At 61.3% G+C, this 57,671-nt stretch carries 48 protein-coding genes, 1 tRNA gene and 4 pseudogenes (1 of these 53 running past the window's edge); 32 read left to right on the top strand and 21 right to left on the bottom strand.

Annotated elements, in window-relative coordinates; translation table 11 throughout:
- The 4 genes from truB to B9A23_RS17680 all read left to right on the top strand — a co-directional run.
- Positions 1–649 carry the 3' portion of a tRNA pseudouridine(55) synthase TruB gene (gene truB / locus B9A23_RS17695; protein ID WP_084280398.1) on the top strand. The gene continues 263 nt to the left of window position 1, outside the view, so 649 of the gene's 912 nt are visible here — the last part of the coding sequence; the start codon falls outside the window, past its left edge; the stop codon is at positions 647–649.
- 5 nt (positions 650–654) lie between these two features.
- Positions 655–924 (top strand): 30S ribosomal protein S15, encoded by a 270-nt coding sequence (gene rpsO, locus B9A23_RS17690; RefSeq protein ID WP_039337765.1) that lies wholly within the window; start codon positions 655–657, stop codon positions 922–924.
- Positions 925–1,086: 162 nt separating this feature from the next.
- Complete coding sequence (pnp, locus tag B9A23_RS17685; RefSeq protein WP_084280397.1) at positions 1,087–3,405, top strand: polyribonucleotide nucleotidyltransferase; 2,319 nt, start codon at positions 1,087–1,089, stop codon at positions 3,403–3,405.
- Positions 3,406–3,834: 429 nt separating this feature from the next.
- On the top strand, positions 3,835–4,053 hold the full coding sequence (locus tag B9A23_RS17680; RefSeq protein ID WP_368655944.1) for a hypothetical protein: 219 nt from the start codon (positions 3,835–3,837) through the stop codon (positions 4,051–4,053).
- A 63-nt stretch (positions 4,054–4,116) separates the two neighbouring features.
- On the opposite strand, the gene B9A23_RS17675 is transcribed toward B9A23_RS17680, so the two are convergent.
- A complete protein-coding gene (locus B9A23_RS17675) occupies positions 4,117–5,283 on the bottom strand; it encodes a GGDEF domain-containing protein (protein ID WP_084280395.1) in 1,167 nt (388 codons plus the stop codon).
- Positions 5,284–5,374: 91 nt separating this feature from the next.
- On the bottom strand, positions 5,375–6,085 hold the full coding sequence (locus B9A23_RS17670) for a GcrA family cell cycle regulator (RefSeq protein WP_084280393.1): 711 nt from the start codon (positions 6,083–6,085) through the stop codon (positions 5,375–5,377).
- 80 nt (positions 6,086–6,165) lie between these two features.
- Between B9A23_RS17670 and B9A23_RS17665 the strand changes: the two genes are divergently transcribed.
- Positions 6,166–7,044, top strand: coding sequence for an ABC transporter permease (locus B9A23_RS17665; protein ID WP_084280440.1), 879 nt, complete (start codon positions 6,166–6,168; stop codon positions 7,042–7,044).
- A 49-nt stretch (positions 7,045–7,093) separates the two neighbouring features.
- On the opposite strand, the gene hspQ is transcribed toward B9A23_RS17665, so the two are convergent.
- Positions 7,094–7,474, bottom strand: coding sequence for a heat shock protein HspQ (gene hspQ / locus B9A23_RS17660; RefSeq protein WP_084280392.1), 381 nt, complete (start codon positions 7,472–7,474; stop codon positions 7,094–7,096).
- Between the two features lie 179 nt (positions 7,475–7,653).
- Here hspQ and B9A23_RS17655 point away from each other — a divergent pair.
- Together B9A23_RS17655 and B9A23_RS17650 are read left to right on the top strand one after the other, a co-directional pair.
- A tRNA-Ser gene (locus tag B9A23_RS17655) sits at positions 7,654–7,743 on the top strand.
- Between the two features lie 156 nt (positions 7,744–7,899).
- A complete protein-coding gene (locus tag B9A23_RS17650; RefSeq protein WP_084280390.1) occupies positions 7,900–9,189 on the top strand; it encodes a tyrosine-type recombinase/integrase in 1,290 nt (429 codons plus the stop codon).
- A gap of 74 nt (positions 9,190–9,263) precedes the next feature.
- Here the strand turns inward: B9A23_RS17650 and B9A23_RS22380 are convergent, their stop codons facing one another.
- Positions 9,264–9,515: a DUF5818 domain-containing protein gene (locus B9A23_RS22380; protein WP_139797535.1), complete on the bottom strand. Its 252-nt coding sequence runs from the start codon at positions 9,513–9,515 to the stop codon at positions 9,264–9,266.
- A gap of 322 nt (positions 9,516–9,837) precedes the next feature.
- Positions 9,838–9,990: a hypothetical protein gene (locus B9A23_RS22895; protein ID WP_176218043.1), complete on the bottom strand. Its 153-nt coding sequence runs from the start codon at positions 9,988–9,990 to the stop codon at positions 9,838–9,840.
- 100 nt (positions 9,991–10,090) lie between these two features.
- Here B9A23_RS22895 and B9A23_RS17645 point away from each other — a divergent pair, with 100 nt between their 5' ends.
- From B9A23_RS17645 to B9A23_RS17630, 4 genes are all read left to right on the top strand, one after another.
- Positions 10,091–10,645, top strand: coding sequence for an RNA polymerase sigma factor (locus tag B9A23_RS17645; protein ID WP_176218042.1), 555 nt, complete (start codon positions 10,091–10,093; stop codon positions 10,643–10,645).
- Between the two features lie 6 nt (positions 10,646–10,651).
- Positions 10,652–11,614, top strand: coding sequence for a FecR family protein (locus B9A23_RS17640; RefSeq protein ID WP_084280387.1), 963 nt, complete (start codon positions 10,652–10,654; stop codon positions 11,612–11,614).
- Between the two features lie 286 nt (positions 11,615–11,900).
- Positions 11,901–14,837 carry a TonB-dependent receptor gene (locus tag B9A23_RS17635; RefSeq protein WP_176218041.1) on the top strand — a complete coding sequence of 979 codons (2,937 nt, stop codon included), beginning with the start codon at positions 11,901–11,903 and terminating at the stop codon, positions 14,835–14,837.
- A complete protein-coding gene (locus B9A23_RS17630; RefSeq protein ID WP_084280384.1) occupies positions 14,831–16,855 on the top strand; it encodes an Atxe2 family lasso peptide isopeptidase in 2,025 nt (674 codons plus the stop codon). The genes B9A23_RS17635 and B9A23_RS17630 overlap by 7 nt, the downstream gene beginning before the upstream one ends.
- A 52-nt stretch (positions 16,856–16,907) precedes the next feature.
- On the opposite strand, the gene B9A23_RS17625 is transcribed toward B9A23_RS17630, so the two are convergent.
- The 4 genes from B9A23_RS17625 to B9A23_RS22890 all read right to left on the bottom strand — a co-directional run bounded on the left by B9A23_RS17625 (position 16,908) and on the right by B9A23_RS22890 (position 20,477).
- Positions 16,908–18,629, bottom strand: a complete 1,722-nt coding sequence (locus tag B9A23_RS17625; protein ID WP_084280383.1) for an asparagine synthase-related protein — start codon at positions 18,627–18,629, stop codon at positions 16,908–16,910.
- A complete protein-coding gene (locus B9A23_RS17620) occupies positions 18,626–19,303 on the bottom strand; it encodes a lasso peptide biosynthesis B2 protein (protein ID WP_084280382.1) in 678 nt (225 codons plus the stop codon). Before B9A23_RS17620 ends, B9A23_RS17625 begins: the two co-directional genes overlap by 4 nt.
- A 66-nt stretch (positions 19,304–19,369) precedes the next feature.
- Complete coding sequence (locus B9A23_RS22375; RefSeq protein ID WP_118074434.1) at positions 19,370–19,501, bottom strand: benenodin family lasso peptide; 132 nt, start codon at positions 19,499–19,501, stop codon at positions 19,370–19,372.
- 85 nt (positions 19,502–19,586) lie between these two features.
- Entirely contained in the window at positions 19,587–20,477 is an 891-nt protein-coding gene (locus B9A23_RS22890) for a GntR family transcriptional regulator (RefSeq protein ID WP_254895181.1), read from the bottom strand.
- Positions 20,478–20,744: 267 nt separating this feature from the next.
- On the opposite strand from B9A23_RS22890, the gene ltrA reads away from it, so the two are divergent.
- Together ltrA and B9A23_RS17605 are read left to right on the top strand one after the other, a co-directional pair.
- Complete coding sequence (gene ltrA / locus B9A23_RS17610) at positions 20,745–22,274, top strand: group II intron reverse transcriptase/maturase (RefSeq protein WP_176218039.1); 1,530 nt, start codon at positions 20,745–20,747, stop codon at positions 22,272–22,274.
- 73 nt (positions 22,275–22,347) lie between these two features.
- A pseudogene (locus tag B9A23_RS17605) lies at positions 22,348–22,803 on the top strand (IS3 family transposase); the annotation flags it as partial.
- Between the two features lie 289 nt (positions 22,804–23,092).
- Here the strand turns inward: B9A23_RS17605 and B9A23_RS17600 are convergent.
- Together B9A23_RS17600 and B9A23_RS17595 are read right to left on the bottom strand one after the other, a co-directional pair.
- Positions 23,093–24,022, bottom strand: coding sequence for an electron transfer flavoprotein subunit alpha/FixB family protein (locus B9A23_RS17600; RefSeq protein WP_084280376.1), 930 nt, complete (start codon positions 24,020–24,022; stop codon positions 23,093–23,095).
- The gene (locus tag B9A23_RS17595; protein WP_084280374.1) at positions 24,019–24,768 is read right to left on the bottom strand and encodes an electron transfer flavoprotein subunit beta/FixA family protein; all 750 of its coding nucleotides are present in this window, start codon (positions 24,766–24,768) and stop codon (positions 24,019–24,021) included. Before B9A23_RS17595 ends, B9A23_RS17600 begins: the two co-directional genes overlap by 4 nt.
- Positions 24,769–24,897: 129 nt before the next feature.
- Between B9A23_RS17595 and B9A23_RS17590 the strand changes: the two genes are divergently transcribed.
- Entirely contained in the window at positions 24,898–25,632 is a 735-nt protein-coding gene (locus B9A23_RS17590) for a FadR/GntR family transcriptional regulator (RefSeq protein ID WP_084280372.1), read from the top strand.
- 72 nt (positions 25,633–25,704) lie between these two features.
- Positions 25,705–26,892 carry a CaiB/BaiF CoA transferase family protein gene (locus B9A23_RS17585; RefSeq protein ID WP_084280370.1) on the top strand — a complete coding sequence of 396 codons (1,188 nt, stop codon included), beginning with the start codon at positions 25,705–25,707 and terminating at the stop codon, positions 26,890–26,892.
- Between the two features lie 385 nt (positions 26,893–27,277).
- Here B9A23_RS17585 and B9A23_RS17580 read toward each other — a convergent pair whose 3' ends face one another.
- Positions 27,278–28,417 carry an acyl-CoA dehydrogenase family protein gene (locus B9A23_RS17580; RefSeq protein WP_084280369.1) on the bottom strand — a complete coding sequence of 380 codons (1,140 nt, stop codon included), beginning with the start codon at positions 28,415–28,417 and terminating at the stop codon, positions 27,278–27,280.
- Positions 28,418–28,575: 158 nt separating this feature from the next.
- Here B9A23_RS17580 and B9A23_RS17575 point away from each other — a divergent pair, with 158 nt between their 5' ends.
- Complete coding sequence (locus B9A23_RS17575) at positions 28,576–29,850, top strand: LysR family transcriptional regulator (RefSeq protein ID WP_254895179.1); 1,275 nt, start codon at positions 28,576–28,578, stop codon at positions 29,848–29,850.
- A gap of 7 nt (positions 29,851–29,857) precedes the next feature.
- Here B9A23_RS17575 and B9A23_RS17570 read toward each other — a convergent pair whose 3' ends face one another.
- The 6 genes from B9A23_RS17570 to B9A23_RS17545 form a co-directional block, all read right to left on the bottom strand.
- Positions 29,858–30,073 (bottom strand): hypothetical protein, encoded by a 216-nt coding sequence (locus B9A23_RS17570; protein WP_084280366.1) that lies wholly within the window; start codon positions 30,071–30,073, stop codon positions 29,858–29,860.
- 11 nt (positions 30,074–30,084) lie between these two features.
- The gene (locus tag B9A23_RS17565; protein WP_084280364.1) at positions 30,085–31,572 is read right to left on the bottom strand and encodes an aldehyde dehydrogenase family protein; all 1,488 of its coding nucleotides are present in this window, start codon (positions 31,570–31,572) and stop codon (positions 30,085–30,087) included.
- Between the two features lie 11 nt (positions 31,573–31,583).
- The gene (locus tag B9A23_RS17560) at positions 31,584–33,212 is read right to left on the bottom strand and encodes a GMC family oxidoreductase (RefSeq protein WP_084280363.1); all 1,629 of its coding nucleotides are present in this window, start codon (positions 33,210–33,212) and stop codon (positions 31,584–31,586) included.
- Entirely contained in the window at positions 33,209–34,564 is a 1,356-nt protein-coding gene (locus B9A23_RS17555; RefSeq protein WP_254895178.1) for an MFS transporter, read from the bottom strand. Before B9A23_RS17555 ends, B9A23_RS17560 begins: the two co-directional genes overlap by 4 nt.
- 80 nt (positions 34,565–34,644) lie before the next feature.
- Positions 34,645–35,577 (bottom strand): PDR/VanB family oxidoreductase, encoded by a 933-nt coding sequence (locus tag B9A23_RS17550; RefSeq protein ID WP_084280362.1) that lies wholly within the window; start codon positions 35,575–35,577, stop codon positions 34,645–34,647.
- A gap of 147 nt (positions 35,578–35,724) precedes the next feature.
- Entirely contained in the window at positions 35,725–37,038 is a 1,314-nt protein-coding gene (locus B9A23_RS17545; RefSeq protein ID WP_254895177.1) for a Rieske 2Fe-2S domain-containing protein, read from the bottom strand.
- Positions 37,039–37,320: 282 nt separating this feature from the next.
- On the opposite strand from B9A23_RS17545, the gene B9A23_RS17540 reads away from it, so the two are divergent.
- The 5 genes from B9A23_RS17540 to B9A23_RS17515 all read left to right on the top strand — a co-directional run bounded on the left by B9A23_RS17540 (position 37,321) and on the right by B9A23_RS17515 (position 42,231).
- Complete coding sequence (locus tag B9A23_RS17540) at positions 37,321–38,079, top strand: hypothetical protein (protein ID WP_217806619.1); 759 nt, start codon at positions 37,321–37,323, stop codon at positions 38,077–38,079.
- 12 nt (positions 38,080–38,091) lie between these two features.
- Positions 38,092–38,871 (top strand): SDR family NAD(P)-dependent oxidoreductase, encoded by a 780-nt coding sequence (locus tag B9A23_RS17535; protein WP_084280359.1) that lies wholly within the window; start codon positions 38,092–38,094, stop codon positions 38,869–38,871.
- Between the two features lie 54 nt (positions 38,872–38,925).
- Positions 38,926–40,062, top strand: coding sequence for an aromatic ring-hydroxylating dioxygenase subunit alpha (locus B9A23_RS17530; RefSeq protein ID WP_254895176.1), 1,137 nt, complete (start codon positions 38,926–38,928; stop codon positions 40,060–40,062).
- 113 nt (positions 40,063–40,175) lie between these two features.
- Positions 40,176–40,919, top strand: a complete 744-nt coding sequence (locus tag B9A23_RS17525; RefSeq protein WP_254895175.1) for a MerR family transcriptional regulator — start codon at positions 40,176–40,178, stop codon at positions 40,917–40,919.
- A 382-nt stretch (positions 40,920–41,301) separates the two neighbouring features.
- A complete protein-coding gene (locus tag B9A23_RS17515) occupies positions 41,302–42,231 on the top strand; it encodes an IS5 family transposase (protein WP_084280358.1) in 930 nt (309 codons plus the stop codon).
- Between the two features lie 149 nt (positions 42,232–42,380).
- Here B9A23_RS17515 and B9A23_RS17510 read toward each other — a convergent pair.
- From B9A23_RS17510 to B9A23_RS17500, 3 genes and pseudogenes are all read right to left on the bottom strand, one after another.
- Positions 42,381–42,863, bottom strand: a pseudogene (locus B9A23_RS17510) (IS630 family transposase); the annotation flags it as partial.
- A gap of 286 nt (positions 42,864–43,149) precedes the next feature.
- Positions 43,150–44,272, bottom strand: a pseudogene (locus B9A23_RS17505) (IS110 family transposase).
- An 85-nt stretch (positions 44,273–44,357) separates the two neighbouring features.
- On the bottom strand, positions 44,358–44,906 hold the full coding sequence (locus B9A23_RS17500; RefSeq protein WP_084280357.1) for a helix-turn-helix domain-containing protein: 549 nt from the start codon (positions 44,904–44,906) through the stop codon (positions 44,358–44,360).
- 360 nt (positions 44,907–45,266) lie between these two features.
- Here B9A23_RS17500 and B9A23_RS17495 point away from each other — a divergent pair, with 360 nt between their 5' ends.
- The 11 genes and pseudogenes from B9A23_RS17495 to B9A23_RS22370 all read left to right on the top strand — a co-directional run.
- Positions 45,267–46,568 carry a cytochrome P450 gene (locus B9A23_RS17495; RefSeq protein WP_084280356.1) on the top strand — a complete coding sequence of 434 codons (1,302 nt, stop codon included), beginning with the start codon at positions 45,267–45,269 and terminating at the stop codon, positions 46,566–46,568.
- A 72-nt stretch (positions 46,569–46,640) separates the two neighbouring features.
- Positions 46,641–48,149, top strand: a complete 1,509-nt coding sequence (locus B9A23_RS17490; protein ID WP_254895174.1) for an aldehyde dehydrogenase family protein — start codon at positions 46,641–46,643, stop codon at positions 48,147–48,149.
- Between the two features lie 63 nt (positions 48,150–48,212).
- A complete protein-coding gene (locus B9A23_RS17485) occupies positions 48,213–50,648 on the top strand; it encodes a TonB-dependent receptor (RefSeq protein ID WP_084280354.1) in 2,436 nt (811 codons plus the stop codon).
- A 63-nt stretch (positions 50,649–50,711) separates the two neighbouring features.
- Entirely contained in the window at positions 50,712–51,638 is a 927-nt protein-coding gene (locus tag B9A23_RS17480) for a DUF7064 domain-containing protein (RefSeq protein WP_084280352.1), read from the top strand.
- Entirely contained in the window at positions 51,638–52,819 is a 1,182-nt protein-coding gene (locus tag B9A23_RS17475) for a phosphotransferase family protein (RefSeq protein ID WP_084280350.1), read from the top strand. Before B9A23_RS17480 ends, B9A23_RS17475 begins: the two co-directional genes overlap by 1 nt.
- 3 nt (positions 52,820–52,822) lie before the next feature.
- Positions 52,823–53,335 carry a hypothetical protein gene (locus B9A23_RS17470; protein ID WP_084280348.1) on the top strand — a complete coding sequence of 171 codons (513 nt, stop codon included), beginning with the start codon at positions 52,823–52,825 and terminating at the stop codon, positions 53,333–53,335.
- A 269-nt stretch (positions 53,336–53,604) separates the two neighbouring features.
- Positions 53,605–53,904, top strand: a complete 300-nt coding sequence (locus tag B9A23_RS17465; RefSeq protein WP_084280346.1) for a hypothetical protein — start codon at positions 53,605–53,607, stop codon at positions 53,902–53,904.
- A 51-nt stretch (positions 53,905–53,955) separates the two neighbouring features.
- Entirely contained in the window at positions 53,956–54,783 is an 828-nt protein-coding gene (locus B9A23_RS17460) for a protein kinase family protein (RefSeq protein WP_084280344.1), read from the top strand.
- A 7-nt stretch (positions 54,784–54,790) separates the two neighbouring features.
- Positions 54,791–56,218 carry an MmgE/PrpD family protein gene (locus tag B9A23_RS17455; RefSeq protein WP_084280432.1) on the top strand — a complete coding sequence of 476 codons (1,428 nt, stop codon included), beginning with the start codon at positions 54,791–54,793 and terminating at the stop codon, positions 56,216–56,218.
- A 21-nt stretch (positions 56,219–56,239) separates the two neighbouring features.
- Positions 56,240–57,334: an alcohol dehydrogenase catalytic domain-containing protein gene (locus tag B9A23_RS17450; RefSeq protein ID WP_084280431.1), complete on the top strand. Its 1,095-nt coding sequence runs from the start codon at positions 56,240–56,242 to the stop codon at positions 57,332–57,334.
- A gap of 224 nt (positions 57,335–57,558) precedes the next feature.
- Positions 57,559–57,671 (top strand): annotated as a pseudogene (locus tag B9A23_RS22370) (IS110 family transposase); the annotation flags it as partial.

Raw genomic sequence — 57,671 nt, 5'->3', positions numbered from 1 at the left:
AGGCAAGGTGGTGGCCACGAGCGATGCCCGGCCGTCGTGGGAGGCGATCGAGGCCTTGCTGCCGCGCTTTACCGGGCCGATTGCGCAGGTGCCGCCCGCCTATTCCGCGCTGATGATCGATGGTGAACGGGCCTATGACCTTGCGCGCAAGGGCGAGGCGTTCGAGCTAAAGTCGCGCAATGTCACGATCCATTCGCTGGTTGCCGAGCCAGTGACGGACAGGGCACGGGTTGAAGAACTGACCCTGACTGCCCATGTATCGAAAGGAACGTACATCCGCAGTCTGGCCCGCGACATTGCGCGCGCGCTTGGCATCGTGGGGCATGTGACGATGCTGCGCCGCCTGAAGGCCGGGCCGTTCGACATTGGACAGGCGATTTCGCTGGACAAATTGAACGAGGTCGGCCAAGGCGCGCCCCTTGAACACATACTCTTGCCGCTGGAGGCAGGGCTGGTCGACATCCCGGCTCTCTCCCTCGATCCCGAGCAGGCAAGGGCGGTCCGTCAGGGCCGCGTTCTGGCGGGATTGCCCTTCGAGGACGGGCTTTACTGGGCGAGGCTTGGCAATGTGCCGGTCGCGCTGGTGGAGCTTTCGGGCGGAAGCCTGAAGGTCCAGAGGGGTTTCAATCTGAAGGATGTCGCGGAGTAGAGTACATGTCGATTACCGCAGAAAAGAAGCAGGAAGTCATTGCCGCACACGCTCGCGCCGAAGGCGACACCGGCTCGCCGGAAGTCCAGGTCGCGATCCTGACCAGCCGCATCCAGACGCTGACCGAGCATTTCAAGTCCAACCACAAGGACAACCACTCGCGTCGCGGCCTGCTGATGATGGTCAACAAGCGTCGTTCGCTGCTCGACTACCTGAAGAAGAAGGACGTGGGTCGTTACAACGACCTGATCCAGAAGCTCGGTCTTCGCAAGTAACCAGCGGAGCGGCCCCAAGCGGGCCGCTTTTGCTTTAAGGCGCACCCGCAATTCGGTGGGTCGCCTTCGGGGCGCGACAAAACGGCCCCACACCGGACCGGGACGGCATTCCCCGGCAGCAAACCCCGTTCGCAATAGGGCGCACGGGCTGAAGGATGTAAAATGTTCGACGTCAAAACCGTATCGCTGGAGTGGGGCGGAAAGACCCTCACCCTCGAAACCGGCCGCATTGCCCGTCAGGCTGACGGCGCGGTCCTCGCCACTTACGGCGAAACTGTGGTCCTTTGCGCGGTTACCGCGGCAAAGTCGGTCAAGGAAGGCCAGGACTTCTTCCCGCTGACCGTCCACTACCAGGAAAAGTATTCGGCTGCCGGCCGCATTCCCGGCGGCTTCTTCAAGCGCGAACGCGGCGCGACGGAAAAGGAAACGCTGGTTTCCCGCCTGATCGACCGTCCGGTCCGTCCGCTGTTCCCGGAAGGTTTCTACAACGAAATCAACGTCATCGCCCAGGTTCTGAGCTATGACGGTGAGACCGAACCCGATATCGTCGCGATGATTGCAGCTTCGGCTGCGCTGACCATCTCGGGCGTTCCCTTCATGGGCCCGATCGCGGCTGCACGCGTCGGCTTCGTCGAGGGCGAATACGTCCTCAACCCGAAGCAGGACGTGGCTCTGGCCGACGGTCGCCTCGACCTCGTGGTTGCCGCAACCGACACCGCCGTGATGATGGTGGAATCGGAAGCCAAGGAACTGAGCGAAGACGAAATGCTCGGCGCCGTGCTGTTCGCGCATGACGAGATCAAGAAGGTCATCGGCGCGATCATCGAGCTGGCCGAGAAGGCTGCCAAGGACCCCTGGGACATCGACCTGTCGGACAACACTGCCGACATCAAGAAGAAGCTCAAGGACCTGGTCGGCAAGGACGTTGCCGCTGCCTACAAGCTGACCGACAAGTCGGCCCGCTCGAACGCCCTGAACGAAGCCCGCGCCAAGGCGAAGGCGGCGTTCGCGGAAGAGGGCGCGCAGACCCAGATGGTCGCGATGAAGACGATGAAGAAGGTGGAAGCCGACATCGTCCGTGGCGCGATCCTCAAGGATGGCCAGCGCATCGACGGCCGCACGACCACGCAGGTCCGCCCGATCGAAGCGATCGTCGGTTTCCTGCCGCGCACGCATGGTTCGTCGCTGTTCACCCGCGGTGAAACGCAGGCGATCTGCACGACCACGCTCGGCACCAAGGACGCCGAGCAGATGATCGATGGCCTCGAAGGCCTGCGCTATGAAAACTTCATGCTCCACTACAACTTCCCGCCGTACTCGGTTGGCGAAGTTGGCCGCTTCGGCGCTCCGGGCCGTCGCGAAGTGGGCCATGGCAAGCTGGCATGGCGCGCGCTGCACCCGGTGCTGCCGACCAAGGAAGAGTTCCCTTACACGATCCGCATCCTCTCGGACATCACCGAGTCGAACGGTTCGTCCTCGATGGCGACCGTCTGCGGCGGCTGCCTTTCGATGATGGACGCGGGCGTTCCGGTGAAGCGTCCGGTTTCGGGCATCGCCATGGGCCTCATCCTTGAAGGCGACAAGTTCGCCGTCCTGTCCGACATCCTTGGCGACGAGGATCACCTCGGCGACATGGACTTCAAGGTGGCCGGCACGTCTGAAGGCATCACCACGATGCAGATGGACATCAAGGTGGCGGGCATCACGCGCGAGATCTTTGAAGTTGCACTGCGTCAGGCCTCGGAAGGCCGCGCGCACATCCTTGGTGAAATGACCAAGGCGCTGGGCGAGGCACGTACCGAGCTTTCGGCACACGCTCCGCGCATCGAGACGCTGCAGATCGACAAGTCGAAGATCCGTGACGTCATCGGCACCGGCGGCAAGGTGATCCGCGAGATCGTCGCCACCACCGGCGCGAAGGTCGACATCGACGACGAAGGCCTGATCAAGATCTCGTCCTCGGACCTGACCCAGATCGAAGCCGCCAAGAACTGGATCCTCGGCATCGTCGAGGAAGCGGAAGTCGGCAAGGTCTACAAGGGCAAGGTCGTCAACATCGTCGACTTCGGTGCCTTCGTGAACTTCATGGGTGGCAAGGACGGTCTCGTCCACGTCTCGGAAATGAAGAACGAGCGCGTGGAAAAGCCGACCGATGTCGTCAAGGAAGGCCAGGACGTCTACGTCAAGGTCCTCGAGATCGACCAGCGCGGCAAGGTTCGCCTGTCGATGCGCGTCGTCGACCAGGAAACCGGTGGCGAGCTGGAAGACACCCGTCCGCCCCGCGAACCGCGTGAACCGCGCGGTGATCGTGGTGATCGCGGCGACCGTCGTGGTCCGCGCGGCAATGACCGTGGTGGCCGTGGCGACCGTGGCCCCCGTCGTGAAGGCGGCGAAGGTCGCGGTGATCGTGGTCCGCGCCGTGACCGTGAAGATGGTCCAGCTCCGGATCACATGCCGGCGTTCCTCAAGTCCGACGACTGAGGAACGGCCTGCAGGCCAGACAGAAAGGGGCTCCACCGCATGGTGGGGCCTTTTTCGTATGCAACGCGAAGACTGTTCGCTGCCCAATGCAAATGACGCTTCAATTGCATGATTGACGCGCTTTGCGTTTGCTATTGCATGGCAAAGGGTTCACTGCCGATCCATCGGTGAGGTGACCAATGGTAGGCATCATCGGCTGAGAGACCTGTGCGCTCCCGCTTACTCAGTGGAGCCGGGCATGGATCGCGATCACCACCAACACCACACCAGGCGTTTGACGACCCCGCGCGATCTCGCAGCGGCAGGCGCCATGACCCCATCGACATTACAGCGTCTCGAATGTGCATCCGTTGCCGTGCGGGCGCAACTGAGCAACCATGCTGCGGCATCTGCCGTGGCCCTATCGGAGTATGCAGCATGAGCCGAGCCATGAACACAACGCTCAACGAAGCCCGCGTTCGCGCACTTTGCGAGAAGTCGGGCGTGTCGATCAGTGCGCTGGAAGTCCTTCCATCAGGCGGTACGCGATTGGTCTGCACGCGCGAGGAAGGCGCCGACGAGATGCGCGTCGTGCTGAAGGGAAACATGATCGAAGGCCGCGTGCCCCGGTTTGCCTTCCAGCGCAGCCAGAACTCGCAGTACGGCTAAGCCGGGGCGGGAGCGGGGCGGGTCTGGGAGGCGACCTGCCGCCCCAGCTAGACCGCCCCGGGTTCAGGCTGCGTCCCTGAGCGAGGGCGGAGTATCTCCCGCCACAACGATGCAATTCCGTCCGGATTGCTTGGCAGCATAAAGCGCATCGTCTGCTGCGCGCAGGGCATCGCTGCGTGTGCCGTAGGCAAAGACGTCTGCGATCCCGCCCGAGAACGTCACCCGCCCGAAAGGCATGTCGGTGGCGCGGTTGACGAGGCGGCGGTCGGCGATGGACTGGCGCGCCTGATCGAGCCGGTCCCATGCTTTCTGCGGCGTGAGGGCGCGAAAGAGCACGGCAAACTCCTCGCCACCGTGCCGCGCGACATGGCAGCGAGCATCCGAGATCTGGCTGAGCGTATCGGCCACGACCTTGAGCACGCGATCGCCGGCGGCATGGCCGTGACTGTCGTTGATGCGCTTGAAATTGTCGATGTCGCAAAAGGCGATGCAGAGCGGTTCGCCCGCGGCCCTGGCAGAGACATATTCCCGTTCGAACAGGGTTTCGAACGCGCGGCGATTGGGAAGGCCGGTCAGGTGGTCCTCGTCGGCCACCCGGCGCGCTTCTTCGAGGCTGCTCTGCAGTTCCATCGCCCGGCGTTCCGATTGGGTCAGGTTTTGCTCGATCTCGCGTGTGCGTTGCATCATGGCCTTGGCCAGAGCCGCGAGCTCGGAAATGACCGCGCCGGCACGACCAACCTGTTCCAGCTCATCAACATGCTGTTGCAGCGCCGCACCGTATTCGGTCGTCGCCGAGCGGGCATTGGTGGTGGCATTGCTGAATTCTTCAAGCGTGCCTTCGAGGCGCGACATCAGGGCGGCCAGCAGTTCGGCTGAACTGTCGCCCTTTTCCTCGCGCATGACCTTTTCGAGCCAGTTTATCGTGATGGCCTGGCCAGCCTCGGTACGCTCCAGGATCATCTGCGCAAGTTTCGGCTTGGCCCCGCTCACGCAATCGTAGGCGATCTCCATGGTCCAGGGCATGACCTCGAGATCATGGTCGATCAGGAAATCCGCGACCTTGCCAAGCAGCCTGCGCTTGGCCGGCAGCCAGATATCGCGCGCAGTCGGGTCACGGAACAGGCTCGGGTCTGCTGCAGCAATGTCGTCCGTTGGCTCGTCGTCGCCGGCGATACCCAGCCACTTCAGCAGCCGGGAACGCGATCCGCGAGGGGAGGAATCGGGAGTCATGCCGTCAAGAACGGCAAAACCCGCGCGGTGTTAACCACGCGGGTTTGCAGAAAAGCTGGACTACGGGTTCTTCCTGATCCCGTCGCGCCGCTTAACGGACGCGAGGACCGCCGAACGGCATCGGGGGCGGTGGGCGGCGATGGCCGCGCGGCAACTGCGCCTGATAGGCACGGCCGCAGTGCTCTACGCAATAGGGAAAGCCAGGGTTCACCTTGTCGCCGCAGAAATGGAAGTCGGGCTCACCCGGATGGCCCATCGGCCAGCGGCAGATACGGTCGCTGAGATCGAGCAGGCTCGTCTTGTCCGCGATTTCCGGGCTGGGACGGGCCGGCACGAGGCGGCGGGGCGGTGCGGGTGGAATGGGTGCCTGCTGATCGCCAGGGCCCTGACGAAGAAAGCCGCCGGGGCCAACCGAGACGATACGTGGCTGTGGCGCTGCAGGAGGCGTATCCGAACCCTGCGCCGCATCTGCAGCAGGGGCTGGCGCAGGCGCACGGACGGGTGCGGGCGCCGCCGCGACTGCGGCCGGCGCGGCCGGGGCAGGGCGGGGTGTTGCCACCTTCGGTTCGGGCGCGGGTGCGGCAACCTTCGCGGTGCGTGGTGCAGCAGCGGCAGGAGCCGGCGTTTCGGTCTTGTCGTTGGCCTTTACGGGGGAGGGCCGCGCCTTGAGCCCAAGGCGATGGGCTTTGCCGATCACCGCGTTGCGGCTGACACCGCCAAGTTCCTCGGCGATCTGGCTAGCGGTAGAGCCGCCTTCCCACATCTTGGTCAGCTTCTCGATCCGGTCTTCCGTCCAACTCATGCCTAATCTTGTCCTTCAAGGCCGGTCTAGGGCCGTTCATATCCTTGCCTTCGACGTGCCCGCGCGATACCGCGATGACCATGGCCGATCAACAGCGACCCCGTGACGGGGCAAATACCCGCAACGCCGGAACCTTTACCCCGCCCGGGCAGCCGATGTTCAGCGGCTTCAACAGGCTGGGCTTGTGGACCCTCTATATGAAGGAGGTCCGACGTTTCTTCAAGGTGCAGACCCAGACGATCTGGGCACCAGCAGTCACCACGCTGCTGTATCTGATGATTTTCACGCTTGCCCTTGGCGGAGGTGCCAACGGACAGCGAATCGTGCTCGGCGTCAACTTTGCAAGTTTCGTCGCGCCAGGCCTGATCGCGATGGGCATGATCAACAATGCCTTTGCCAATTCGAGCTTCAGCCTGCTTGGTGGCAAGATCCAGGGGACTATCGTCGACTACCTGATGCCGCCGATCTCGACCGGTGAACTGATGGCCGCACTTGTGGGCGCGGCCGTGACGCGGGCGGTGCTGGTAGGGTTGGCAGTTGCGTGGGCCATGTTGCTGTGGCCCGATGTCTCGCTGGCCGTGGCCCACCCTTGGGCTGTGGTGTGGTTCGGATTGATGGGTTCCATTCTGCTCGCTCTGATCGGCGTGCTGACCTCGATCTGGGCAGAAAAGTTCGACCACAACGCAGCGGTGACGAACTTCGTGATCACGCCCCTGTCGATGCTCTCGGGAACCTTCTACGTCATCGACAACCTTGCGCCCGCGTTCCAGGCTGTCAGCCGCCTCAATCCGATCTTCTATGTGATTTCGGGCTTTCGCTTCGGATTTCTGGGGCAAAGCGACATTGGCGATACCAACCAGGCCGTGTTGCACGGAGCCATCGGACTTGGATTGCTCAATCTTGCGATCGCCGCCGCGCTCTATGCCGTACTGCGGTCAGGCTGGAAGCTGAAGAACTGACTTTGCGGCGTGGGCAACGGCAGATGCCGCCTGCCCATGTTGGCGAAGATCAGTGCGAAAGGCTGCGTCGCAACCGGTAACGACCGTTGCGGAAGCCCTCGAACATCTCGTCAAGCGAGGGATGGTCAACCGGCCCGGCTTCGGCATCGTGCTGCAGGTTCTGCTGGCTGACGTAGGCAACGTAACTGCTTTCATCATTCTCGGCGAGAAGATGGTAGAACGGCTGGTCACGGGCAGGGCGGACATGTTCGGGGATGGATTCGTACCATTCTTCGCTGTTGGCGAAGACCGGGTCGATATCGAAGATCACGCCACGAAATCCGAACATGCGATGCCTCACGACATCACCGATCGAGAAACGCGCGGTAGATACGGGTGGGGCTGTGACATCGCGTCCAGCCTGAGGCGAAAAGAAACTCGCTCGATCCATGCGTCTGGATATAGGGTTTCGCTGCGGTGCAAACAAGCGGGGCGCGAAGAAAGGGTGTTTCCTGCACTGCCTGTGGAAAAAACCTTTCCGCTTTTCTCTTGGCAAGCCCGAAGCCATGCGCTAACGGCGCGCTTCCTCGACCGGGACAAGCCCTTGTGGCCTCCCAGAATTGGCACCATGGAGAGGTGGCAGAGTGGTCGAATGCGCCGCACTCGAAATGCGGTGTACGGGCAACCGTACCGTGGGTTCGAATCCCACCCTCTCCGCCAGCCACCTGTCTACAAGCTTCCGCTAAACCCCAGAAAATGTTGATTTTCGGCGCTTTTTGAGCTATACAGTTCCCTGTTTGTTCTAATGCTTCCGTATGCCTCCAGAGAGAAATGGGGGCATTTTGGGGGCAGCGAAAATCAGATTTGGGGGCATCCATGCTCAACGATATGGCAGTTCGCAACGCGAAGCCTAAAGACCGTGATTACAAGCTTGCGGATTCGGAGGGGCTCTACCTTTTCGTATCGAAATCGGGCCACAAAAGTTGGCGTTTGAAGTATCGTTTTGCGGGCAAAGAGCGGCGATTGGTATTTGGCCCTTATCCAGAGGTCACTTTAGCCCAGGCGCGAGATCGCAAAGCTGACGCTAGAAAGCTTCTCAGAGAAGGCAGAGACCCGGGTCTGGAAGCGAAAAAGCAAGCTCTTCGAAATGCGGCAGCAGCGGCGAACACATTTGAGGCGATGGCCCGAACGTGGTTTGGGTTGCAGGAGAAGCGCTGGACAGCAGTACATGCCAAGGATGTCATCACCAGCCTTGAAAAGGAGGTGTTCCCGTGGCTCGGCAATGTACCCGTCACGCAGATCGATGAACCGCTTGTACTCGCAGTACTTCGAAAAATTGAAAAGCGTGGCGCAATCGAGACTGCACATCGCGTGAGGCAGCGCATGTCCGCTGTTTTCGTTCACTCGATTGCGGAGGGAGCCTCCAATCGCGACCCGGCCGCGATTGTTGCCAAAGCGTTGAAGCCAGTGCCACGATCGCGGAAGCGGCCTGCTCTCTTAACTCTCGCCGAGCTTCATGATATGATCCGTAAGACAGAGGTAGAGCCTGCCTCGGCGCTCACGAAGCTCGCATCGCGCTTTCTTGCCCTCACGGCGCAAAGACCTGGCATGATCCGCAGCATGCCTTGGTCCGAGCTTGAAGGCATTGACTGGTACGATGCAGAGACAGTTCACCCGGACGCAATTTGGCGCGTCCCGGCAGCACGGATGAAGCTGGTTACCGAGCTAAAGGGGGACATGGCATATGACCATATCGTTCCTCTCGGAAAAGCAGCGGTAGCGGTCCTTCAGGCAGCTCATTCTGTTTCGGGTGACGGACCACTGGTTTTTCCGACCAACCGGAATACCCGAAAACCTATGAGTGAAAACACCCTCAGCTACTTCTACAATCGCTGCGGGTACCAAGGCCGCCACGTGCCGCACGGATGGCGCGCATCCTTCTCGACCATCATGAACGAATGGGCAGAGAGGAACGGTACGCCTGCCGATCGACATGTCATCGATCTCATGCTTGCTCATGTGCCGGACGGTGTGTCCGGCTCCGAAAGTGTCTATAACCGAGCCGGGTATCTGAGCAGGCGACGAGAGATTGCCGAAGCATGGTCAGAAATGCTCATTAACGATTTTTGTCATCCTTCGAAGTTGCTCGCATATCCATCTCGGTGACAAATGTGCGACCTGGATGGCGTTTGGTGCGTATTGTCTAAAGCGCTGTTTTTTTTAGCGCGTAGGCCTGCAGGTCAGGAAACTTCTTCTTGCGGGCCGATCCAATCAACGCGCAAGCGATCTAGACCGAAGATCTGCCCTTCGACGATCACCCTAAGATTTGCTGCGAAGTCCTGTTCGTGCTCGTGATCTAGGACCCAGATGGCATCGTCGTCCGTCTTCAATAGCCAGCCACGACGACTCTCTAGCAAAATTCCTGATGCTCTAAGCCGTCGTGTCACCTTACTCTCCCGGCGCGCGAGTGGGCGCTTGCGCACTACGTCCATGCAAACCAAACCCTAGTGTCCGCGTGTACCAATCGAACGCTCTGTGGGCATCTATCCGGCTTAGGCGTGGAATGTAAGACGCAGGAGCCAGATGGACAGTCGCAAACTGATCTGGCCTTGGTTTCGGTTAGAGAGATTGCGCCAAGACCGCTGCGACAAAGGGGCGTCACGCTATCGGCCCTCCGACAATTAGCGATTGTTGTTGCGGCAACGTCAACAACATCGTCCACGCACTTCCGTCACTAACCCTGCCAAAAGAGTTTGCAGCCGATTTCGTCCAACGGCGACACCGCTGGGGGGCGCAACGCTACCGTATCCAATGTCATCTCAAGAGAAGCTTTGTCGTTGCAATCGAAACCGCACTGTCATAGTTTTCAATGGCGTAGCAAAGATTTGCTGCGTCGAGGCCTGAGAACCTTGCTCTGGTAGCTTTCCCGTTTCTGCCGTCGCGTGCGGCCGGATCGCCCTTGTCCATGTCCAAGTCCTTCGGGGCCAAAGGCAAAGGCGCATGTCTCCAGACGTGTTCTCAGGATCCGGCCAACCACCGGAATGCCTCGCGGGCTGGGGCTTGGCGATTGACGAAACCTCTTGCAGCACAGGCAGGTCATGACAGCCATGGCCAGAACACCGAACAAGCGCTTCCACACGACGTGGCGGCGATCGAGGCTGAGTTCCGCCGTTCCCGCCCCTCGCTGCTGCGCAAGCTTGCTCGCAAGACCGGATTGACCCAAGCGGAGGATCTCGTCCAGCAGGTGTTCGTGCGCCTGATGACAAGCCGCCAGCGTCAGATCGAGAACCTCTCCGGCTATGTGCGGGTTGCGGCAGACAACGCGCGCAAGGACCTGATCAGGCAGGAGTTGCGCCAGCACCGTTACAGCCACGAGCCGTTCGAGGACATTCATCCAGGATGCGATCTGCAGGCACAACTCGAAGCGCGCGATCGCCTTGCCCGACTAGAACAGGCACTTTTCCGTCTCAAGCCGCTCACGCGAAACATCTTCCTTGCCCGTCGGCTCGATGGCTATAGCTATGCCGAGATCGCTGAACAGACGGGGTTGAGCGTGCGGGGCGTGGAGAAACAGATGAGCAGGGCGCTCAAGGCCCTGGCGCGGCATCTCGCCGAGGATTGACCGCGGGTGACGAGGCAACCCATTCCCGGCAAGATCCGCGATGAAGCGGCTGAGTGGCTGGCGCGCAACGAGAACGCCGGTCAAGCGCGTGCGCCCGGCTTTCAGACCTGGCTTGCCAGCGATCTGCGACATCGTCTCGCGTATGCCGAAGTGGAGCGCGCGTGGCGCGATAGCCTGGCGCTCGATCAGAGCCCCCTTGGCCAGCAGCGCAAGCTGACCCGTGCACCGTTGCACCTGCAACGCAGCACACAGCTCGCCGCCGTCGGCGCGTGCCTGTTGCTTGGCATGGGATTGCTGACAATGCGGTTTTCAGGGGACCACCCGGTAATCGGCGTTGGAACCACCGTTGAGGCCAGGACATACACTACGGCCACAGGTGAAACACGGACATGGCAGCTTGTCGATGGAAGCTCCCTGACACTCAACGGGCCAAGCAAGGCACGAACCAACATCACTCCCGCTAACCGCCTGGTTACGATTGATGCCGGTCGCGTTCGTATCCGTGTGGCCCGGCGCGGCACGGATGCGATGCAGATCATGAGTGCAGGCACCAGGATCGACAGTGCTGCAGGCACGGTGGATATTGCGCTCGCCGCAAATGGTCTGCGCGTCGAGGTCGTAGATGGCCAAGTGCAGGTGCAGAACACCGATGGCGCTCGGCACACCCTTGGTCGCGGGGCGCACATGATCGAAGCCGGGCCATCCGGGACCGAGCATCGCTCCGAGCGAAGCTCTTCTGCACAACCTCCAATGACAACCGGTGACCGCATATCCCTGGGAGAGGCGGTCAGCCTGCTCAACGCGCGCAATGCTGTTCAGCTTCGCCTCGCAAGTCCTGCACTGGCCAACAGGACTCTGGCAGGTGCCATCCGCCTCGACGATCCGGTAGGCTTTGCGAGCATTCTCGAGGCCCTGGGCGGAATCAGGGTGACGCAGCACCCCGGCATGCTGGTGATCGACACGGCCTGAAGCTTCCTGCCCTCCCTCGCGGACAGTATGAATGATCCGCGTGCCGTCCGACCAGCGGCATCTTCTGGATGCAAGAGACCTCATTCGCTTCCCGGACAGAGGATAGGAGGCGGTGGATCGGTGCGCGCTGACGGCTCGGCATGATCTCCACAACCACGGGGTGACCGGCTGACCGGCTGCGGGCCGTCCGCGACGATGCCCGCCGAAAAGAATTCTGGCGGGTGTTTTCGCGCGACGTCGTCCCAACCGATGCGCGTCCCCTGAGATGGACGCGAGGGAGGCAATCATGACGTTCAAGACATCAACGCATGCCATAGTCATCGCAATGCTGGCGGCACCTTTGGTGGCGGCAGCACCTGCGGGCGCGCAGGAGGCCGATACCCTTGCGCTGGACCTGCCGGCGCAGGCCATGGCGCGATCGCTCCACGATCTTGCCGCCAAGGCCGGTGCAACCATCGTCGCAGACGACAAGCTTGTGGCGGGCCGAACCGCTCCTGCAGTGCAGGGGACCTACACTCTCGCAGGCGCGCTGGGCAAAATCCTCGAAGGCTCAGGGCTTCAGGGCATCGCGACGAGCCAAGGCTACGCAATCCGCTCTGAAGGATCGTCAACGCCAATGCGCGGGGCATCCGCAGACAGCACGGCTGACGATATCGTGGTAACCGGCACGCGCATTCGCGGTTCGGCGCCGGCGGGCGCTGCCGTGATCGCGATCGACCGAAAGGCGATCGAGGAAAGCGGCAGGGCCACAGTGCAGGACCTGGTATCGGTCCTTCCGCAAAACTTCGGCGGAGGCCCCAATGAAGGCACGCTCGGCTTTACCCAGCGGAACAATGCCAATGCCAATATCGGTTCGGGTGCCAGCATCAACCTGCGCGGCCTTGGCACGACCTCGACCCTGACGCTCGTCGATGGCAATCGGCTGGCGCTGGGAGCCGCGAGCTCCATCGTCGACATTTCACTGATACCGGCCAGTGCCATCGAACGCATCGAAGTCCTCGCAGATGGTGCGTCAGCCATCTACGGCTCCGATGCTGTTGCAGGCGTGGTCAACGTACGCTTGCGGCGCGGATATGAAGGTGCCGAGACATCGTTTCGGGTGGGCATGGCTGACGGCTTCAGCGAGGTCCAGGCAAGTCAGCTGGCAGGTCTGCGCTGGAACAGCGGCATCCTGATGGCGGCTTACGAGTTCTACCGGCGCGACCGCCTCGGGGCCCAGGACCGTGATTACGCAACAGAGGACCTTACCCGCTTTGGGGGCCCTGACTATCGTCAGGCCTTCGCCAACCCCGGCACGATAACTGCAGCCAACGGCGCTATCTTCGGCATACCGGCCGGACAGGATGGCAGGGCACTTGCGCCAGGCGATCTGCTTGCCGGAGTGCGCAATCTTGGCGACGGTCGGCGCCTGACCGACATCCTGCCACGCACACGACGTCACGCAGGGCTTATCGCGCTAGAACAGGACCTGTCGTCGTGGCTGACGATGCGGCTTCAGGGCTTTGCGGCCGACCGCCGCTCGGACCAGCGTTACATCGTCTTCGGATCGCAGGTTACCGTGCCCGTGAGCAACCCGTTCTATGTCGATCCAATCGGAACGGGGCAGCCCATAAGCGTCGGTTATGATTTCCGGGACGACCTCGGGGCCACGGTCAATCGTTCGCATGTCACCAACTGGACGGTTGCGGGTGCGCTGGAAGCACGCTTCGGGGCATGGCGGGCCGAGGCTTACGGCAATCATGGCGTCCAGCATGAAGAGCTGCTGCGGGACAATCTCGTCAATCGCGCCCGGCTCGCGCAGGCTCTCGCAGATCCCGATCCGGCCAAGGCCTTCAATCTGTTCGGTGACGGCTCTTACACCAGCGCAGCCACGATCGACTATGTGCGCGGATCATCGCGGACAAGTGCGCGAGCGCGCCAGACGACCGCCGGTCTCAAGTTCGACGGGCCGCTCCTGACGCTTCCAGGGGGAGCGCTGACGCTGGCATTCGGGGGAGAGTATCGCGAGGAGGGCTACGGCTCGCGCAGCCTCGCGGATGAGACAACGCTCGTACCTGTCGCGAGTGGCGACAATGGATACCCATTGGCGCGCAACGTGATTGCGGGATTTGCCGAACTTCGTGCACCGCTGGTCGGTCCTGGGCAGGGCATTGCAGGCGTGCATCGGTTCGACCTGTCGGTGGCAGGACGCATCGAGCGCTACTCGGATTTCGGGACGACGACCAATCCCAAGGCCGGACTGACGTGGGAGCCGGTGCAGGGACTTGCGCTGCGAGGGTCATATGGCACCTCGTTTCGTGCACCCGACTTCTTCGACGTGCGCCAGGGCCCGGGGCTCAGCCAGGTCGTGCCGATACCCGTTACAGACCCCGGTTCGCCCTCCGGCAGCAGCAATGTCATTGCCTTGTTCGGCAATGATCCGGGGATCGGACCGGAACGCGCGCGGACCTGGACGGCAGGTTTTGACTTCAAACCGCCTGCGATCCCGTGGCTTTCGATGAGCGCCACGTACTTCGACATTTCTTACAAGGATCGCATCTTCAATCCCGCGGTCGATGCTTTCACATTCCTGGCCCAGCGGTCGCGTTACGAGCCGCTGATCACGGTCAATCCGTCGCCAGCGCAAGTGGCAAGCTTCTATGCGAGCCCCGATTTCAGCAATCCCTTCGGCATTGCTGCAGGCTCGATCCGCTACGTGATCGATGCGCGCAACGCCAACCTCGCACGCAACCATCTCGACGGGATCGATTTTGATCTCAATTATCGCCACGAGACGGCCAGAGGTGCGCTTTCACTTGGTGCATCGGGGAGCTGGCTGTTTCACCAGACGCAGCAGTTGACGTCGGCTGCTCCGCGCACGCAAGCCCTGGGGACGATCGGCAACCCGGTGCGCTATCGTTTGCGCGGGCGCGCCGGGTTCGAACAGGACGGTTTCGGGGCCACAGCCTTCGTCAATCACATGGCGGGCTATCGCAATACTGCAGTGGCACCGGTCGAGTCAGTTGCAAGCTGGACGACTGTCGACCTTACGCTTTCCAAACGGTTCGGAGAGGAAGCCGGGGCCATGGCGGGCACGCGCTTCGCCTTGAGCATCACCAACCTGTTCGATCGCGACCCGCCTTACGTAAACAATCGCACCCCGTTCAGCGCAGCAGGCTTCGATCCCGAGCAGGCAAGCGCGGTCGGACGGTTTGTCGCAGTTCAGGTGACCAAGTCATGGTGAAGCGATGGCATCCAGCCCCGCTGTCGCTTGCCCTGGCCGCCCTGGTCCCGTTCGCAGCGCAGGCTGCGGACGGGGCCGGGATCCGGCCCGCCATAGAAATCACGCGGATCGACAGCCCGTCCATTTCGCCGGATGGCACGCTTGCCCTCTGGCGCGAGTACCGCGCCTCGGTCGACCGCAATGACTATGAAGTCGCATGGCTGGTGGCGCCGTCTGACGGTTCAGTGCCTGCCAGACGCATCGCCGATGCTGGCGAAATCGAATGGCTCAACGGCTTTCCCCTGGCTTCAAGCGCGCAGTGGACGCGCGATGGCAGAACCGTGCTGTTCCGCAAGATCGCAGGCGGGCAAGTCCAGGTCTGGAGGGCAGCGACCGATGGTTCAGGCGCTGCGCAAGTTACCAGCGAGGCTGGCAATGTCAGGGACATGATCTCGCTTGCAGGTGGCAACGCATGGTTGCTCGGGTTTGGCCCGGAGCGCGCCGCGATCGAGGCAGCCGAGCAGGCCGAGTACGATAGCGGAACGCGGATCGATGCGTCGGTCGACCCGCAACGGCCGCTGTATCGTGGCGATCGCATCGATGGCCGCTGGGCCAGCGGACGTCTCCAGGGTGCCTGGTTCGAGCAAGGCGGCGTCATCGCCGCGGGCAAGCCCAGGCTCAAGGTGCTTGGACAAGACCTCGCGACAATCCGCGATGCAACAGCCGAAGAAGCTCGCAATTACGCCTCCCGCCCGCGCTCGCTCGAACGATTGCAGGACTGGTACGTCGCCCTGCGCCAGCCCTCGGGCGATGCCAGAGGCATTGCGGTTATCCTGTCCAAAGGCCTGTCGTGGCGTTTGGCCGTGATCAATGCCGAGGGGCAGGAACTGGCGCGCTGCAAAGCCGTGCAATGCAAAGCCGCCCGGGCGCGCTCAATCGTCTGGGCTGGCACGGACAATGCCCTGATTTTCGAAACCCGCAATCGCGACGGTGGCAGCACACTGGCAAGATGGGACCCGGCCAGTGGGCAGGTCGAGGAGGTGTTCCAGAGTTCGGGCGAACGCAATGGCGGAGACAACGGCAAGGCCTGCGCAGCTTCGACCCGGAGGCTCATCTGTGTAGCGTCTTCGGCCAACGCGCCACCACGCGTGGTGGCGATTGATCTGGCATCACGCCGAGAGCAGGTCCTCAGGGCGCCCAATGCGCCGCTCGAGAACCCCGTCATCCGCTTCGACCGGCAGGTCTGGCAAGACGGCGCAGGGCGAACGTTCTCGGGCTATCTGGCTCTACCGCCGGGCCATGCCGGACCAGTGCCGCTGTTCATTACCTACTATTCCTGCGAGGGGTATCTGCGCGGCGGGACGGGGGACGAGTATCCCTTACGCGATCTCGCGGCGTCGGGGATCGCGGCCTTGTGCATCAATCGTGATCCCGGCCTGGCGGGCGGCGGGGACAACGTCGAAGCCTACAGGGTCGCTGCCAGCGCCATCGCGGCGATCATCGGAGAACTGTCCGGGCAGGGCAGGATCGATGCCTCGCGCGTCGGCATGGGCGGGGTAAGCTTCGGCGGCGAAGTCACAGCCTGGCTCGCCATGCACACAAAGTTGCTGAAGGTCGCAGCCGTAGCCAACGTCATGGTGACGCCAACCTACTACTGGTTCAATGCCGTCGCGGGGCGCGACGTGCCCGCCATGCTCAAGTCGGCCTGGGGCCTGGGTGATCCCGATACGGATCAGGCCGGGTGGAGGCGCGTATCCCCTTCCTTTAATGCCGACCGCATCTCGGTGCCCTTGCTGATGCAATTGCCCGAACAGGAGTATCGCGCCAACGTCGAGCTCCTTGCGCGGCTGCAGCACGCCGGGAAACCAGTCGAACTCTGGGCTTTTCCCGGTGAAATGCACCTCAAGTGGCAACCGCGTCACCAGCTGGCGGCCAACTTGCGCAACTTCGACTGGTTCAGGTTCTGGCTGCTGGGAGACGCGGGCAGCAAGCCTGCTGATCCGGCATCCTGGCAACGCTGGCGGGATATGAAGCCCTGAACGCTCATCGGTCCGCCATCGCCATTGCTGAACGATTGCGCCGGTCAGCAACTCAAGGGTCGCCAAGCCATGCGCGAAGCCAGCCCTCGGTGTCGATCAGCGGCAGAAGAAGATGTGCCCGAGGATCGGCGCGCCTTGCCTTCTCCCGTAGCGCGCTCTCCACTCTGGCCAGATCGAGCAGGCCCTGGTGCGCGAGATGGCCATCGAGCAGAAACGGCATAAGCGCTTCCGCCTGCTGCTCTATCGCAGCCAGGGCATAGCCATCGAGTGCTCCTTTGCTGCGTCGATTGCGGATCAGGTCTGGCAGACGGTTTGCAAACGCAGCACGGGCTACGGCCCGGTCCTGCCCGCCCTCGACCCAGAGCCAGCTTGGTATGCGCAAGGCAGTCTCGACGACGGGCTGGCTGAGCAGCGGAAACCGTGTCGGGGCTATGGTGTGGCGAGGATAACCGTCGACGTGGGCGAGGCTGGCGAGGATGGCATGAACATGGTCCCGCTTTCCGGGCAACATGCTGCAGGTTTCCGCGAGCCAGGGGTGTGGCGGTGCATCGGGGAGGGGCACGGTATCGGCGAGATATCCGCGTGCGCGCGGCCAACTGCCCGGATCGCTTGCGCCTCGTGCCAGCTGCCAGGCCCTGCCAGCGACCGACCAGACACTGGCGTTGTGATAGCGGGCCAGCGCCTCGATGGTGCGCCAGGTGGTCCTGGCCGCCCAACCCGACCTGTTGGCGGCATCCGCTGCGGCCCCGGCAGCGTCGGGCGTTGCGAAAACGCAATCACCGCCCGCACCGCTGACGAATGCCGTGATCGCTTGCGCCGTGCCTTCCTCTGACAGCACTGCATCGGCAGCGCCGAGGATCGCTGGCAGGCCCGGACGGGCTTCGCGGCTGCGGGCCGGGCCAACCAGGTTGGATTTTCCGACTTCGCGCAATGTGAGTGCGATGCCTGCAGCATCGGCGGCGGCCTGCGCATAGATGCGCTCATCGCTCTCTGCCGAGCCCGTCGAAAGGCTGACCGCTTGTCCCTGGCCCTCACACCTTGCCAGGGCTGCTGCGATGATCGAGGAATCAAGCCCACCCGAGAGTTCGAGCAGGACCGCGCCATCGCCTGCCAGGCACCGGACAGCCTCGTCTATGATCTCGGCAAGGCGCCTGCTGGCGTCAGCGAAGTCCGCGATCTCGATATCTGTCCGCACGAACATGCCCGGGGACCAGGCCATTGTACGCCGCGCCGGCTCCACGGCAAAATCAAGCCATTGCCCGCCCAGAAGTTCTTCGATGCCGATAAGGCCGGTCTGCGCGGTCTTGAGGTGCAGGAAAGCAAGATGGTTCGCGACAAAAGACCAGTCGATCTGGGGCCTTGCAGCGCGTGCAGCCGCAAGCTCCGGGACATGCGAGGAGATCCACAGTTTCCCGGCCACAGCAGCCGTGTAGACTGGGAGATGGCCAAGCGGCGCTCGCAGCAACCACGATGGACGCCCGCTCTTGGACATGTGCAGAGCAAGGTAGTTGCCCCAGCAATGCGCCACGAGCAGGTCGGGATGAAGATCAGCGCGCTGCAACACCGCAAGATCGCCGAAGATCTGTCCGATGATCACAGTCCTGCCGATTTGCCGCAGTTCGGTCGATGGCGAGACATGAATGGTCAGCTCTTCGAACCTTCGTGCGCGCCATGGACCGGGCAGCCGGTGAACTCGATTTTCGGCCGATCGCGAATCCGGTCGCTCATCCGGCTGCCCATCGAGGGCGCATGCGATGAGATAGCCTTCGGTCACAGTGCCAGTATCCCTTCGAAGCGGCGCACCTTGTCCAGCGGATCGGTCAGGACGAGGCTGCCCGATTGCACCCAGCAATGGGCTTCGAAGGGATGGAGTTTTACCCCGAAGACAAGATCGACTGCAAAGCCCTCGCGCCTTGCCATGCGCACATAGGCCAGCGCGTCGGGGAGGCATCTTGGCCGAACCGGCGCCCAGCGTCGCGCCCGGTCGAATGCACGGGCGTGGGTCACAAGGTCACGTGTCGTACGCCCACGAGACGCAGCAGGCATGTCGATCAGGACCTGGTGGAGCGGTGCCGCGCGCAAATCCATTCTGGCGCGGATGCAGCTCCAGACGCTCGCTACCAAATGCAGCGGCCGCAACCGACCGGCTTCGGGACCTTCCACTGCGCTGGCAGTCGGCGTCCGGATATCTGTTGCCGTGAGCCAGGGTCCTGCGTCCCGTTCTCCCTTCGTCAGCAGGCCGTTTCTTTCGAGTGTGCGGCAGTCGTCCGGAGACAATGGACACGGCTTGCCACAGCGCAGGTCCAGCAACGCTGATGCGCAAGACCCGCTCCACATCGTGTAGCGATCATGCCGGACATCGAGCACGACTGCCTTGTCGCCGATCCGCGCAACACCGACCCCGGCTGCGATCCGGCATGAGGAAAGATAGGACCCAGGCGCTGTCATGTCCGCCTCGCACAAGCACAAGGCAGGTGCGCCGGGCCAGTAAGGCCTTGCGCACCTGCCAGTGGATCAGTCGCGATCAAGGCCCGGCAGCTGCGCGAGCACACCGAACTCGATCCGGTCTCCCGGAGGGCCGAGCGTTTCGATGCTGGCGGTGCCCAGGTCTTCGACGTCCTCGACGAGATCGAACGTGCGTTCCATCGGTCTTCTCCTTTTCACCTCGCCGCGTGATTGCGGCAGGATCAGACTATGGAAGGCGCCGTTGGATCTGAAATTTATACGAATTCTATATGCCGATTGTTGGCGCGGATGGACTCGCCGGGCGGTGCAGGGCGTGCAGGATCTCGGCAGAGCTGCGAATGCGCCGACGGTGGTAGGCACCAAGCAACCGTCGCAGCTGATCCTTGTCGCCACTGTCCAGCGCGCATTCGATGTCGCGCACTTCAGCGATGGAGCCTTCCAGCACGGCCGATTCAATCATGCGAACGGCATGGAGGCGTGCGTTGAGGAGGGCCATGACCCGACCATGCTCCGAGTTGACCGAAGCGCGTGCCACTCCCTCGAATGCTTCAGCGACGCGTTCGGCATAAGCTGTCCGACGCTCGGCAATCCGGTCCCAGTCCACGATCGTCCATGGCCGCCAGAGGCGGAGCGCAAGGCCCAGCACTTCGTTACTGAATGTGTACATGTCCTTGAGCCTTGGCTCGTCCAGCGTCGGAAGAAAGAAGCCGCCGGCGCGATGGGTCACGACAAGCTGCTCGCCGCACAGCACATGCAGAGCCTCGCGCACAGGCGTGACGCTTGCACAGAGCTGTTGGCCGATGACTGCGGGATCGAGCCTGTCACCCGGCATGAATGCGCGGGACAGGATCATGGCGCGCAAGGCGTCATAGATGCGTTCTGCTATGAGCCCAAGCGGCGGTGACCTGCCGTCAACTGGCAGGGTGACGTAGCCCGCAGGTAAAGGGGATTGAGGCGAAGCCGTTACGCCAAGATGGTCCCCGAGGCTGTAGCGCTGGAAGGTTGAGGAACACGAACCGGTTAATCCGCATCCGAGGGCTGAAATGTCGCCTTCGCCTACACGGCTTAACAGGCGGAATGCTGATGATGGCGCCGGAGACGTATGTCGGCGGCATCCGAATGTGGCCGGAAATGTAGCCCGTCCCCATGGAGCCATAGAGAGAATGCAGCCAGGCCATGGCATCGGCATCGACTTGCGGGACGCAAGGTCAAGGACTGCGACCGGCAGCCTCCCCAGCGCGCGAAAGTCCAGCATATGAACGAGGGAAGGCATGATGGAATGCCAAGGGAGTTGGCCCCGATGTCCACCATGCTGGCGGAGTCCCCGTAGTAGTCCGCGACAGGGAAAGCCTGTCACATGGCGAAGGGGGACAATTCAATCAGCTTGAAGTGCAAACTACCTGACCAAACGAGGTGAAGACCTTTGATAATCAGCGAAATGCAGCACAAGCTCGCGACGTGGGCCGAGAGCGACCAGAACCGCAAGTTCGATCGCCTTCTCCGGCTCATTGCCGATCGGGCGTGGCTTGCCGAGGCGGCTCGGATCGTGCTGGCGTCGAGTGGCGCCAATACGCCGGGCATCGACGGAATGGACAAGCGACGGATGCAGGCCGTACTGGCAGAACAGCTGGCCAGTCTGCGAACGGACTTGCTGACGGGGAGTTATCACCCGCAGCCGGTCAGGCGAATCTATATCCCGAAAGCCAATGGCAAGAAACGACCACTTGGTATCCCGACCCTGAAAGACCGCATCGTCCAGCGCGCGATGCTGATGGCCATGGAGCCGATCTGGGAAAGCGACTTCCATCGCCTCTCCTACGGCTTCAGGCCGGAACGCAGCGTGCATCACGCTGTCCGGACCGTGAAGATACAGTTGCAGGATAGTGGTGCCGGAGCGCGGGGCCGCTGGATCATCGAAGGTGATCTGGCGAGCTACTTCGATACGGTCCACCACCGGCTTCTGCTTCGTTGCGTTCGGCGGCGAATCCGGGATGATCGGTTTGTTGATCTGCTCTGGCGATTCCTGAAGGCGGGCCACGTCGACCGTGGCCTGTTCGTCGCCTCAAGCGAACGTGTACCGCAAGGCGGCGTGCTGTCGCCGCTCCTGTCCAACATCATGCTCCATGAGTTTGATGCGTGGCTGGAAGCGAAATACCTGAACGACAAGGCGCGAAAGGATCGCTGGGCATGGAACTTCGGCATCCAGCAGGGGCGCCCCATCACGGTTCGCGAGAACCGGCAATGGAAACGTGCTGTCGCCTACTGCCGTTACGCCGATGACTTCGTTGTCATCGTCAAGGGCACCAAGGCACATGCCGAGGCCATCCGCGAGGAATGCCGGGCCTTTCTGGAAGACGACCTGAAGCTGACGTTGAATATGGACAAGAGCCATATCACCCACGTCGACGACGGGTTCGTGTTCCTCGGGCATCGGATTATCCGCAGGCGGGGATCGAGCGGACGCATGTCCGTGGTCTCGACGATACCCAAGGAGAAGGCCAAGACCTTCGCTCGCCGATTGGTCGAGGCACTCTCCGGCAATCATGAGGTTGCCGCGGTGGACATGATCGACGGCCTGAACCGCCAGCTGGCGGGATGGGCTGCGTTCTACAGGTTCACCGACTTCACGGCGCGCACATTCCGGCGCATCGACACCGTCGTGTTCTGGAAAATGGCGCACTGGTTGGCGCAGAAGTACCGGTCCCGTATCAAGCCTTTGATGCGTAAATGGTACCGCATGCCGGAAACCGGCCAATCGAAGACGTGGCTGGTCTACGGTCGAAGCAATCAGGGCAATGCCGTCGGCAAGGCGCTGCGACGACTGGTCACAAGCCAGAAGATGCAGTTCCGGTGGCGGAATCCGGAGCGAAATCCCTACATCTATCGGGACGAGCTCCGAAACACCGTCACCTCCCGCTATCATGATGTCGCCATGGCCTTGGGCCAAGGTTGAATAGAGAGCCGTATGCGCTTAAAGGTGCACGTACGGTTCGGGGAGGGGAAGCGCTTATGCGCTTCCTACTCCACTCTGGACGGCTGAAGGTTGGCTCTACGTTGCGGCCGTGATCGACCTGTTCTCCCGTAGGATGGTGGGCTGGTCGATGAGCGACACCATGACCGCCCAGCTCGTCACCGACGCGCTGATCATGGCGATCTGGCGGCGCGGTAAGCCGGACGCCTTGCTGCATCACTCAGACCAGGGCAGCCAGTATACCAGCGAACAGTTCCAGCGGCTGATGGCCGACAATGGCGTCACCTGCTCGATGAGCCGGTCCGGCAACGTCTGGGATAATGCCGCCATGGAAAGCTTCTTCTCCTCGCTCAAAACCGAGCGGATCGGAAAGAAGGTCTACCGAACGAGGGCCCAGGCCAAGGCAGACGTGTTCGACAACGTCGAATGCTTCTACAACCCGACCCGGCGTCACTCGACCCTGGGGTACATCAGCCCCATCGACTTCGAACGAAACGCTGGGGTAGCCTGAATGAGCCTATCTCGGTGTCCATCAAACCGGCAGCAGCTCACATGTCCATCCGAATGGTTAGGTGGACTTGCAACGGTTTTGTGCCGGTCGCCTGAGCGTACTATGCTTGCAACTGAAGTCCATCAGGATATGCGCCGCGATTTCGGAGCCTTATCCACGACACATACGGCACATTCCTGACCCGTTTTACCAGCAAGCTGATTCAGTCGGATCGCCGCAGACAGACCGGCCGATTGACAATGTCATAGGGCATGGATTCCCTTTAGCTTGAAGATTGCCTTACCTAATATCAAAGCTTGTCCGTAAGCTCCGGCACGATCTTGAACAGATCGCCGACCAGCCCGATGTCGGCCACCTGGAAAATCGGTGCGTCCTCATCCTTGTTGATGGCAATAATGGTCTTGCTGTCTTTCATTCCGGCAAGATGCTGGATGGCGCCGGAAATGCCGACCGCAACATAGACTTCGGGGGCCACGATCTTGCCGGTCTGCCCGACCTGATAATCGTTGGGCACATAGCCTGCGTCCACCGCCGCCCGGCTCGCACCGACCGCAGCGCCCAGCTTGCCGGCCAGCGGGAAGATGACTTCCTCGAACGTCGGCCGGTCCTTCAATGCTCGGCCGCCCGACACGATGATCTTCGCACTGGTCAGTTCGGGACGCTCCAGCTTGGCGATCTCCGCGCCGACGAAACTGCTCAAGCCCTTGTCCCCGGTCGACGCCACCGCTTCGACCACGCCCGAACCGCCGTCCCGCGCCGCTTTCTCGAACGCGGTGCCGCGTACGGTGACGACCTTCCTGGCGTCCTTGCTGCGGACCGTCGCAATTGCATTGCCCGCATAGATGGGCCGCGTGAACGTACCGTCGCTCTCGACCGACAATATCTCCGACAACTGCATTACGTCCAGCAGTGCGGCGACGCGCGGCGCAATATTCTTGCCGTTGCTCGTGGCCGGCGCGACGAAGGCGTCATGATGCCCCATCAATTCCACGATCAGCGGTGCGATATTCTCCGCCAGCGCATGGCCAAAGGCCGCATCGTCGGCGACATGCACCTTGCCCACGCCCGCAATCCGCGTGGCGGCATCGGCCACGCCGCCGACGCCTTCACCAGCGACCAGCAGATGCACTTCGCCCAGTTGCGATGCAGCGGTGACGGCTGAGAGCGTTGCGTCCTTGACCGCGCCACCTTCATGTTCAACCCATACCAGCGTTTTCATGCGGTTACTCCCATGGCCTTGAGCTTGGCGACCAGTTCGTCGACATCGGCGACCTTCACGCCCGCCATCCGGCTGAATGGTTCGACGACCCTGAGCGTTTCCAGCCGGGCTCTGATGTCCACCCCATAATCGGCGGGGATTTTCTGGGCCAAGGGCTTGGACTTGGCCTTCATGATGTTGGGCAGCGAGGCATAGCGCGGCTCGTTCAAACGCAGGTCGGCGGTGATGATCGCGGGCAGCGACAGCTTCACCGTCTCCAGCCCGCCATCGACTTCGCGGGTTACCGAAACGCTGCCATCGGCAACCTCGACCTTCGATGCGAACGTGCCCTGCGGCAGGCCCAGCAGTGCCGCCAGCATCTGACCCGTCTGGTTGCTGTCATCATCAATCGCTTGCTTGCCCAGGATGATCAGGCCAGCGCCTTCCTCTTCCTGCACTTTGGCCAGCAATTTGGCCACGCCCAGCGGCTCGACATCCTCGTCGGTCTGGATCAAAATCGCCCGGTCGGCACCCATCGCCAGCGAAGTCCGCAGCGTCTCCTGCGCCTTGGCCACGCCGATAGACACCGCGACCACCTCGGTCGCAACGCCCTTTTCCTTCAGACGGATCGCTTCCTCGATCGCAATCTCGTCAAACGGGTTCATGCTCATCTTCACATTTGCAAGATCAACTCCCGTCCCGTCCGCCTTAACGCGCGGCTTCACATTGTAATCAATCACCCGCTTAACAGGCACAAGGATCTTCATGGCTTGCTCCGCTACCTCAATGGTCCGACCAATAATCCATGATGTCGTTCTGTCAATAGCCTTCGGTCCTGCCATTGCGCCTTTTGCGGCTGGGGCTATAGTTTGATCGTCCCATTCGGAGCGCGTTTCATGGCATCGTCCCCATCGACCAAATCCAATTTCGCCCCCATCAAGACGCGCCGCGCTTTCGAGGTGATATGCGAGCAGATTCGCGAGCAGTTGGCGGCGGGCACGCTCAAGGCGGGGGACAAGCTGCCGGCTGAACGCGAACTGGCAGTGGAATTTCAGGTCAGCCGCAGCGCGCTGCGCGAGGCGTTGCGCAGTCTGGAGGTCGCGGGGATCATTCGCAATGTGAAGGGGGCGAAGGGCGGAGCGTTCGTGCAGACCGCGGAGCCGGACCGGATCGTGCAGGCGATGCAGGATTATGTCCATCTGGGCGACATTTCGCTGGGCGAACTGACCGAGGCAAGGTTGGCGTTGCAGAACATCATCGTTCGTCTGGCGTGTGCGCGCGCCACGGAAACCGACCTTACCGAACTGGAGGCGATTGCCGAGCGGACCAGGCAGGAAACCAGCGTCGAGGCGCGCTATGCCTGCGCCGTGGAATATTATGCCGTGCTGGCGCGGGCGACCAAGAACCGCATCTTCGGCATATTCGTGGACTCGCTGTCGGCGATCCTGCATGAATTTGTTCGCGGACCCGATTATGAAACGTTGCAGCAATCGCTGATCGAGAGCCGGTTCAAGCTGGTTCGGCATTTGCGGGCAAGGGATGAGGAGGCCGCCGTCGCGGAAATGCGCAAGCATCTGGAGCGGGTGCATCGCCATGTCCGCAAGAATAGCAAGGCCGCCGCCAGCGGCTGATTGACCGCGCCGTCCCCATCGTGCAATAGGTAGGACCATTGAATATTTGGTCCGATAGGGTGGGTTGAGGATATGGCGGAAAATTCCACTACAACGATGGGCGGCGCGCTGGATGGCGTGCGGGTGCTGGATTTTACCAGCGTCATGGCCGGACCCTTTGCCACCCGCATGCTCGCGGACCTTGGCGCGGAAGTCATCAAGGTGGAATCGCTGGAGGGCGATCAGGTCCGTGCGCGGCCACCCAAGCGCGACGGGTACAGCGCCTATTTCGGGACGCTCAACGCAGGCAAGCAGTCGATCGCCTGCAATCTCAAATCGCCCGAAATCCTGCTGCTCATCAAGCAATTGGTCGCCACCTGCGACGTGCTGGTCGAGAATTTCCGGCCCGGCGTCATGGCACGCTTCGGCCTGGATTTCGCGGCGCTGGCGGCGATCAACCCGCGGCTCATCTATTGCTCCATTTCCGGTTATGGCCAGACCGGGCCAAAGGCGCTGCACCCGGCCTATGCGCCGGTGATCCATGCCGCCAGCGGTTTCGACATGGTCAACCTGCGCTATCAGGATGGTGCGGATCGGCCCGCGACCAGCGGCATCTTCATCGCCGACGTGCTGGGCGGCACCCATGCGTTCGGCGCGATTCAGGCGGCGCTCTATCAGCGGGAGGGGACGGGGCAGGGGCAGCATATCGACCTGTCGATGCTGGAAGCGATGGTGGGCATGCTGGTATTCGAAACGCAGGAGGCGCAGTTTCCGGGCGATGCGCGGCGGCCGCTTTATACACCGCTCAAGACCAGCGACGGCTTCATCATGGTCGCGCCGACCAGTCCGCGCAACTTCGAACAATTGACCGACGCGGTCGGCCACCCCGAATGGCGCGACGACCCGCGCTTCCTGACCAATGCGGATCGCAACGCCAATTGGGCGACGCTGCTGGCGCTGACCGAAGAGTGGACCATGGGGCGCAGTGCGGAGGAGGCCGAGGCGATCCTGGCTCGTCATGGTGTGCCATGCGCCCGCTATCGGGAGATTGACGAACTGCTCGACGACCCGCAACTGACGGCGCGGGGCGCTTTTGCGCAAGTGCATGACGGCGCAGGCGTGTTCAAGGTGCCCAACCCGCCCTTCCGCATGAGTGGATCGCGGGTCGAGGCGCGGGACCATGTCGCGCGGCTAGGCGAGCATGGCGCAGACGTGCTGGCCAAACTGGGCGTCAGCGCGGAGGCGGTCGCGGCGCTGCGGGCGCGCGGCGATCTGGGCTGAACCGCGCCCTTGTGAATAGTGGGAAGTTCACACCGTTGCAGGCTCTAGCTGTTTAGTCCCGGCTCTTGGTGGCGCTGATTTCGCAACAGGAGATTTTTGCGAAACTTTCGGGCACGCCTGTGCGGACGGAGAGCATGGGGACGGACAGCGGAAAAGAGCCAAGGGTGACTATGCCATCTGGGCGGGGGTATAGGACAGGAGGAGATGGCGATCATTGCCATTTTCCTGTCGTCATGCAGGGCTTGATCCGGTATCCCGCCTTATCTTCGCGAAAAAAGCGTCATCTCGGATCAAGTCGGGGGTAAAAGCTGACGTAATGTTGAATTCTGGCGCTTAACCAGATGTGGGGCGGGAAGCAGTCATCACCTCTCCCGCCCACACTATATTACCGCAACAACTCCCGCGCGATCGTGTTCTTCTGGATTTCCGACGACCCTTCATAGATCCGCGTGATGCGAATGTCGCGATAGAGCCGTTCGATCGCGAAGCCTCGGCAATAGCCGGAGCCGCCGAAGATCTGGACCGCTGTGTCGACGGTACGGCTGCCCGCTTCGGTGGCAAACAGTTTGGCCATGGAGGCGAGTTCGCGCTTTTTCTCGCCCTGGTCGTAGCGCCAGCAGGCGTCGAGCAGGATCAGGCGAGCGGCGCGCATGTCGGTCCCCATGGTAGCGATATAGTGGCGGATCGCCTGGAAATCGGAGATCACGCCGCCGAAGGCGGGACGCTGCTTCGATTCCTCGATCGCCAGTTCCAGCGCATATTCGCCCATGCCGACCGCTGTCGCGCCGACATTCATGCGACCCTCGTTCAACCCTTCGAGCGCGTAATGGAAGCCGCGTCCTTCTTCGCCCAAAAGCGCGTCGGCGGGCAACTGACACTCGTCAAACGTCAATTCATAGACGCCGGGCGTCGCGGTGCCCATCAGTTCGATGGTGCCGGTGACGGCAAATCCGGGCGTATCGGCGGGCATCAGGAAAGCTGAGATGCCCCCGCGCGGCCCTGCCGTCTTGTCCGTATAGGCATAGACGATAACATATTTGGCGTTCTTGCCGTTGGAAATATAGGTCTTGGAACCGTTGATGACCCAGCCGTCGGCATTGCGGGTTGCGGTGGTGCGCATCGAACCCGGATCGGATCCGCTGTTGGGTTCAGTGAGGGCGAAAGCGATGCCGATTTCGCCCGATACCATGCCGGGGATCAGCAACTGCTTCTGTGCTTCCGACGCATGATAGACGATGTTGCGCGCGGCTGGACCCATCAGCGGACGCAGTTCTGTCCAGAATTGGGGAGGAAGGCGGGCAAGTTCGATCTGTACTGCCGCCTGCGCGAGCGCGCCGAGACCCAGGCCGCCATATTCCTCTGGCAGGGACAGGCCGAAATAGCCGTTGTCGACCAGCGTCTGCCGCACGATCGGCGGGACTTTGCCGGTCGCCTGAAATTCTGCTTCATATGGCAAAAGGTCGCGCACGATGGCGCGGGTGACATCGCAAAATTCCTTGATGTCGTCGGGCAGTTCAAAGTCCACGGGGTGCCTCCTTCTTATTCGAATCCCTGAGACGCTGCATGTGTCTCTCGACAATGGTCCTACCATTGAGATAATGGTCGGTCCATTGAATTTTTATGCATCCGTGGCGGCGGAGGCTGTCCTTTAGGGAAGTTGTCCTTTAGGAATGACGCGGTCCCATGGACATGGCGCGCGGATGGAGGATAGCAAGGGCAAGCGGGATGGCGACGGATCCGTTCGACCTCAATCTGCGCCATCTGCGCGCGCTGCTGGCGATCCGCGAGCATGGCAGCATCACGGCTGCGGCCGATGTAGTCAGCCTGTCGCAACCTGCGCTGACACAGGGACTGGCCAAGCTGGAGCGGCAGTTTGGCTATACATTTTTCGAGCGGCGGTCGGGTGGCATGGTGCCGACGGCGATGGGCGAAATCGTGATAGAGCGGGCGCGCGCAGCGCTCGACCATCTGTCATACGCGGCCAAGGGCTTGTCGGGCGTATTCCAATACCCTGAGCGGTTGATGACGATGACGCAGCTGCGCGCTTTTCTGGCGCTGGCGGAGGCGGGGGGATTCGCGGCCGCGGCGCATGGCGGCGCCTTGTCGCAGACGGCGGTGCATCGCGCGGTAGGCGACCTGGAGCAGATGATCGGCGGCAAGCTGGTCGAGCGGCGGGGGCGGGCGGTGTGGCTCAATCCAGCTGGCAAGCGGCTGGCGCGCGGCACGCGGCTGGCCGTGGCGGAGATCGTCGCGGCGTTGGCCGACATCAGACGTGATAGCGGGAGCGGGAGCGAACTTATCGCCTTCGGCGCGTTGCCTTTGGCGCGACCCTATCTGGTGCCCGCGGCGATGGCGCGGATGGCGCGGAGCGATCCGCGCGCGGCGTTCAAGGTGCTCGAAGGAAGCTGGCGCGAGCTGGTCGAGCCGCTGCGCGATGGAGTGATCGACATGGTCGTCGGCGCTCTGCGACCATTCGAGATTGCGGACCTGTATCAACTGCCCTTGTCAGAGGACCGGCTGGTGATCGCGGCGGGTAGGCAGCATCCGCTGGCCGGGGTGGACAAGCCGACGATGGCGCAGTTGGCCGCATATCCCTGGATCGTCGCGCCGACCAATTCGCCGCTGCGCGAACAATGGGAAAAGCTGTTCGATACGGGAAAGATGCCGGCCACTCCGGTCGAATGCGGATCGGTGATGATTATCGGACGCCTGTTGACGGAAGGGGATTTCCTGACCCTGCTGTCACCCGATCAGGTCGCGCTCCAGATCCGCAGCGGTCTGTTGACGCAGATCGGGCCACCGCTGGAAGGCAGCAAGCGCGTGGTGGGGATCACGACCCGGCGCAGCTGGCGCCCGACCGCGACCCAGCGGCGTTTTCTGGACATGCTGAGCGAGGCAGCCAAAGGCGAGCGGATAGCGGGCGCGGCGCCCGATTTACGGGAATCGCGCTGGGTGTGACGGCGCCCTATCGCTGGTCTGCGGCGTTGAGTGCAGCGATCCGGCCGGTCAGCCGAACGGCGAGCGAGGGCCGGATCGGTTGTCCCGCCAGCAATTTGCGCCATGTATTATAACTGATACCGAACCGGGCATTGAGCGCTTCATCGGTGCGCCTGGTCGCCAGTCGCTGCATCTGGAGGATCGTCTCCTCGTCCAGATGCACGGTCTTGCTTCTATCCCGCATGGCGTGACCTTTCAGTCCAGCATGATCCAGACCGCCTTGGTCTCAAGATAATCCTCGATATGGTGCGCGCCGGACTCCCGGCCGAAACCGCTCATGCGATAACCGCCGAAGGGGACGGCGGGGTCGAGCATCTGGTAGCAGTTGACCCATACGGACCCGGCGCGAATACCACGCGCCATGGCGTGCGCCGTCGCCAGGTCGCGGGTCCACACGCCGCTGCCCAGACCAAATTCGGTGGCATTTGCGCGGGTCAGTACTTCCTCGATCGTGTCGAATGTGAAGGCGGACAGGACCGGGCCGAAAATCTCCTCCCGCGCGATGGTCATGTCGTCGGCGACATGAGTGAAGATGGTGGGTTCGATGAAGAAGCCCGCATCATAGCCCGCGCCGGTGATGCGGTTGCCGCCGGTCAGCGGGCGCGCGCCTTCATTATTGGCGCTGGCGATGAAATCGAGGATCTTGTCCATCTGCGGCGCGGACACGACGGGGCCGATCTGGGTCTGTGGGTCGAGCGGATCACCGACCTTGATCGTCTTTGTATAAGCGGCCAGACGCTCCATGAATTCATCGTGGATTGCGCTCTGCACGAACAGGCGCGTGCCCGCCGAACAGATTTGCCCGGCGTTGGCGAAAACGGCCATGGCGGCGGCGGGGACGGCCTTGTCCAGATTGGCGTCGGCAAAAACGATGTTGGGCGACTTGCCGCCCAGTTCGACGGTGACGCGCTTCATCGTCCCGGCGGCGGCGTGGAGGATTTTTTCGCCAACCCCGGTGGAGCCGGTGAAGGCGATCTTGTCGACGTCAGGGTGGCTGGAGAGCGCCGCGCCTGCGTCACCCAGGCCCGTGAGAATATTGATAACGCCGTCGGGCACGCCCGCTTCCAGGCAGAGTTCGCCAAAGCGCAGCGCCGATAGCGGTGTCTGTTCGGCGGGCTTCATGACCAGGGTGCAGCCCGAAGCAAGGACCGGCCCGGCCTTCCACACCGACATGCCGATTGGCCCGTTCCACGGGTTGATGGCCGCAACCACGCCGATCGGTTCCTTGAGCGTGTGGGAAAGAACGTCGCCCATGGCGCTGTTGTCGATTGTCTCGCCCGCGATCAGCGTCGCCTGACCGGCATAATAGCGCAGCAGCGCGCCCGCGCGCGCCTTGCCCATGAAAGTGCGGCTGTAGGGCGCGCCAAGGTCCAGCGTGTCGAGCATCGCCAGTTCCTCAAAATGTTCCTCCACCAGATCGGCGAGGCGCAGCATGATACGCTGGCGTTCGACCGGCTTCATCCGCCGCCATGGTCCTTCGAAGGCAGCGCGGGCGGTCTTGACGGCGTGATCGACATCCTCCGCGCCACCCTGCGCTACGGTGGTCAGCAGGTCGCCAGTGGCGGGATTGCGAGTTTCGAACCGCTTGCCCGACAACGCGGGAACGCGTCTGCCACCGATCAGCATGTCCTGATGCGGGGCGTCGAGCAGGGCGGGGCGGGGGGGGATGATGAGCTGTTTCATGACGGACTCTTTCAGGCGGCGATGTTGGATGTGACGGCGTCTTCCAGGATGAATGCCGCGGCGCGCTGCGCCATCATCATGGTGGGGGCGGAGGTGTTGCCGCTGATGATTTCCGGCATGACCGAGGCATCGACGACCCGCAGGCCCGACACGCCGCGTACGCGCAGGCGACCGTCCACAACGGCCATCGGGTCACTGTCCGGTCCCATCTTGCAGGTGCCGGTCGGATGATAGGCGGTATTGACGATCTTGCGCAGGGCAGCGTCTATCTCGCTGTCGCTTTGATATTGCGCACCCGGTTCGATCTCCGCGCCGGTCATCGCAGCCAGTGCGGGTTGGGCGAAAATGCGGCGACATTCGCGGAAACCGGCGATCATCGTCTTCATGTCGTAGGGATCGGCAAAGAAATTGGGGTCGATGACTGGCTTGTCCTCCGGCCGGTTGCTGGCCAGGCGCACCGATCCCGCGCTTTTGGGGCGCAGCAACTGAATAAGGCCCATGTAACCGTGACGACGGGGTACGGACCGTGCGTCCAGCTTCAATCCGGCAAGGAAAGTGATCTGTATGTCGGGACGCCCGGTTCCATCGGTACACAGGAAGCCGCCAGCTTCCGCGACGTTGGACGCCAGCATACCTTCGCGCTTGAGCAGATATTTGAACGGGCTGGCAAGGATGCGCGGCAGAACCTTGGCCGACACGGCATAGGATTCCGCCGACGGGTTTTCCATCGCGACATGAACGGTGGGATGGTCCTGCAAATGCGCGCCAACGCCGGGCAGGTGATGGACAAGGTCGATCCCCATATCGCGCAGATGATCCTGCGGCCCGATGCCCGACAGCATCAGCAGTTGCGGAGAGTTGGTCGCGCCAGCACACAGGATGATCTCCCGCCGCGCCCTGATAGTGCTGCGCGCGCCGTTCTTCTCGATCTCCAGCCCCACGGCGCGGCCCCGGTCGAAGATGATGCGCCGGACCATCGTTTCATCGAGCACGGTGAGGTTTGGGCGTTTGAGTGCGGGGTGGAGAAAGGCGCGGGCGCTCGACAGGCGGGTGCCGTTGCGCTGGTTAAGGTCGTAGCGGCCAAAGCCGTCCTGCCGATCGCCGGCGAAATCATCGTTGCGATGATGGCCCGCCTGTTCGGCGGCATCAATGATGGCGGCGCTGACGGGGTTCCAGCTTTTGGGTTTTTGCACATCCAGTTCGCCGCCCTTGCCGTGCCATGGCTTGTCGGCACCGGCGTAATTTTCGACGGCCTTGAACGCGGACAGGACATCGTCATAGGACCAGCCATCATTGCCCGCCCTGGCCCAGGCGTCATAATCGGCCTTTTGCCCGCGAATATAGACGCCGCCATTGATGGCGCTACATCCGCCGAACAGTTTTCCACGCGGGAAGTTGATCGTGCGATTGTTGATGGCTGCGTTGCCGGTCAGCGCTTGTTTCCAGTTATATTTTTCGTGCGGCAACAAGAAGATATTGCCGACCGGCATGGCGGTCTTGAGATTGACCGGCCATTTCCTGTCGGACGGTCCCGCCTCTATCAGGGCGACGCGGTTGGCCGGATCGGCGGACAGGCGATTTGCCATCAGGCTTCCTGCCGAACCGGAGCCGATCACAATGTAGTCCAAGCTGTCGCTCATAAAATTGCGTCCTTGCGGGCGAGCGCGGGCACATGACTCCGCACCGCGATGAAACTCAAAGCATTGACCAGCATCAGGACGGCGAGCGCGCCGAAGAAGCCGCGATTGCCGCCGTCGATCAGCAGCGCGCCTGCGACCGCGCTGACGATTGCGCCGACCCGGCCCGCCGCGCCCATAAGACCAAGGCCGCGCGCACGCAGACCGGTGGGGAAGGCGTGCGCGCCGACCGCGAACGTGGCCGATTGCGCGGCGCTGGCGAACAGGCCAAGCGCGCCGAGGCAGGCAAGGACGGCGGCTTCGTTACGTGCGCCGCTGATGGGAAGCAGGGCAAGCGTGGCGCATACGGCAGCGCCGACGATCGCCATCAGGATGAGCACCGGGCGCGACCCGAAGCGGATGATGGCGAGCGACGCAATCATCGCGCCGATCGTGCCGCCGACATTGAAGCTGGTCAGGCCAAGGCTGGCGGTCTGTAGGCCAAATCCCGTGCTGGTCAGCATGGTTGGCGCCCAGTTGAACATGAGATAGATCATGAACATGCCCGAAAACATGACGGCCGACAGGGCCAGCGTGTCGCGAAGCAGCGCTTCGCCGAACAGGTTGCGCATGGGTTCGTAACGGGGTGCTTCCCCGGCGGCGAGCGGCACATGCGCGACTGATGCCGGATCGGGATGGCCTATCCGGCGCAGGATGCGGTCCAGTTCGGCGGCGCGATCGGGCCGTTCCGCAAGATAGCGAGGGGATTCAGGCAGGATGAACGAGAGCCAGGCCACGAAGATCATCGTGACCGTGCCACCGATGTAAAAGAGCCAGCGCCAGCCAAGGTCGGGCAGGATCAGCGCAGCGGCTATTCCGCCCAATATTCCGCCGATCGACACGCACACGACGCCGGAGGTGACGGCTACACTGCGCCAGCGGACAGGCGTAAACTCCGCGATCATGGCGCTGGCCGTGCCGGGTACGCCGCCCAGGCCGATACCGGCCAGCGTCTTCAATGTGGCGACCTGCCACAGGGCAGTCGAAAAGCCGGTGAGCAGTGTCGCCACGCCGAAAATCGCGACGCCGATAATGAGCGCGCCGCGCCTTCCGAAACGGTCTCCAAGCCAGCCCGACGTCAGTGTACCGATGCCCATCCCGACGAAGCCGAGCGCGAATACGGAGCCTAGCGCTTCGCGCCCAATGCCCCATTCCTTAAGCAGGGAAGGCGCGGCAAGTCCCAGCATCTGATTGTCCAGACCGTCAAGAATGACGGTCGCGGCGATCATCAGAACCGACCATATCTGGAAGGGCGACATGGGAAGGTCGTCCAGCATACCCTTGGGGCTGCTGCCTTCTGTTGGGACGACCGCCAAGGCATTCTCCTCATCATCGGGTCGTTTACGACCACTTCATTCATTTATCGACATATCATTGGGAAACCGGAATATCGCTCCTACAGGTCCAGGACCAGGTTGGCAGTTTTCGACCCCGAACAACAGACCATGATCGACTTGTTGGCTGCCTTGTCCTCGTCGGACAAGAAATGATCGCGATGATCGGGGATGCCATCCAGCACCTTGACCTCGCACGTCCCGCAAATCCCTTCCGAACAGGCGAAACCGACATCGACCCCTGCGCCCAGCAGCGCATCCAGCATCGTTTCGCCTTCCTCGACCGCGATGGTCTTGCCGCTCTTGGCCAGTTCCAGCGTATAGCCGCCTTCGGTCGCCATTTCGGTTTCGGCGGAGAAATATTCGATATGGGCGTGCCCCTTGGGCCGGTCGCAATTGGTGGCGAGGAAAGCGTCGAGCATCCCGCCCGGACCGCAACAATAAAGATGGGCGTCGACAGGGGCGGCGGCGCAAATGGCTTTGAGGTCCAGGCGGCGACCATCGGGGATGCCGTCATAAGCGATTTCGACCTGGGGGTAATTGGACAGCCGATCGACATATGCGGCGCGCGCCGGGGAGGCGGCAACATAGTGCAGTTCCCAGCTTTTGCCGAGCTTTTCGAGGCGCGCGATCATCGGCAGCATCGGCGTGATGCCGATCCCGCCAGCGATCATGACGGTATGACAGGCATCCTCCACCATCGGGAAGTTGTTTTTTGGCTCGGAAATTTCGAGTAACTGGCCGACCTGCCATTTTTCATGGATGTGGCGGGATCCTCCGCGTCCGTCGATCGCATGATGGACGGCAATTTCATAATAGCCGCGGATCGCGGGATCGTTGACCAGCGAATAACTCCGCGCCAGTCCCGGTGAAAGCTGCACATCGACATGCGCGCCCGGCTCGAAGGACGGCATCAGTCCGCCGTCGACGGGTTCCAGGATATAGCTGTTGATGCCTTCGGCTTCCCAGCGGATATTCTTCAGTCTTGCGCGCATCACCCTCTCCATCCGGTGCGATGCGTCTCTTGGCAGGGCCGGGGTGCCATGGATCGGCGAACCGGACAAACCGCAATGCGTTTCGTCACCTCTATAATCCTTGTATGAGAAACCGGGGCATGGATCGCCCCGGCCCTTGTTCGCATCTTATTCAGCCGCCTCGACCTTGTCCGGCCAGCGCACTGCTTTGGCCAAGGCCGATTTATAGGCGTTTGCGAGCGTGTCGCTGGGGTCGTGCAGGAAAGATCCCGCGCGCGCCCGGTAGAAGATGCTGGGATCCTCGATGCCCGGCGGCAACGTGCCCTTGTTGGCGAGCGCGCGCGCGGCTAGCAGCACACGGCGGCGAACGCGGGCGATCATCTGGTCGGTCGGGGCCAGATTTTCGAAGCTATGGTCTGTGATCGGACCCATGCTTTCGGTCACGGCCTGATCCTGCATCGTGATATTGGGGATGCCGGTAAACTGTGTGCCGTTGCGCTGAGATTCACGGTCAATCGCCCAGTCGTTCTTCTCGCTGTCGGGAGAACGCCAGCGGCCATACCAGTCGGTCGTGTTGGGCGCATATTCCAGCGGTGCGAACAGCGGAGTGCCGTCCTTAAGCGTGGAAGTATAGGCAGGGTTGCCAGCGTCAACGCCGCAGGTGATGTCGAACAGCATCGAATGTTCGTCGTCCATTGGCACCCATGCGCGGGCAATGGCGCGGGTCGCGAAACGATTGTTGGGGGTCTGCGTCCAGAAGGGGAACATATAATGGGCGACGCGCCAGCTCATCTGGCCGTCATCATTGGGACGATAGCCACCATACATGACGCCCCAGTCGGCCTGCGCCACTTCATAGTCGGGAGCGCGGTTTAGCACGGTCGGGCGCATCGGATGATCGTCGTCCAGATCGTCCGCCTCGATCGATCCGACATGCAGGAAACCGACATGGCTGGTGTCGATGTCGCCTTCGAGCGCCTGAAGCCAGTTGCAGTCGCGTTGCAGGCACCAGATTTCCGCTTCCGGGTGCATCGTTGCCTCGATTTCGGGCAGCGGCGGCGGCGCCGACTGGTTTTCACCCATATAGACCCAGATCAGTCCATTTGCTTCATGGGTCTTGTACGCCTTGGCATGGACCTTTTCCTTGAACTCCATGCGGGCGGGGACGGATGGCATGTCGACGCAATTCCCGTCCACGTCGAACTTCCAGCCATGATAGACGCAGCGGATGCCGTTTTCCTCGTTGCGACCGATGAACAGCGACGCGCAACGGTGCGGACAACGATGATCCATGATGCCCACCCGACCGCTGCTGTCGCGAAAGGCGATCAGCTTTTCACACAGGATCATCAGGCGCACCGGATCGCCATCGGCCTTCACTTCGGATGAAAGGCAGGCGGGCAGCCAATATTGGCGCATCATCGTGCCCATGATCGTGCCCGGCCCTACCCTCGTCATGTCTGCGCTATCATTCGACTGCATGATGCTTCAGCCTCTTCCTTGCGTTTCTCTTGTTTGCGCGAACGCCCCGCATTGCTGAATCGCGGCGACGAAAACTGATGCCCCTAGATAGAGGCACTGCGCGTCGTGCCCCAATCAAAATTCGGTCGGACCATTGAATAATCGGGACGATAGTATTGCGCCTTTCTCCTTTTTGCTGCTTCTCGCCCCCCGGCGGCGTCAAGCCGTGTTGTCGAGGGAGAGGCCGGGAATGCCTTTCAGCTTTAAAATTTCATCCGGCTGGGCACGATTGCGGCCGTTATGATGGTCGCGTCAGCCAGTGCGCAGGCCGATCAGCCAGTCTCGGCCACCGCGCAGGACAGCGCGCGCCAGCAAGCGATGTGCCCCAAAGACGTTGTCATCACGGCCGAAGGCCGCGAATCGACTGTACGCGAAGTGCCTGTTTCCATTGCGACCTTCGGCGGCGAATTGCTGTGCGAGGCGCAGGTCTACAGCGTGTCCCCACTCATGAAGAAGATGCCAGGCATCACCGCCAAAAAGTCACTGTCCATCGTTGCGATCCCTGGCAACGTATCCACGTTCCGCGCCGCCACGCTGGATACGCCGGTCGCCTATTTCCTGTCGGCCAGCGTTTCGACCACCAATTTCTTCTTTTACATTTCGCTGCCCGGATCGGCCGTCAACGCGACCGTGCGGTCCAATCCGCTGGTGACCAACATCACTTGCGTCCAGGAAGGCAATGTACGCGGCCTGGCTGTTTTCGGCGAAGCGAAGTTCGAAGTCACGGACAAGTTGGCGGTCGAATCCGTTGTGCGCCCGGTCGAAGATCTACGCCTGACCGCCAATGACTGTTTGCAGATCGGTCTGTGGGGCAAGAACCTGACCAACAATTATCGGATCGTGAATGCCGACGACATCACGACGTTTCTGGCGGTACCCGGTAATCGCATGACCTATTGGACGCTATTTGCCAATAGGTCGCGTACCTATGGCCTGACGCTGCCTATCCGCCGTCTATCCATCCGGGGCGGGGAGGCGCAATCCTTCCCGCTCCTTCATTGAAGGAATACCTAAATGACCGACCAATTCACCCTTCCCGCCAATGGCAGCTTTTCCTTCGCAGGGCGCACCGCGCTGGTAACTGGCGGCGGGCGCGGCGTGGGGGAGGCGGTGGCGCGAGAAATCCATGCCGGTGGCGGGCGCGTGGCGGTGAGCGACGTGGATATCGATGTGGCGCAGGCGGTGGCCACCTCGCTCGACCCATCGGGCGAGACGGCGATCGCGCTGACGCTGGACGTGCGGGAAAAGGATCATTTCCTAGCCGCGCGAGACAAAATGGCGGGTCTGTGGGGCAAGGTCGACATCGTCGTCAACAACGCGGGTTTCGCCAAGCGCACACCGACGCAGGAAATCTCACCCGAAGAGTTCGACGCGATCGTACAGATCAATATGCGCAGCGTATTCCTGAGTTGCCAGATATTCTCCGAACATATGCGCGAACATGGCTATGGCCGGATCGTTAACATCACCTCGCTTGCCGGGCAGAATGGCGGGACGATTGCATCGCCCCATTATGCCGCGTCGAAGGCCGGGGCGATCATGCTGACCAAATATTTCGCGCGCTATCTGGCCGGGACCGGCGTGACCGTAAACGCCATCGCGCCCGGCCCGATTAACACCGCCAAGGCGCGGCTATCGGCCGAACAGATTGCGCGGGTCGAGGGCGAAGTGCCGGTCGGCCGTTTCATGGCAGTCGGCGAGATCGCGGCCGCGACGGCGCTGTTGGCGTCGGACCGGGGCGGGTTTTTCGTGGGCGCGACCCTGGACATGAATGGCGGGTTATATCTGCGCTGATCCCGCTTTACGGCGGAAATTTCCCGATTTTCTTATGGCTTTGCGGGATTGCAATTGGCGCTGGGGCAATGGCTGGCCATAATTGATCCAACAATAGGGTGCGCCGGTGCCAATCGCGACGACCGGCCGAAAAAATTGGAGAGCATCATGTTCATTTACAACGCATGGTATGTGGCCGCGTTCGCTGCCGATATTGCGCCGGGCAAGACGCTGGGCCGCAAATATCTGAACAAGGCGGTCGTCTTGTTCCGCACGGAAGAAGGCGAGATAGCCGCGCTGGAGGATCGGTGCAGCCATCGCGCGATGCCGCTGTCCGCTGGTCATGTCGACGGCAACGTGCTGCGCTGCTGCTATCATGGTGTCGAGTTCGACGGAAAAGGCACCTGCACCCGTATTCCCAATCAGGCACGCATACCCGCCGCGGCCAATGTGCGCCACTATCCGGTGGTGGAGAAGGATCATCTGATCTGGATCTGGATGGGTGAACCGGCGCTGGCCGACCCGTCGATCATCGTCGACAGCCCGGAACATAATGATCCGGCTTGGACGTGGCGCCCCTATAATTTCTCGGTGAAGGCCAATTGGCAGCTAATCATCGACAATATCATGGACCTGACCCATGTGCCCTATATTCATGCGCGCACGATCGGCGGGAACCCGGAGCAGCATTACAATGCCGATACGAAGGTTGAATTTGATGGCCGTCGGGTAACATTGCTGCGCAAAATGCCCAATTCGATCCCGCCCAAATCCTATATCGACGCGGGCGGCTTCAAGGGTCGGGTGGATCGCTGGCAGGAAGTGCGGTTCGAACCGGGCATCGGTATGACTTGCCGCGTCAATGCGGGCGGGTGCGATGTTGGCACCGGCGCTTATGAAGGCAAGCGTGACAATGGCTTCATGCTGGCGAACAATCATTTCATCACGCCGGAAACCGAAACGACCAGCCATTATCTGTGGACCATCTGCACCACCGCTCCCAACGAAAGCGGTGTGCCAGACGTGCTGTTCGACCAGTTTTTCGACACCATTACCGAAGATGAGGTCACATTGCAGGCCCAGCAGGCCCGGATAGACGATGAACCCGAACGGCCCTTCATCGGTATCGCCAGCGATGGCGCGGTCAATCAGGCACGGCGTCTGCTCAGCGCGATGCAGGAAGCAGAGGAAGGCGGCAAGGTCGCTGCCTGATCCGGGCGCATATGCGCCGGCGGCCTGACATGATGCGGAGCCTGCGGGGCATATTGCTTATCCCGATAACATGACGGCTTGCCCGGCTCGGCGCGTCATGCTGTAGCGGGCCTATGAAGATGCGCGAACTGGAGGACCGGACCGGAGTCCATCGGGAAACCATCCGCGTGTATTTGCGCGAGGGGCTGATCCCGGAGCCTGCGCGTCCGCGCAAAACGGTCGCCGAATATGGCGAGGAACATGTGCAGGCGATTCTGGCCGTGCGGCGACTTCAGCGCGAGAACAGGCTGACGCTGGCGCAGATCAAGGCGATCATCGACGGTGAAGGAACCGAAGGGCGTGTCGAGGCCAGCGCCTTCGACCAGTTGGAGCAGCTGGTCGCGCATCGCGTGGGTGAAGACGGGCCACCGGTAATAATCGCATCGCTGCTGGATCGTTGGCCTTACGCGGCGCAGGACGCGCGCACTCTTGCCAGCATCGGCATACTGGACATCATCGAGACAGAGCAGGGGGATGCGCTGAGCATCACCTGCGCACAACTGGTCCGCATCTGGGGCGAAATGCGACAGGCCGGGTTCGACCAGCGGCTCAATTACACGCCGGACATTCTGGGCTTCTACAGCCAGGCGGCCGATTTCGTCGGGAGGTGGGAAGCGACCACTTTCCTCACACGCGTCGACGGTCATGTAGCCGTGGATGATGCCGCGATCATGGTTGAACATGCCCTGCCTTTGATGCTCGATTTTTTTGGTCTGCTGCGCCAGCGCGCGTTCTTTGCCCACGTTGAAGCGATCCGCGCCGGTACGCAAACCGATCACCCTGGCGACATGACGATGGCCTTGCCAACGGTGCCCTGAACATCCGTGCCGACCCATTGTGACCGCCGCGTCTAGAGCCAGATGACATATGATTGACCCACCGTGATTGCTCTGTGAGGTTTGCTGCCAAGGAGCGTCGTGCAGCGCGGGCTGGTTGCCCGTGCCAGCGACGTGACGCAGGCGGCGAGCCTCACAGCGCAACCCCGAAGGGACGGGCCTATTTTGGCCCAGTGCTGCGTCACTGGTCGGTCACTATGCGATGGCATGGCTCCCTCCTCGTTCCTTGCCCTGAGCCAAAATCGGCTCCGTCCCGGTGGATCAATCATATGTCATCTGGCACTAATGAGACCTGTGCGCGGGTGGACGTAGGCATGGGCTTTGATTGCTGATTCTATAGGCTTTTTCAGCAGGAGAGCGGCAGGTGGCGCGACGTTCGATCGGACAGGAACAGTTTGGTTTTGCCGGGCGCGAGCGGGCGGTTTCATCGCTCGACGCGCTGGTATCACTGATTGACTGGAACCAGGTCGCGGAGCTGTTGGATCCTCTCTATCCCGCTACCAAGGGCGAGCCGGCCTCGCCACCACTGGCGATGTTCAGAGCTCTGCTTCTGTCGATTTGGTACGATCTGTCCGATGTAAAGCTGGCCGAAGCACTCGACGATCGGGCCTCTTTTCGCCGCTTCTGCGGGTTCTCCGCGAATGAAGCCACGCCCGAACGGACTGCCTTTGTCAGATTTCGCAAGCTGCTCGTTGCACACCAGCTTGACCGGGCGCTGTTCGAAGCCGTGACGATGCAGCTCAAGTCCAAGGTGGTGACGGTCAAGACCGGAACACTGGTTGATGCGACCATCATCGCGTCTGCCAGTGAGGAGGATGACGATGCCCGTTGGGTAAAGTACAAAGGAAAAAGGGCTGTGCATGGCTTCAAGGCCCACGTTGGCGCCGATGCCGATACGGCCCTGGTCGAGCAAATCTCGATCACATCCGCTAACATCAATGACGGCAAGGCAGGCCCGGAAGCCTTGCCCGAAAACCCCAGCGAGGTGTTTGCCGATAGCGCCTACCGCGGTAATCACTTCCGCGATGCTGTTCTTGCAAAGGGCGGCGTTCCCCGGATCGTCGCCACCGGCATGTGGGGCCGCGACGAAGCCGAAACGCTGCGCAAGCTCCATGCATGGAACCAACCGATCCATCGCGTGCGGGGGCGGATCGAGAAGATCTTCGGAACATGGAAGCGATGCTACGGCCTCAGGCAAATGCGATGGCGTGGTCTCCCCAAAGCCGCCGCCCAAGTCCACCTCACTGCCATCGCCTACAATCTCAAGCGCACCATGAATATTCTCGCAGTCTAAGTATGAAGGCTGCCGCTGCGTCGATCAGAGTGGCGGTGCCACAGGATATTCCGCCGCCGTAGGAGCGAAAAACGTTCCACGCCAATGGTCTACGTCCACCCGCGCACAGGTCTCCTAATACCAAGGTGCATTGATCAGTACCCATGTGCTCAATGGCGCATTCCGATGGACATGATGCGCCAGGGCTGATCGACGAGCTTGTTCCATGCGAAGCAACAATGGTCGACGATGTCGTCGTAGGATTTGAAGATGCGGTTCGACAGCCAATTGTCGCGCATGAACTGCCAGACGTTCTCGACCGGGTTGAGCTGCGGACACCTCGGCGGCAGCGGCATCAGCGTGATGTTGGGGGGCACGACCAGTTCGGCCGATCCATGCCATCCGGCCTGATCGAGCAGAAGGACCGCATGCGCCCCGGGCGCGACGTGGAAGGCGATCTCCTCGAGATGCATGCTCATCGCCTCGCTGTTACAACGGGGCATGACGATGCCGGCAGCCTTGCCTTCAGCCGGACAGATCGCGCCGAACAGCCATGCCGAGGAGCGACGCTGATCCTTCGGCGCTGATGGTCGGGTTCCGCGCTTCGCCCAGCGCCGGGTGAGCTTGGTCTGCTGGCCGACACGGGCCTCGTCCTTACATGAGGCTTCAAGTGTCAAGGCTATGGCGGCATGTCGTGTATCCTGTCGATGTTGTTGCATTCATCGTTATGCGAGCGAGTTGGGGCGGCACTGTGCGGCAGCCTCGGCTGCGTAACCTTACATGCGGTCGGGTTGGATCTGAAACCCGTAACCATAATGCCTCATGCACGAGGCAAGGCCCCGATCGAACACGACCAACCTGCCACGCGGCAGTCTGGTGTAACCATTGACGAAGACGGTCGTGTTCCTCGCGTCGCTGGAGGTTTCCCAACGGCGATTTTTATGCGGCTCTCAGCGTGCTGCCGGCCGGGATTTCGCCGGTCTCGGTAAAGCGCCAGAGCGCGATCAACAACTTGCGCGCCATCGCGACGATCGCGATCCTGCGGGTTCGGCCTTGCAGCTTTCCGACGCGGGCGCGGAACCATGAGGAAAGCTCGCTATCAGGCTGATACCGAAGCCATAGCCATGCTAACTGAACCAGCGACTTTCGCGCACGTGCATTGCCGGCACGGCCGATGCGCCGGTCTCGATCCATGTCGCCACTCTGATGTGGCATAGGTGCCAAGCCGACATAGCTCGCGAGCTGCTTCCGATTTCCGAAGGGGGCGATAGAAAACTTCACGCGCGAGAACCGCAGCAAAATTGTCACCGACGCCATAGATGCTCCGCAATGCCGTAATCTTGGAAGCTACGGGATCCTCTGAAGCGGCGGCAAGGACCTCATCCCGCTCCGCGTCCAACTCACGGATCAGGTCGAGAACAAGGCCAAGCCGCCGACGAAGTCGGTTTATCTCTGCAGCCAGGTGAGGCGGAAGCTTTCGGCCATCGCCAGTCCGGAGCGCGGCCAGATCTCGCTCCCAGTTCCGTAACGACGGCCGTGAACGGATTCCTTGGGTTGCGAGAAGCGCCAGTATTCGGTTTTCTAGCCGTGTCCTGTCCTGCACAAGATGCTCGCGCTCACGATGAATACGCTTGCTGTCTTCCTCTTCAGGTGTGGGCACCTGGACCATGCTGCAGATCTGACTGTCGCCAGCCAAATAGGCGGCGAGCACACGCAATAGCCCCTCAGCATCGAGACGATCGGTTTTTGCCCGTTTCGCCCGTCGGTTCACAAGAATACTGGTCGGCTCGACAACGTAGGTCGCAATGCCATGGCCGGTCAGCAGCCGTTGGATCCAGAACCCATCTCGCCCGGCCTCAAAGCAACAGGCAATCGGCGCAGGATCTTCAGATGGCCGTTGGCTTGCTCGAAGTCTGTCAAAAAGCGCCAGCAGCGCGGTGGTGTCGCCCGCGCTGATCCGGTGCATGCGGCTTTTCTGAGCCCCGGCCAATCGTGTGCTGACGAGCCATACTGAATTGCTCAATTCGAGTGCAACAAGGATAGTATTGCTTTGGAACGACATGATGCGGCTCCCAGGCTTGAGGACGCCGTTATAGTGAACCTTTCTTCACCCGATGTCCGTCCTCATAGCATCTGCCACCACAGCTCTATCGGCGTATCTCTCGGGAGCCGCCGTTTGATTTGCGCCAGACGGGCGACGAACCTTTTTTAAAATCGGCAATGTCATCGCTCTTCTGGCCACGGTGGCGTGGCCGGGCCGTGAGCTTGCGGTAGCCCATAGCGCGAAGCTCGCGCCCGAGGGTATGGCGTGTGACCGACAACTCGAACTCGTCCCAGATCCACTGCGCCAGATCGCACAGCCGCCAGCGTACTACCCCATGCGCTGCAGGAATTGGCCCAGCCTCGACGATCTCGGCAAGCCGCGCGCGCTGCTCATCGTTCAGGATCGAAGCCCGCCCCGGAGCCTTGCGCGTTGCCAGACCGTCGGGACCTCCCTCGTTGAAGCGCAGAACCCAGTCGCGCACGATCTGCAGCGTCACGCCGGCAATCTTCGCCGCTTCGCTACGGCTCCTGCCGTCCAGGATCAGTGCAACAGCCAACAGACGCCGGACCTGATCGGCATCGCCACTTCGTCGCGCAAACCCACGCAAATCCGACGATGTGTAGTCAGATCGAACCCCAATCGCTGCCGCCATCGCAAGCCTCCATGTGCCTGCAACGTCGAATCAGATTTTCATCCGCTTGGGAATCCCTGGCGTGAGTCAGGCTCAGCGCGCCTTGGTATAAGGGGCGCCGGTCATGGCTTTTCGCCGGTGGGAAAAAGCTCCATGCCGATATAGGCAGCTATATTCAAACTTGGGGGCATCATTCAGTTTCGAGGATTGGGATCGTGAATTTCCATCCAAAAAAGCCCGTAAAATAGGCGATTCCTGCAAAAATAAGTCTGATTGGTCCGACCGATATTAGTGATTGACGAATCCCGATCCAGAGTTACGTAAAGGGCCTACGCAGTACGTAAGCCGCCATAAGGCAGCGTATCAGGAGAGGGTAATTTCATGGCGACTTCGCTGGATGCTGACGTGCGTCCCATCATCCCGGACGAGATAGCCCGGATCGTTATAGCGCCCAAAAGCTATACCGACGACGCGACCATTTATGGTGCGTTCAAGTGGTTGCGCGACAATATGCCTCTGGGGATCGCCCAGGTACCGGGCTATGATCCGATCTGGGTCGTTACCAAACATGCCGACATCAAAGAGGTGGAGCGCAACAGCAAGCTGTTCCACAATGCCGATCACAACCCGATTTTGGTCGATCAGGCATCCGATGCATTCACGCGCGCAATCAATGGCGGGTCGATCCGCATCCTGTCGTCGCTGACTTATATGGACCCGCCCGAACATGCGTCTTACCGTACGCTGACATCCAACTGGTTCCTGCCCGGCAGGATCAGCAAGCTGGAAGAACAGATCCGCGTCCTGGCGCGCCAGTCGGTCGACAATCTGCTGAGTTTCGACGGCGAATGTGATTTCGTCCGCGATTTCGCGCTGCATTATCCGCTGCGCGTCATCATGACGCTATTTGGCGTACCGCCTGAAGACGAACCGCGTATGCTCAAGCTGACGCAGGAATTTTTCGGCGTCCATGATCCCGAAGAACAGCGGCCTGAAATGGCGAACGACCCTGTGGTCGCGGCCAGGCAATGGGCCGCCTCGATTGAGGAATTTTACACCTATTTCGATAAGCTGAGCGCCGATCGTCGTGAAAATCCGACCGACGACCTGTTGTCGCTGATCGCCAATTCCCGGATCAACGGCGCGCCGATCCCGCGTAACGAGGCGAACGGCTATTATGTCGCGATCGCCACTGCGGGCCACGACACCACGTCATCGTCCACCGCAGGCGGGCTGCACGGCATGATGCTTTATCCAGAAAACTGGGCCAAGGTGAAGGCGGACCCGTCGCTCATCCCTGGCCTGGTCAATGAAGCGATCCGCTGGACCAGCCCGGTCAAGCATTTCATGCGCAACGCGACGGCCGATACGGTAGTGCGTGGCATGGACATTCGTGCGATGGAAAGGCTGATGATCTGCTATCCGTCGGGCAATCGCGACGAGGCTGTCTTTGCAGACGCTGACCGTTTCGACATCACCCGGTCCCCCAACCCTCACATCGCTTTCGGTTTCGGCCCGCATATGTGCCTGGGGCAACATCTGGCGAAGCTGGAGATGCGCATCCTGTTCGAGGAGTTGCTGCCACATCTGGAATCGGTCGAGTTGACGGGCGATCCGCGCATGGTCGAGACCAATTTCGTCGGCGGATACAAGGCGCTGCCGATCCGCTTCAGGCGAAGCTGAACCCTCTCGCCCTGAGCCGAGCCCTGAAAGGCAGGCGCGGCTCCTTCCATTTCGCGCCCGGAGACTGTTTCCATGAACGCACCAACGACCATCGCTGCCGGACTGCATGGCGAGCCGGGATTCGAAGTTCGCCTGCCATCGCAAAAGATGCTGATCGGTGGAGCTTGGGAAGATGCCGGGGACGGTCGCACGATTTCGGTGGAGGATCCCGCCACCGGTCAGGCTTTCGCGACCGTTCCCGCGGGCACGGCGGCCGATGTGGACCGGGCGGTGACGAAGGCGCGGGCTGCGTTCGAATCCGCCGCATGGAGCCGGATGCGTCCGCTTGATCGCGGCAAGATCATCGAGGCGATCGCCCGCAAGATCGAGGATAATGCGCAGGAACTGGCGTTGCTCGAAAGTTACGACAATGGCAAGGCAGTGCATCATGCGCTGGCGGTGGATGTGCCGGCCGCCGTCGACATTTTTCGCTACATGGCGGGCTGGGCGTCCAAAATCTATGGCCAGGTAAACCCGATTTCGGGCGATGGCCGTCAATATCACAGCTATTCCGTGCGCGAACCGATCGGTGTCGTGGGGCAGATCGTGCCTTGGAACTATCCGCTCGCCATGGCCGCTTGGAAGATCGCGTCAGCCCTGGCCGCAGGGTGCACGATTGTGCTCAAACCGTCGGAGGTCACGCCGCTGACTGCGCTGCGTCTGGCCGAACTGGCGCTGGAGGCGGGTTTGCCCGAAGGCGTGCTGAACATCGTCACTGGCTATGGCCATGAAACGGGGCAGGCGCTGGTCGAACATCCCGGCATCGACAAGATCGCCTTCACCGGGTCGACCCGCGTAGGCAAGCAGATCGTCCAGACCTGCGCCAAGGATCTCAAGCGCGTCACGCTCGAACTGGGCGGCAAGTCGCCCTCGCTGATCTTTGCCGATGCGGACCTGGAAAAAGCGGCGATCGGTGCTGCCTTGGCCATCTTCTTCAACAGCGGACAGGTCTGCCTTGCCGCATCGCGCCTCTATGTCGAACGGTCGGTATTTGACAAGGTGGTCGATGGCGTAGCCCAGGTCGCCAAGACGTTCAAGCTGGGGCATGGGCGCGACCCCAATACGATGCTGGGGCCGCTGGTGTCCAAGGTGCAGCAAGGCCGGGTGCTCGATTATATCGAACAGGGCAAGAGGAGCGGCGCGAAGCTGGTTACCGGCGGCGGCACCGGCGGTCGCGAAGGCTATTTCGTGGAGCCGACCATCTTCGCCAATCCCGACCGTGACGCCAGCATCGTGCGGGAAGAAATTTTCGGCCCGGTGCTGGTCGCCACGCCCTTCGACGATGCCGAGGAAGTGATGCGCCAAGCCAACGACACCCGTTATGGCCTGGCCGCGAATATCTGGACCCGCGACCTGTCGCGCGCGCATCTCACCGCGCGCAAATTGCAGGCCGGAACGGTGTGGATCAACACTCACGGTATGAACGATCCGTCGGCGCCCTTTGGCGGCGTGAAGGAATCGGGCTGGGGCCGCGAAGTCGGTGAAGAAGGCGTCTTGCATTACACGGAAACCAAGACGGTTACCGCGCTGCTAAAGGAGTGAGCGCCGCACACCGATAAACGGACCAAAGCGTATAATAATTAAATCAGTTAGATAGGGGGAGTTATGAAGAACAATATCGGAATTTTTTTGTGTTCCGCAAGCATTGGCTGTCTTGCCATAGCCTTGCCTGCAAGCGCGCAGGAATCGTCGTCGTCAACGGAATCTGCGGTCGCGACCGCGGACATCGTGGTGACCGCGAACAAGCGTGAGCAAAATCTCAACGATGTCGGCCTGTCGATCACGGCGATGTCCGGCGATGCGCTGGCGGAACGTAAGGTTTCGTCGCTGGAAGATATTGCTTCCATCGTCCCCGGCTTGTCCTACTCGGCCAGCACTACGAATACGCCCATCTACACACTGCGCGGCGTCGGCTTCAACGAAAGCTCGCTGGGCGTCTATCCGGCGGTGAGCGTCTATGTCGATCAGGCGCCCTTGCCATTTCCGGTACTGGCCAGTCATTCAGCCTATGATCTTCAGCGCATCGAAGTGCTGAAAGGGCCGCAAGGCACACTTTTCGGGCAGAATTCGACCGGCGGTGCGATCAACTATATCGCCGCGAAGCCCACTAGCAGCTTCGAAGCAGGTGGCGACATTAGCTATGGCCGCTTCAATGCGATAGAAGGTAATGCCTTCATCAGCGGCCCTTTGGCCGCAAACGTCCGCGGCCGCCTTGCCTTCACCGGGGCGAATTCGGACGGGTGGCAATATAGCGTCACCCGGCCGAACGACCGTAATGGCGCGACGAGCTATGTTGCAGGCCGACTGCTCGTCGATGCCGACCTTTCCGAGGCGGTCAAACTGTCGTTCAACATCAATGGCTGGGTCGACAAATCGGAACCGCAGGCACAACAGCTCATCGGCATCCGCACCGGCGGGCCGCAGGGTGCGACCGCCGCCAAGCTTGCAGCCACATCGGTATTCGCGCCCGACAATGGCCGCGCCGCGGACTGGAGCACGTTTCTGGTCGATCCGGCCACCGGAGTGCAAAATCCCGACGGTTCGTTCGTGCCCGGCACAGCAAAGCCGACAGATTTCACGCCAAGAGCGAACCGCCAATTCTATCAGCTTGCGATGAGAGCCGATGTGGAACTTGGCGCAGGCATCACGCTGACGTCGCTCACCTCCTATTCCGATTATGATCAGGCGCAGACCACGGACGGCGACGGCAACACGGCCGTCACCTTCGATCTTCAGAAGAATGATGGCTATATTCGGTCCTTCAACCAGGAAGTCCGGCTGGCGAATGACCCGCGCGGCGCATTCCGGTGGGTGCTGGGGGCCAATTACGAAGACAGCACGACATTCGAGGACCAACTGCTGCGATATTTTGATAATTCAAACTATCATCCGGTGACGGCATACATCAACGGAAGCCAAGTCAACAATAAACAGAAGATACGAAACTATGCCATATTTGCCAGCGGTGAATATGACCTGGCTGAAAAGCTGACCCTGAAATTGGCAACGCGCTATACCAATTCGCGTATTGACGATGAAAATTGCGGGTTCACGATTCCGGGTGGAAACGTCGACAAATTGTTCGGGACACCGACGCCAACCACCTGTTATACCTTCGACGCAGCCTTCAGAAACGGGCCTCCGATTTTGCAGACACTGAAGGAAGACAATGTTTCCTGGCGGGTAGGCATCGACTACAGGATCACCGACAGCAGTTTGCTTTATGCGAACGTGTCTCGCGGGTACAAGGCAGGCAGCTTCCCAAGCCTCGCCGCCGCTACTTCCAAAGCATTGAAACCGGTTACCCAAGAATCTGTCACAGCCTATGAAGCGGGTATCAAGACGGAATTTCTTGATCGTGTCATCGGTCTGAATGCTGCGGCATTCTACTATGATTATCGTGACAAGCAGATCCGGGGGAAAATCATCGACAACCCCAATATCTTCGGTCCGCTCGACACCTTGGCCAATATTCCCAAATCGACCATCTATGGCTTTGAAGCGGATTTGACGATCCGCCCGATCCAAGGGTTTACGATCAACGGCGCCCTAACATATCTGAAGTCGGAAATCAAAACAGGGCCGGTTGCGCCTTATAATTTCGATGTCTTTGGACGGACAGACTCCTTTGTTGGTGATGATCTGCCTTTCACGCCGGAATGGTCGGGTGTCATCAATGCCGATTACCGGCACGAACTGGCCGATGGCGGGTCGGCCTTCATCGGGGTCACGACCAATATCCGGTCGGCCAGCGATGCCGTGCCGGGCGGCAGCCGGGTCGAATTCCCAAGCCGCGCGGCAGAACCCAATTCCGCGTTGCGTGCAGGTATCGTCCACCCGTTCCAGAACAACAGCTATGCGACCGTCGATGCGCGCCTAGGCTATGAAGGCCCGGACGGAGCTTGGCGTGTCATGGTCTGGGGCAAGAACGTCTTTAACGAATATTACTGGACCAACGTAATTCCATCGGCGGATTCAGTGGCTCGCTTTGCCGGTCGGCCGGCAACATATGGCCTGACAATTGGATTTAACTTCAAGTAGTTGTCAACGCGGCCGCCTGCCCGGCGGCCGCGTTCTTTTTCTGCCGTGCATTGAGGAAAGATAATGGAACTCACCACCAATTTCATGACCGAAAATTGTGAGCGCTATATTCCCAATCCGGCGATCCAGAGGTGGAACCAGAGCTATTATTTTAATTTCTATGACCGCAAGGCGAAGCTAGGTGCGTTCATCCGTGTCGGCATCATGGAAAATCTTGGTGAAACCAACGGCTTTGCGATTTTCTTCAAGGATGGAAAGCCGCTGTTCACGCGAGTAAACATGCAGTTGCCCTATACGTCCGGCCGGCTGGACCCCGGCCTGGAGGTGGCAGGCGTACGGATGGAGGCAACCAGATCGCTCCAGACCTGCCGTATCCGCATCGACCTGGAAGATTTCGGCGCCGACCTGGAGTGGGATCTGCGCTTCCCGATGGGCGACAGCATTGTCCCCAGCACGGAAGGCGACGACGCGATTGCGCGCGAACTGGCCTATATCCATCTGGAAGGCACCTGTAATGTAACCGGCACCGTGCGGCTCCGTGGCGGAGAGGTAGTCACGATCGACGATAGCGGTTTCCGCGACGTCAGTTGCGGGCCGCGCAACTGGGCGGGGGTGCAGCATTACCGCCTTGCCTGGCCGATCTTCGACAATGGCATGGCCTGCGTTGCGGTCCATGCCATCACCGAACATGGGCATAGCTATCAAAAAATCCTGCACGATGGAAAACGCTGGCACAATATCGGCAAGGTGGAGGAGACGATCACGTTCGAGGACGATGATCTGGGCTTTCGCCATGTTCATTGGAAAGTGTGGGACGAGGACGAAAAGTTGTGGGAATTTACGGGCACGCCGCTGTTCCGCTGGCAATTTCCCTTCGACACCTTCGTCATGATCGAACAGATGATGGAATATAGGCTGGCGGACGGAACGATCGGTTATGGCATGGGCGAGGGCGGGTTCCGCTTCCCCTGGGAAGGGAATGGCAACTAATGTCCGACACGCTTGACGCCAGCTCGGTGCAGGACATCGACATCTGGAACCGTGACGACATGGAGCCGCGTGTCCGGGAGATACTCGACCGGACCGTGCGCGACCGTGTGAAGGGACCATATGCGGCAAAGACCGAAGCACAGGTCGTCGCTATGCTGGAAAATTACTTCGCGGTCACCGAAAGTCTGGAGGACATCGTCATATCCGATGTCGCGCGGATGGCCGGCGGTGCATCGAAGGAGCAGTTTGCATTTGTGTTGCGCCACAAGGGTGACGCGAAGGGCGAAAAGCTGGTTTTGCGCATGGACCCGCTGGAAGCGATTTCGCAGACCTGCCGAGGGCGTGAGGCGCAGGTGCATGTGGCCTTCGCCGACGTCCTGCCTGTCGCATCGGTGCGCAACGTCGATGCCGATGGCGACATATTGGGCCAGCCAGCCATCATTCTGGCCTTTGTCGAGGGCGTGACCGAGCCGACACAGGGCACCGGCCATGGCTTTTCCGGCATAGGCACCCGCTATGACGAATGGGCAGCCAAGCTGGCACCGCAATTCATCGATGCGCTGGCGCAAGTCCACAGGTTCGACTGGCGCACCGCCGACCTGTCCTATTATGCCACGCCGCAACCCGGCACACGACAGGCGGCGATCTGGCAAATCAACTGGTGGTCGCAGGTATGGTGGGACGGGGTGGTGCAGCCCGTCGCCATGGTCACCTATGCCGAACGCTGGCTACGCGAAAATGCACCGGTCTGCGACGAGCCGGTGATGTGCCATAGCGACCTGCGGCTGGGCAATTTCATGTTCGAGGAGCCAAGCGGCAAGTTCACCGCCGTCCTCGACTGGGAACTGGCGCATATCGGCGATTTTCATGAAGACATCGCCTGGGCCATCCAGCGCCTGTTCGGCACCTGGAGGGACGATGGCACGTTCCTGGTGTGCGGGCTGATCGCGCGGGACGAATTTCTGCGCGCCTATGAAGCGGCGTCGGGCAACCGGATCGATCCCGTCAAGCTGCGCTATTACGAAGTGCTCAACGCCTATAAATGCGCGGTGATCGACCTGGGTCAGGCAATGCGAGCCGCCACCGAAAGCAATAATCACCAGGACATCATCCTGACATGGCTGGGTTCGGCAGGGGCCGTCTTCCTGGAACAACTCGTCACGCTCATTCGGGAGGCCTGATCCATGTTGCCCAATATCGACCTGCGCATTGCCAATATGACAAAGGCGCTGGAACAGGTGATCCTGCCTGCGCTGCCACGCGAACAAAGGCTGGCGCGGGATCAGGCGATGCTGGTCCTCGGGCAGTTGCGCATGATCAGCCAGCAATGGAAATCTGCGCTGCGCTACGAAGCGCTGTCGCTGGACGAACTGGTCGTGCTGGCGCGCGCGCTGGCGAGCGAAGCGCCCGCTTCGATCGGCGAACCGCTCGAAGCGGCGCTGGCGGTGGCGCAGGATTGCGACCGCACCAGCATCACCGCGCTGGAGCAGGCGTGCATCGCCCTGGGACATGCGGTGGACGCGGCGATATTGGGCGGGGCTGAGCATCTGCCCCTCTCGCCCGCTGCGACCGACGCGGTGCTTGACTATGGACTGCGCCACGCCCGGCGCGAACGGACCTGGTTCAAGGCGAACCAGATGGACCCCGACCAGGGTGACCTGCCTGACATAGACGCGATGCTGGCCGCCGCCGACTGACGATAGCGATAATGACGGGGTATGGAGGGAGTTGCTTGCAATGCCGGATGATATGACCCGGAATTTTGCCGATTTCCCTGTGACGAATGCCTATCGGCATAAACTGGCAAAGAAGGCCGCTAATCGGCCACGCACCAGTTTGCGCTGCCCCAATTTGGCATCGCCGGTTTCCATTATCCCACGGCGCGCGCCAGCGGCCTTGCCAGAGGGCGGCTGCACCTGTTCGGACTGGCCTGCCAGCGCCGATCGAGGAGGAGGTCGAGCAGTTGGTGTTCCACGACATGGATTTCGACGACTGGCGCTTTGGTCCGTTGCTGATGGCCGTGCGTGAACCGTTCAAGACGATCGACCTGGGCTGGGTCAGCGACCACACCCGGTTCGAAGGGCAGTACAACGCGATGCGTCCGCCCTATGCCTTCAGCTCCCATCCCAAAGGCAATCTGCGCGTCGATCGGCGCGACTATCCGCTCAAGGATTTCATGATCCGCGACCATAGCTGGGGACTGCGCATATGGGGTTTGAACCAGCATTATGAATGCTTCCACGCGACCAATGCCAATGTGGCATAGGTCGGAAATGGAGCCGCGCATCCGGCACATATCGGAGCGCACCGTCCGCTCGTGTCCATCGGTCCCTATCGCCCCAAATCCGATGCGCAGGTCACCACGATGCTTACCGGTTTCTTTGTGGTGAAGGGGTTGAAAGATGTCGCGATCAGCAATGTCGAACGGATGTCGAGCGGCGCGTCGAAGGAACAGTTCGCCTTCACCCTGAACCACAGCGCCGGGTCGCATCCCGACCGGCTGGTGCTGCGCATGGACCCACTGGAGGCGATCGCCCAGACGTGCCGAGGGCGGGATGGCGAAATTCAGCGAATCATGGGCTACCATATGCCGGTCGCTCCGGTGCGCTGGTTCGATGCCGATGGTGACCTGCTGGGTCAGCCCGCCGCTATTCCGGAATTTGTGCGTGAGGTGACCCGGCCCAGTCAAGGCCGGGCGGCGGGCCTGTCGGGCATGGGCGGGCGTATGGGCAACCTGATAGACCGGCTGGCGCCGCAATATATCGACGCGCTGGCCAAGCTCCCCGGTTCCACTGGTCACGCGCGCATCCGCGCTACTTCGATGCGCCACACGCCGACAGTAACCAGGCGGCGATCGGCAGGTCAACTCGTGGTCGCAGGTCTGGGGGGATTGCCTGGTCGAGCCGGTGCCGGTGGTGCCCTTGCCGAACGCTGGCTGCGCGAACATGCTCCGGTGTGCGACCGCCGATGCTGGTGCATAGCGATTTGCGCATGGGTAATTTCATGTTCGAGGAACCCAGCGGCCAGTTCACCACGATTCTGGATTAGGAGCTGGCCCATATCAGTGATGTCCACGAAGATATTGCCTGGACCATGCCGAAGCTATTTGGCGCATGGGGCGATTTGCCCGGCATCGCGGAGCTGATGACGTGATGAAGCATGAAAACCCTGTACTGCCACAGGATGATCCCGCTGGGCTGCTGGCGCAGATGGTGGCGCATACGCGCTATGAGGAAATTCCCACCGATGTCATCGATCTGGCCAAGCGCGCGATCCTGGACACGCTGGCCGTTACGGTCGCAGGATCGGGCTGGGAAATCGCATCGGCCATCGCCGATCAGGTCGCGCAATGGGGCGGGGCGCCGCAGGGGCGGGTCCTGGTGCATGGCCATGCGGTCCCAGCGCCCATGGCGGCATTCGCAAATGGAGTGATGGCCCATGCGATCGACATGGGCGACGTTCATAGAACCGGCGGCCATGTGACGGAATGGAATGTCCCGGCGTTGCTGTCGGTCTTGGGCATCGCGCCGGGGCCAGTCAGCGGGCGCGATTTCCTGACCGCTTATGTGACGGGAGCCGAAGTGGGCGTGCGTGCCAGCGCGGCGCTAAACCTTGTGCGCTATCATACGAATTGGGGGATGCCGGGCGAATGGAACGGCCCGCTATGTGCGGCGGCATCGGTCGCGCGCATCCTGGCTATGGATGCGGACGAGACATGGAATGCCATGGGCATGGCCTATACTGTCCATGGTATGTCGGAATATAATAAATATTCCGAAGGTACGCAGATGGCCCGGGTCCAGCATAGCTTTGCGGGAGACAACGCGGTGAAGGCCGCATTGCTGACCCGGCGCGGTGTCACCGCCCCGCGCGGTATCTTTCAGGGTGTGCCGAGTGGCATATTGCGCCATATCGCTTGGGACGATGTGCGACCCGAATTGCTGACCGACGGGCTGGGTACGCGCTGGCAACTGGCCGAGGGGCTTTCAATGAAGCCTTATTCGGCGTGTAAGTTCACGCATAGCTTCATCGCCAGCACCGCGACGATCATGCAGCGCGAGGCGCTGGACTGGCGCGACATCGACCGGATCGATTGTGTCGGCAGCACCAGTTCGCGCATGACGTTCGAACCTGCCGCCGCGAAATGGAATCCGCGCACCGTGGCACAGGCCATGTTCAGCGCGCCCTACACGATTGCTACGGCAGCCATGACCGGCGGCTTTTTCCTTCAGGATCTGCACGCCGACCTTATGATGGACGATGACCGCCGCGCATTGATGCAGCGGGTGCATATCCGGTGCGATCCCGATCATGTCGATCAGTTCGAAGGGTTCAGTGTCGCCGTCACCATGCAGGATGGTCGCCATTTCGCCCACGTAACCCCCTATGTAAAGGGGCATAGCCGCAACCCGATGACGTGGGACGACCTGGCCGACAAGCTGGCCCGCTGCGCGCCCTTTGCGGCGATAGGCTTGCCACAGGCTAAACTCGAACGGGTCGTCGCGCTGTGCCGCGACATGGATCGGGTAGACGACATGACCGCGCTGCTCGATTGCCTGACCCCCTCTCACCCCGCTTGACCTTTCCCCAAGGAGATTATGATGAAGGCCGCCATTCTCAACGCGCTCGACGGAACGTTCCAGATCGAGAGTATCGACATCGACACGCCGCGCGGGCGCGAAGTGCTGGTGGAAGTCAAGGCATCGGGCATGTGTCATTCCGACCTGCATTTCGCCGAGCAGGATTTCGGCGTGCCTTTGCCCGCCGTACTGGGGCATGAACTGGCCGGGGTCGTGCTGGCGATCGGCCCGGAAGTCCGCGAATTTGCCGTGGGCGATCATGTGGTGGGGTCGCTGATCCAGTTTTGCGGCCATTGCCGCGCCTGTATCGGCGGCAAGACCTATCAATGCACCCATCCCGAAGAAACACTGCGCGACGACGCCGAACATGCCCATCGCCTGACCCGCAATGGCGAGGGCGTGACCCAGGTTTTCGGCACCGGCGCTTTTGCCGAACGTGCGCTGGTGCATGAAAATCAGCTGGCCATCGTGCCCAAGGAACTGCCCTTCGCCCAGGCGTCCCTGCTGGGTTGCGGCACGATCACCGGTGCTGGCGCGGCGATTAACACCGCGTCGGTCCGTCCGGGCGATACGGTCGCGGTCATTGGCATCGGCGGGGTCGGGCTTAACGTGATTTCGGGCGCGCAACTGGCCGGGGCCGCAAGGATCGTCGCGATCGACAGACAGCCCATGAAGGAGGAACTGGCGCGCCGTTTCGGGGCCACCGATTTCATCGATGCGTCCGCAGGCGACAGCGTCGCCGCGTTGCAAGCGCTGATCCCTGGTGGCGTCGACCATGCGTTCGAAGTGGTCGGCATCAAGGCGACCTCAGAACAGGCGATCAAGATGGTGCGCAAGGGCGGCGGTGCCTATCTGATCGGGGTCCATGCGCCGACCAGCACGATCGACGTCAATGTCACCGTCGACCTGCTGACCAATCAGGTCGACTTGCGCGGCGTCTATATGGGGTCATCCAATATCAAGCATGACATCCCGATGTATGCCCGGCTTTATCTGGAAGGGAAGCTCAATTTGGACGATCTGATCTCGCGCGAGATCAATCTGGCTGAAATCAATGAGGCCTATGAGGAACTCAAAGGCGGGTCCATTGCCCGCAGCGTCATCACCTCCTTCTAGCCAAGACGAGGGGAATGTGCTGCCCGGCCGTGCGTGCAGATAGGCTTGGCCGGGGAGCATTTTCTGAAGGCTTTGGATGTCGGACTGAAGCGTCCTGAGTAGCCCCTAGATGCCGTAATGGGCCGGCGTCTCAAGAGTAGCCAGGTAGGTGGCTGTCCCTCAGAATGATGGTGTTGAAAACGGGGTCCAAGTGAACGGCCCCAAGCATCATGAGAGGAACAGCCATGGAGCATTATGCCGGGATCGATGTCTCTCTGAAAGAGAGCAGCGTCTGTGTTGTGGACGCGACGGGCAAGGTCGTCCGCGAGGTCAAGGTTGCCAGCGAGCCTGAGGCGGT

Source organism: Novosphingobium sp. B1, from assembly GCF_900176395.1.
Classification (GTDB): domain Bacteria; phylum Pseudomonadota; class Alphaproteobacteria; order Sphingomonadales; family Sphingomonadaceae; genus Novosphingobium.
Note: the sequence above shows the minus strand (reverse complement) of the source record. Positions and strands in the feature narration are given on the sequence as shown.

Coding starts and splice junctions, on each gene's coding strand:
- B9A23_RS22890 (WP_254895181.1), bottom strand. CDS start 20,477: ATGGCTCCATGGGGACGGGCTACATTTCCGGCCACATTCGGATGCCGC.
- B9A23_RS17490 (WP_254895174.1), top strand. CDS start 46,641: ATGAACGCACCAACGACCATCGCTGCCGGACTGCATGGCGAGCCGGGA.
- B9A23_RS17570 (WP_084280366.1), bottom strand. CDS start 30,073: ATGCGGGATAGAAGCAAGACCGTGCATCTGGACGAGGAGACGATCCTC.
- B9A23_RS17450 (WP_084280431.1), top strand. CDS start 56,240: ATGAAGGCCGCCATTCTCAACGCGCTCGACGGAACGTTCCAGATCGAG.
- B9A23_RS17670 (WP_084280393.1), bottom strand. CDS start 6,085: ATGAGTTGGACGGAAGACCGGATCGAGAAGCTGACCAAGATGTGGGAA.
- B9A23_RS17600 (WP_084280376.1), bottom strand. CDS start 24,022: ATGAAAACGCTGGTATGGGTTGAACATGAAGGTGGCGCGGTCAAGGAC.
- B9A23_RS17630 (WP_084280384.1), top strand. CDS start 14,831: ATGGTGAAGCGATGGCATCCAGCCCCGCTGTCGCTTGCCCTGGCCGCC.
- B9A23_RS17470 (WP_084280348.1), top strand. CDS start 52,823: ATGTTGCCCAATATCGACCTGCGCATTGCCAATATGACAAAGGCGCTG.
- B9A23_RS17500 (WP_084280357.1), bottom strand. CDS start 44,906: ATGGCGGCAGCGATTGGGGTTCGATCTGACTACACATCGTCGGATTTG.
- B9A23_RS17590 (WP_084280372.1), top strand. CDS start 24,898: ATGGCATCGTCCCCATCGACCAAATCCAATTTCGCCCCCATCAAGACG.
- B9A23_RS17540 (WP_217806619.1), top strand. CDS start 37,321: ATGGTCGCGTCAGCCAGTGCGCAGGCCGATCAGCCAGTCTCGGCCACC.
- B9A23_RS22895 (WP_176218043.1), bottom strand. CDS start 9,990: ATGGACAAGGGCGATCCGGCCGCACGCGACGGCAGAAACGGGAAAGCT.
- B9A23_RS17585 (WP_084280370.1), top strand. CDS start 25,705: ATGGCGGAAAATTCCACTACAACGATGGGCGGCGCGCTGGATGGCGTG.
- B9A23_RS17525 (WP_254895175.1), top strand. CDS start 40,176: ATGAAGATGCGCGAACTGGAGGACCGGACCGGAGTCCATCGGGAAACC.
- B9A23_RS17680 (WP_368655944.1), top strand. CDS start 3,835: ATGAACACAACGCTCAACGAAGCCCGCGTTCGCGCACTTTGCGAGAAG.
- B9A23_RS17595 (WP_084280374.1), bottom strand. CDS start 24,768: ATGAAGATCCTTGTGCCTGTTAAGCGGGTGATTGATTACAATGTGAAG.
- rpsO (WP_039337765.1), top strand. CDS start 655: ATGTCGATTACCGCAGAAAAGAAGCAGGAAGTCATTGCCGCACACGCT.
- B9A23_RS17545 (WP_254895177.1), bottom strand. CDS start 37,038: ATGCAGTCGAATGATAGCGCAGACATGACGAGGGTAGGGCCGGGCACG.
- B9A23_RS17550 (WP_084280362.1), bottom strand. CDS start 35,577: ATGCGCGCAAGACTGAAGAATATCCGCTGGGAAGCCGAAGGCATCAAC.
- B9A23_RS17650 (WP_084280390.1), top strand. CDS start 7,900: ATGCTCAACGATATGGCAGTTCGCAACGCGAAGCCTAAAGACCGTGAT.
- B9A23_RS17560 (WP_084280363.1), bottom strand. CDS start 33,212: ATGAGCGACAGCTTGGACTACATTGTGATCGGCTCCGGTTCGGCAGGA.
- B9A23_RS17535 (WP_084280359.1), top strand. CDS start 38,092: ATGACCGACCAATTCACCCTTCCCGCCAATGGCAGCTTTTCCTTCGCA.
- B9A23_RS17475 (WP_084280350.1), top strand. CDS start 51,638: ATGTCCGACACGCTTGACGCCAGCTCGGTGCAGGACATCGACATCTGG.
- B9A23_RS17495 (WP_084280356.1), top strand. CDS start 45,267: ATGGCGACTTCGCTGGATGCTGACGTGCGTCCCATCATCCCGGACGAG.
- B9A23_RS17620 (WP_084280382.1), bottom strand. CDS start 19,303: ATGACAGCGCCTGGGTCCTATCTTTCCTCATGCCGGATCGCAGCCGGG.
- B9A23_RS17565 (WP_084280364.1), bottom strand. CDS start 31,572: ATGAAACAGCTCATCATCCCCCCCCGCCCCGCCCTGCTCGACGCCCCG.
- B9A23_RS17575 (WP_254895179.1), top strand. CDS start 28,576: ATGGACATGGCGCGCGGATGGAGGATAGCAAGGGCAAGCGGGATGGCG.
- B9A23_RS17665 (WP_084280440.1), top strand. CDS start 6,166: ATGGCCGATCAACAGCGACCCCGTGACGGGGCAAATACCCGCAACGCC.
- B9A23_RS22375 (WP_118074434.1), bottom strand. CDS start 19,501: ATGGAACGCACGTTCGATCTCGTCGAGGACGTCGAAGACCTGGGCACC.
- B9A23_RS17675 (WP_084280395.1), bottom strand. CDS start 5,283: ATGACTCCCGATTCCTCCCCTCGCGGATCGCGTTCCCGGCTGCTGAAG.
- B9A23_RS17485 (WP_084280354.1), top strand. CDS start 48,213: ATGAAGAACAATATCGGAATTTTTTTGTGTTCCGCAAGCATTGGCTGT.
- B9A23_RS22380 (WP_139797535.1), bottom strand. CDS start 9,515: ATGGACGTAGTGCGCAAGCGCCCACTCGCGCGCCGGGAGAGTAAGGTG.
- B9A23_RS17480 (WP_084280352.1), top strand. CDS start 50,712: ATGGAACTCACCACCAATTTCATGACCGAAAATTGTGAGCGCTATATT.
- hspQ (WP_084280392.1), bottom strand. CDS start 7,474: ATGGATCGAGCGAGTTTCTTTTCGCCTCAGGCTGGACGCGATGTCACA.
- B9A23_RS17635 (WP_176218041.1), top strand. CDS start 11,901: ATGACGTTCAAGACATCAACGCATGCCATAGTCATCGCAATGCTGGCG.
- B9A23_RS17455 (WP_084280432.1), top strand. CDS start 54,791: ATGAAGCATGAAAACCCTGTACTGCCACAGGATGATCCCGCTGGGCTG.
- pnp (WP_084280397.1), top strand. CDS start 1,087: ATGTTCGACGTCAAAACCGTATCGCTGGAGTGGGGCGGAAAGACCCTC.